Raw genomic sequence first — 54150 nt, 5'->3', positions numbered from 1 at the left:
AGCACGTCGAGCGGCCGTGACGACGCCGACACGGTCCGCGCGGGCGGCGGCGTGAGCGAGGGTACGAGGGTGACGGTCATGGCACGACCTCCGGGTCCGGGGACCCCGGGTGACAGCACCGGGACGGGGTCCGCGCTTGCCCAGCGCCGGACAGGGCTGGGCCCGGTCATCACCCGGGGCACCCCACCGCGAACTCGACGAGGGTTGCCGGCCAGCAAGCCGGGGCTTGACGCTGGCGCTCGTGACCTGACGACAGGATAACGGTCGACCGATGCGGCCGGAACAGCCGGCGGGGGATGACTACGCTGATGTAATGGCCGACACCCCGCCCGGCGGCGCCGCGTCGCCGTGGACCCCGCACGATCTCCCTTCGCAGCCCGGTGGGGCCGTCCCCCGGATGCCGGTGCGCCGGCTGGGCTGGCGGCGGGTCCTGGTGGTGGTCCTGGTGGTGCTGCTGATCGCGGCGTGCGCGGTCTACATGCTCTTCAAGCTCGGCGTCAACCTGGGGCCGGAGGCGCTGCTGATCGGCGTGGTCGCCGCGATCCTGCCGGTGCCGGTGCTGGTCTCCTGCTTCCTGTGGCTGGACCGGTACGAGCCGGAGCCGTTGAAGTACCTGATCTTCTGCTTCGTCTGGGGTGCGTTCGTCTCCACGGCCGCCTCGCTGACCGTGAACGGGTTCTTCGCCGCCCGGTTCGCCGACTGGGGGCTGCCCGACGCGTTGACCGCGGTGCTGGTCGCCCCGTTCATCGAGGAGCTGACCAAGGCGCTCGGCCCGATCCTGCTGCTGATCTTCCGCCGCCGGGAATGGTCCGGCATCACCGACGGCCTGGTCTACTGCGGGCTGTCGGCGGTCGGCTTCGCCATGGTGGAGAACATCCTCTACCTGGGCGGTTACGGCTACGCCTCCGGCGTCAACGAGTACGGTCCGGCGACCGGGGCGCGGCAGGTCATCGCGATCTTCATCGTCCGGATCCTGCTGTTCGGTTTCGCCCATCCGCTGTTCACCTCGATGACCGGCGTGGGTCTCGGCATCGCCGCCCGGACCGCCGACCGTCGGGTGCGCTTCCTCGCCCCGGTCGCGGGCCTGCTGCTGGCGATGATGCTGCACGGCACCTGGAACCTGCTGCCGTCGCTGGCCCAGGCCACCGGGCAGACGATGGTCGCCCTGTACGGCTACCTCGGGGTGATGGTGCCGATCTTCTTCGGCATGGTCGGGTTGGCGGTCTGGCTGCGCGGCTGGGAGGGGCGGCTGACCGAGCGCACCCTGCCCGACTACGTGCGGGCCGGGTGGCTGACCCCGCCGGAGGTGGCGGCACTGGGCAGCCTGGGCCGGCGGCACGCCGCCCGGACCTGGGCCCAGCGGGTGGCCGGCGACGCGGGGCTCAAGGCGATGCGTGGGTACCAGTTCTCCGCCACCCGGCTGGCGCTGCTGCGCGACGGGATGCACCGAGGGCTGGACCGCCGACCAATCGACCGGGAACGGACCGCGTGGGAGGAACGGGAGCTGCTGGACGCGATCACCGCGTACCGGTCCTTCTTCGTCGGCCGGGATCCGCAGGTGCCGGTCGGGAGCTGGGACGGCCACCGCTACCACCTGCGGTTCCCCGACGGGTCGCAGCGGCCGGTCGACGCCCCGGACGAGCCCGTGGTGCCGATCCCGGTGGTGCTCGCCCCGCCGCCACCCCCGGCCCACCCGGGGCCTTACGGCCCGCCCGGCTGGTACGGCCCCCGCCCGGCCGCCCCCTGGCCGCCGGGCGCCGCCTGACGGGGGCGGGTCGGCCGGTCAGGCGGGCGCCGCGCGACGGGGCGGGTCGGCCGGTCAGGTCATCAGGCCGGTGAGGAAGTCACCGATGCCCACGGCCATCGCCGCCAGGCCCGCCCCGATCGCCTTGCACATCTGCGCCGCGCTGTCCGGCCGGAACGCCACGAAGTAGATCAGGAACGCGACGCTTCCCCAGAGGAGCACCTTCTTCACGAATACCGGCACGATCCCTCCCCAGGGCGCTGGACGTGCCTGGCTTCCCGTAGTCGGCAGCCGCAAACGACGCGCCGCCGACCGGGGTGGACGACGGCGGAGGCCGGGACGGACCCGGGGGAGGAACGCGGAGGGGCCTGGCGGAGGCGTTACAGGTACAGGCCGGTGGAGCCGTTCGACTCCGGCTCGATCCGTTCGGCGGCGACGGCGTGCACGTCCCGCTCGCGCAGCAGGACGTACCCCCGGCCGTGCAGCTCGACCTCGGAGCGGTCGTCGGGGTCGAAGAGCACCCGGTCGCCGGAGACGATCGAGCGGACGTGCGGCCCCACGCCCACGGCGGTCGCCCAGGCCAGTCGTTTACCCACGGCGGCGGTCGCCGGGATCACGATGCCGGCGGTGGAGCGGCGCTCACCCTCGCTGCCGTCCACCTTCACCAGCACGCGGTCGTGCAGCAGACGGATCGGCAGGCCGGAGTCGAGGTTCTGGTCGGCGGTCACGCCGGAACGGTACCGCGTCCGGCCGAGCCGTCCCGCCGGTGGTTACGCGGACGCGGGCCGGGGCAATGTGTGGCGGAACCGCCCTAGGCTGGGGCGACGGACGTATCCTGTCCCCCCTGTCCTCCGGGCAGGCTGATTCTGATGCGGGAGGTGCGCTTGAGCCGCTTCGAGCGGGTACGCGGACGGCTCCGCCGCGCGTACGAGTCGGGCCGGGAGTCGGTGCGGCGGGCCCGCGCCGACCCGACCGACCGGGCCGGCGGGCCGGGCCGCACCGTGACGACGGGCGGCGACTCCCCCGGAGAGGTCGGGGTGGCGTCCCCCACCTCGCCGGGCCCGGCCGCCCCGCCGTCGGCGACGGTGGTCGGCGCCGAGCCGCCCGCCGCGATGCACAACTCCACCGCCAGCCGGGACGACGCCGACGTGCCGCACGCCCTGCGGATCGCCGCCGCCTGGTCGTGGCGGCTGATCGTCGTCGGTGTGGTGTTCTGGGCGCTGCTGAAGATCGTCGCCACCATCAGCATCGTGATCATCCCGCTGGCCATCGCGCTGCTGCTCTCGGCGCTGCTCGCGCCGGCCGTCGGCTGGCTGCTGCGGGCGCGGCTGCCCCGCTCGCTGGCCACGGCGGTCGTGCTGGTCGGCGGCCTGGCCGGCGTCATCGGCACGCTGACGCTGGTGGTGAACGAGTTCATCAAGGGCGTGCCGGAGCTGAGCAAGAAGTCGTCCGAGGGCGTCCGGCAGATCCAGGACTGGCTCAAGACCGGCCCGCTGCACCTGTCCGACAGTCAGCTCACCCGGTACATCGACGAGGCGCAGGACTGGATCAACAACAACACCGAGAAGTTCACCAGCGGGGCCGTCTCCACCGCGGCGACCCTGGCCGAGGTGCTGACCGGCATCGTGCTGGTGCTCTTCGCCACGTTCTTCTTCCTGCGCGACGGCAGCCGGATCTGGCGCTTCCTGGTCCGGCTGCTGCCGGTGGCCGCCCGGTGGAAGGTCGACGACGCCGGCCGGGCGGCCTGGGAGACCCTGGGCGCCTACGTCCGGGCCACCGTGCTGGTCGCGTTCATCGACGCCGTCGGCATCGGCGCCTTCCTGGTCGCCTTCGACATCCCGTTCGCGTTCCCGCTGGCCGCGCTGGTCTTCCTCGGGGCGTTCATCCCGATCGTCGGTGCGGCGCTCTCCGGCGTCGTCGCGGTGCTGGTCGCGCTGGTCGACAGCGGCCCGGTCACCGCGTTGATCATCCTGGGCGTGGTGATCGGCGTGCAGCAGGTCGAGGGCCACATCCTCCAGCCGCTGATCATGGGCCGGGCGGTGGCCATCCACCCGCTCGCGGTGATCATCGGCATCGCGGCGGGCGTGGTGCTCGCCGGCATCACCGGGGCGCTGGTCTCGGTGCCGCTGATCGCGGTGCTCAACACGGCGGTCCGCCGGCTCGCCGCGCGTACCGTGCCGGACACCCCGCCGGACGCCGTGGTGGTCGCCTCGAAGGCGCCCTGACCGTCCAGTGCAGCCACCGGGCCCGTCCCCGCCGTCGCGCGGGGGCGGGCCCGGCTCTCGTCGGGCACGTGCGTCAGGACCGGCCGGACGCGTGCGTCAGGACCGGCCGAGGCGTTCCAGGGCGCCCCGGGCGACCTCCGGGCGGGTGGTGTACCAGAACGGGGGCAGCGAGCGGCGCAGGAACGGGCCGTAGCCGCGCGCCGTCTCCAGCCGCGAGTCGAGCACCGCGACCACGCCCCGGTCCCCGGTGGCCCGGATCAGCCGGCCCACCCCCTGAGCCAGCCGGACGGCGGCGATCGGCACGCTCACCGCGGAGAAGCCGGAGCCGCCGCCCGCGTCCACGGCCGCGGCGCGGGCCGCCGCGAGCGGCTCGTCCGGGCGGGGGAAGGGCAGCCGGTCGATCACCACGAGCTGGCAGGCGTCGCCCGGCACGTCCACGCCCTGCCACAGCGACATCACCCCGAACAGGCAGCTCGACCGCTCCTCGCGGAACCTGCGGACCAGCAGCGGCAGCGACTCCTCGCCCTGGAGCAGCACCGGCAGGTCGGTCCGCGCCCGCAGCAGCTCCGCCGCCTGCTGCGCGGCCCGCCGGGAGGAGAAGAGCCCGAGGGTACGCCCACCGAGCGCGCCGACCAGCGCCAGCAGTTCCTCGCCGGCCGCCTCGGGCAGCCCGGAGACGCTGGGGCGGGGCAGGTGCGCGGCGACGTACAGGATGCCCTGCCGGGCGTAGTCGAAGGGCGAGCCGACGTCGAGCGACCGCCACCCCGGCCCCTCGGTGGCCGGGACGGTGCCGGTGGTGGGGCGGCTGCCCGGCGCGGCGGCGACCGGGGCGGCACCGGGCGGGGCGTCACCACGGGCCGTGGCGACGGCCAGCGCGGCGGCGGCCGGGGACGGCGGGGAGGGCGTCGGCGCGTCCAGGCCCAGCGCCCGGGCCACCGTGTCGAACCGGCCGCCCAGCGCCAGGGTCGCCGAGGTGGCGACGACGGTGCGCTCGTCGTAGAGGTGGGTGGCGAGGGTGCCGGCGACCGAGAGCGGGGCCACCACCAGCGCCCGGCGGCTGTTGTTGTCCGGCTTCTCCACCCAGGCCACGTCGTGCTCGGCCTCCTCCAGGAGCCGCTGGGCGGTGGTGGACAGCTCGTCCAGCACCGCCTTGGCCTGCTGCTTGCGCACCGGGTCCGGATCGTCGGACTTGACGTCGCCGATCGCGTCCAGGGCGGCGCGGGTGGCCGCGTCGAGCAGCGTGCACGCCTCGCGCAGCGGGCCGGGCAGCCCGGCGGTGAGCCGGCCGGCGGGCGCCTCGGCCAGCCCGACCGCGAGGGCGTCGCCGGCCTCGGTGAGCCGCTCGGCGACCTCGGGGCGCAGCAGCGGCCGGACCCGCCGCGCGGACCGGTCGATCAGCTCCGGCACCAGCTCGGCCTGGGCGGCGGAGGAGACCCGGTCGGCCAGCTCGTGCGCCTCGTCCACGATGAGCAGCTTGTGCGGCGGCACGATGTGCCGCCCGGCGAGCATGTCGACGGCGAGCAGGCTGTGGTTGGTGACCACGAGGTCGGCCTCGCGGGCCCGGGCCCGGGACGCCTCGGCGAAGCACTCCGCGCCGAACGGGCAGCGGGACGCCCCGACGCACTCCCGGGCCGGCATGGACACCAGCCGCCACGCCTGGTCGTCGACGCCCGGGTCCAGCTCGTCCCGGTCGCCGGTGTCGGTCTCCAGCGCCCAGTCCCGCAGCCGCTGGATCTGCTTGCCCATCCGGCCGGCCTCGCCGAGCCACTTCCCGCCCCCGCCGCCGGTCCGGGGCTCCACGGCGTCGAAGAGGGTGTCCGTCGGCTCGTCCTCGGTCGAGTTGTCCAGCCGGGCCAGGCAGAGGTAGTGGTGCCGCCCCTTGAGCACCGCGAAGGTGGGCCGGCGGCCGAGCACCGGCTCGACCGCGTCGGCGAGCCGGGGCAGGTCGTGGTCGACGAGCTGGGACTGCAACGCCAGGGTCGCGGTGGAGACCACCACCGGGCCGTCCACGGTCAGCGCCGGGGTCAGGTAGGCCAGTGACTTGCCGGTGCCGGTGCCGGCCTGCACCAGCAGGTGCTCGCGGGAGGTCACGCACTCCTCGATCGCGGTGGCCATCTCCTGCTGGCCGGGGCGGGCCGCCCCGCCGGGGACCGCGCCGACCGCCGCCGCGAGCAGCTCCCCGGCGCTCGCCCGCTTCCCGCGCCGCCGGGATGCGCTGCGGGGGAGGGCGGAACCGGGAGCGGTGCGCGGCGGAGTCACCGTGCGACGGTACCCGCCGCCGTCGACGCCGGGCACGCCCCGCCCCGCGTGGCGGGGTCACCCTACGGAATCCCACGGGCCGCATCCGGTTACTTCTCCCGCGCGACCGATGGGCGGTATCGACTAGGGTGCGACTCATGCCGAGCGACGTGGTCCGCGTGATCTACCGCAAGTACGACGGCAGCGCCCACCGCGACTACCCGGCCCGTCGGCTGGCCGAGGACGACCTCGGCGTCTGGCTCGGCGTGCCGGCCGGCACCGAGTCGGTCTACCACGGCCGGCCCTCGGTGGAACAGATCCCCTTCGTGTTGCTGGTGCCGAGGCACGCCTGGTGGACGGGGATGTTCAACCCGCCGCCGCGGACCAGCGAGGTCTACTGCGACATCACCACCCCGGCCCGGTGGGAGGGCGACGACACCGTCCACCTGGTCGACCTGGACCTGGACGTGGTGCGCCGCCGGGGCACCGGGCTGGTCGAGCTGCGTGACGAGGACGAGTTCGCCGAGCACCGGGAGCGCTTCGGCTACCCGGCCGACCTGGTCGTCGAGGCCGAGGCCGCGTCCCGCCGGCTGCTGGTCGCGCTCGGCGACGGCAGCGAACCGTTCGCGGCGTCGTACCGGAAATGGCTGGCCCTGGTGGTCTGAGCCCGCCCCTCCGGCCGAGGCGTCGCCAGCGCGATCCGGCTGCCCGACGCCCCACCCATCCCCCGCACGTGGCCCTCACCGCTCGGGCGCTCGCCGGGCGGGAGCGGGCGGGGTGGGCGATGATCCGGGGATGGACGCGTTCGGTGGAGTGGAGGTCGTGGCGCCGGAGGGCGGCACGGTGCGGGAGTTGCTGCGGGTGGGCGGCGGCGCGGTGGACCTGGGGGCGGTCGATCCCCGGTCGACGCCGGGGCTGCCCGCGGCGGCGGGCCGCGGCGGCGCCCGCAAGGCGTGGGCGCGACAGCAGGTGGAGTTGGCCGGCGTGGGGCTGGGGCGACAGCAGGAGATGCTGTTCGCCGCGGCCAAGGGCGCGGCCGGTCCGAAGGCCCCGGCGAGCGCCCCGACGACCGCTGACGCGGGCCTGGGACGGGGTCGCCCCGGGCGGGTGCTGCTGGTGCTCCAGGCCATGGACTGCGGTGGCAAGGACGGCACCATCAAGCGGGTGGCCGGCGCGATGAATCCGCTCGGGCTGCACATCCGCTCGTTCGGCCCGCCCACGGCCGCCGAGCGGCGGCACGACTTCCTGTGGCGGGTCCGGCGTGCCGTGCCGCCGCCCGGGTACGTCGGGATCTTCAACCGCTCGCACTACGAGGACGTGCTGATCGCCCGGGTGGAGTCGCTGGTGCCGGAGGCCACCTGGCGGGCCCGGTACGACAAGATCAACGCCTTCGAGCGGGAGCTGACCGACGCCGGGGTGGCCCTGGTGAAGGTGATGCTGCACATCTCGTACGCCGAGCAGGGGGAACGGCTGTCGGAGCGGCTGAGCGACCCGGCCAAGCACTGGAAGTACAACCCGAGCGACCTGGACTCCCGGGCCCGCTGGGACGACTACCAGGCCGCGTACGCCGAGGCCCTGGAGCGGTGCGGCACGGACGCCGCGCCCTGGTACGTGGTTCCGGCCGACCGGAAGTGGTACCGCGACTGGGCGGTGGCCCACCTGCTCGGGGAGACGTTCGGCGACCTGGATCTGGGGTACCCGGCGGCGGACTTCGACGTGGCGGCGGAGCGTAGGCGGTTGTGCGGCGATTGACCGGGTCAAGGTGAACGACAGGTGAACGACCAGTAAATGGCGGCTGGCCGAGGGTGGGCCGAGGAATTCGTGGTTCTGCCGTTTCCTAGCATTCCCACTGCAGGCACCCCCGGGGCGTCCGCCGCCCTTCCACCGACACGACGAGGTCCAGGCTGTGAAGTTTTCCTTCCGCCCCACCGAGGGCGCCTTCTACGAGCTCTTCACCAGGGCTGCGCAGAACTTGGTGCGGGGTACCGAGCTGCTGAACGAGCTTGCCCTGCCCGGCGTGGACGTGCAGTCGGTCAGCGAGCGGCTCACCGAGGTCGAGCACGACAGCGACCAGATCACCCACGACCTGTACAAGAAGATCAACTCTACCTTCATCACCCCGTTCGACCGCGAGGACATCTACCGCCTGGGCTCGCTGCTCGACGACGTGATGGACCACCTGGAGGCCGTGGGCAACCTGCTCTACCTGTACGGCCTGACCAAGCTGCCGTCGCTCCCGCGTGAGCTGCACGACCTGGTCAACGTGCTGGACCAGCAGGCCAAGCTGACCGCCGAGGCGATGCCCCGGCTGAAGTCGATGAAGGACCTCGAGGACTACTGGATCGAGTGCAACCGGCTGGAGAACGACGGCGACCAGGTGTACCGGATGCTGCTGGTCCGCCTCTTCTCCGGCGAGTACGACGCCCTGACGGTGCTCAAGATGAAGGAGGTCGCCGACGAGCTGGAGGCGGCCTGCGACGCCTTCGAGCACGTGGCGAACACCGTCGAGACCATCGCGGTCAAGGAGTCCTGATCCTGTGACTCCCGAACTCATCGCCGTGCTGGCGGTGATCGCGGTGGCCCTGGCGTTCGACTACACCAACGGCTTCCACGACGCCGCCAACGCGATCGCGACCAGCGTCTCGACGCGCGCCCTGACCCCCCGGGTGGCGCTCGCCCTCGCCGCGGTCGGCAACTTCGCCGGCGCCCACCTCGGCGCCGGCGTCGCCAAGACCGTGGGCGACGGCCTGGTCACCCTGCCCACCGGGGTGGCCAGCCTGGGGGTGCTCTTCGCCGGGGTGCTCGGCGCGATCGCCTGGAACCTGATCACCTGGTACTTCGGCCTGCCGTCGTCGTCCTCGCACGCGCTGTTCGGCGGCCTGGTCGGGGCGACCCTGCTGTCGGCCGGCGGGGTGGTGCAGTGGATCACCATCGCCGAGAAGGTCCTGCTGCCGATGGTGCTCTCGCCGATCATCGGCCTGACCCTGGGCTATTTGCTGATGCTGGCGATCCTGTGGATCTTCCGCAACGGGCAGCCGGGCAAGCTCAACCGGGGCTTCCGCTGGGCGCAGACCGCGTCGGCGGCGGCCATGTCGGTCGGCCACGGCATGCAGGACGCCGCGAAGACCATGGGCATCGTGGTGCTCGCCCTCTACACCGGTGGCTTCCAGAGCGACAAGAGCCACATCCCGGGCTGGGTGTTCTGGACCTCGGCGGCCATGCTGGCGGCCGGCACGTACGCCGGTGGCTGGCGGATCATCCGGACCCTGGGTCGCAAGATCATCGACCTGGGTCCGCCGGAGGGCTTCGCCGCCGAGACGGTGGCCAGCGCGGTGCTCTACTTCAACGCCCTGGTGCTCCACGCGCCGATCTCCACCACCCACACGATCACCTCGGCGATCATGGGCGTGGGCGCCACGAAACGGCTCTCCGCCGTGCGCTGGAACGTCGCCGGCAACATCGTGATCGCCTGGGTCATCACGTTCCCGGCCGCGGCGCTGATCTCCTGCGTCACCTACCTGCTGGTCCGCCCGCTCTTCGGCTGACAGCCGGGTTCGGAGGGGCTCCCCGCGCCGACGGGGAGCCCCTCCGTCTCACTTGTAGCGCACGCCGATCTGTTCGCGGACGGTGTCCAACAGGGCCATCACCTCAAGGGTGGTGGAGTGCGGGACCAGCGGGCTCTCGGTCAGCCCCGCGGCGAGACAGCGCTGCACCTCGGCGGCCTCGTACTGGTAGCCGCCGCCGGTCAGATCGGCGGGGATCGTCTCCGGGTCGGCCCCGGCCCGGTGCAGGGTCGCCGACGGCGGCCGGAAGAACGGCGCGGGCAGGTCGATCCGGCCGGCGGTGCCGGTGATCGAGGCGACCATCGGGGTGGCCCCGATCATGCCGCAGCTCAGCGTCGCCACCGCCCCCGAGTCGTACCCGAACACCATGCCGGTGTTCTCGTCGACCCCCTCGGGGCCGAGCTTCGCCCAGGCCCGGACGTGCTGCGGGACGCCGAGCAGCAGGTGGGCCAGGCTGACCGGGTAGACGCCCAGGTCGAGCAGGGACCCGCCGCCGAGCGCGCGGGCCCGCATCCGGTGCTCCGGCGCGAACGGCCCGGCCGCCCCGAAGTCCGCCTGCACGCCGGTGACCCGCCCCACCGCCCCCTCGGCGATCAGCTCGACCACCCGCCGGATCAGCGGGTTCGTCCGCATCCACATGGCCTCCATGAGGAAGACCCCCCGGGCGCGGGCCGCCTCGACCAGCTCGGTGCTGTCCGCCAGGTCAAGGGTGAACGGCTTCTCCACCAGCACCGCCCGGCCGGCGGCCAGGCAGGTCATGGTCGCCTCGTGGTGCGCGACGTGCGGCGTGGCCACGTAGATCGCGTCCACCTCGTCGTCGGCGGCCAGTTCCGCCCAGGAGCCGTACGCCCGCTCCGCGCCGTGCTTGTCGGCGAACCGCCGCGCGCCCTCCGGCGTCCGCGAGCCGACCGCCACCAACTCGGCTCCCGGCACCAGCCGGAGGTCCTCGGCGAAGCGGCCGGCGATGTGGCCGGTGGCCAGAATCCCCCAACGTGTCATGCGTCCACGCTAGTCGGGGCCGGTCCGGGCCCCGACGTCCGCCGAATCGGGCGGCCCATCCTGCGGGACTAGGCTCGGCGCATGACGATCGACAGCGACGGCTTCGCCGCCCCGCCGGCCCTGGTCGAGCACGCCCGCCGGTTCCGCGCCGAGGGCCGCCCGGCGGTGCGGCCCCGGGTCTCGGCCACCGTGCTGCTGCTCCGTCCGGCCGGCGCCGACTTCGAGGTGTACGTCATCCGCCGCGTCGCCGCGATGGTCTTCGGCGGCGTGTACGCCTTCCCCGGCGGCGGGGTGGATCCGTCGGACTCCCAGGCCCACCTCGACTGGGCCGGCCCCGAGCCGGCGGCGTGGGCCGGGCGGCTGGGCGTCGCGCCGGACGCCGCACAGGCCGTGGTGTGCGCCGCCGCCCGGGAGGTCTTCGAGGAGTCCGGGGTGCTGCTGGCCGGCCCGGACGCGGCGACCGTGGTGGGCGACGTCAGCGGCGACGACTGGGAGGCCGCGCGGCAGGACCTGGAGGCCCGCCGCCGGGGCTTCGCCGACCTGCTGGCCGGCCGGGGACTCACCCTGCGGTCGGACCTGCTGCTGCCGTGGAGCCGGTGGATCACCCCGGAGTTCGAGCCGCGCCGCTTCGACACGTACTTCTTCGTGGCTCTGCTGCCGCAGGGGCAACGGACCCGGGACGTCTCCGGGGAGGCCGACCACACGATGTGGGTGCGCCCGGCGGATGCCCTGGCCCGGGCGGAGGCCGGCGAGCTGACCATGCTCCCGCCGACCCTCGTCACCCTGGCCCAGGTGGCCGCCGCCGGTGACCTCGCCGGGGTGGCCCGCGCGTCCGCCACCCGCGACGCCGCCACCCCGATCACCCCCCGCCTGGACCTCCCGGAGACCGGCGAGCCCCGGTTCGTGCTCGGCTGAGCGCCCACCCCCTTCCTCGTCGATCTTGCACTTCCGGCCCGGTCAAATCCGGCACACCGCCCGGAACGAGGGCCGCAACTGCAAGATCGACGGGGCGGGATGGGGCGGGGTGGGGCGGGGTGGGGTGGGGCGGGGTGGGTGGGGTTAGCCGAAGCGGCCGGTGATGTAGTCCTCGGTCTTTTTCTGGCTCGGGTTGCTGAAGATCTTCTGGGTGTTGTCGTACTCGATGAGGCGGCCCGGGTCGCCGGTCTTCTCGATGGAGAAGAAGGCCGTGCGGTCCGAGACGCGGGCGGCCTGCTGCATGTTGTGCGTGACGATGATGATGGTGAACTTGTCCTTGAGCTGGAACATCAGGTCCTCGATGGCCAGCGTGGAGATCGGGTCCAGCGCGGAGCAGGGCTCGTCCATCAGCACCACCTGCGGCTCGACCGCGATCGTCCGGGCGATGCAGAGCCGCTGCTGCTGGCCGCCGGACAGGCCCGCGCCCGGCTTGCCGAGGCGGTCCTTCACCTCGTCCCAGAGGTTCGCCGAGCGCAGCGCCCGCTCGGCGGCCTCGTCCAGGATCGACTTCTTGCGCAGCCCGTTGAGCCGCAGCCCGGCCACCACGTTCTCGAAGATGCTCATGGTGGGGAACGGGTTGGGCCGCTGGAAGACCATGCCGATCGTCCGGCGCACGGCGGTGACGTCCACGTCGCGGTCGTAGATGTTCTGCCCGTCGATGGTCAGGTCGCCCTCGACCCGGGCCCCCGGCAGCACCTCGTGCATCCGGTTGATCGACCGCAGGAACGTCGACTTGCCGCAGCCGGACGGCCCGATCAGGGCGGTCACCGTCTTCGGCTCGACGGTCAGGTTGATGTTCTCGATCGCCTTGAAGGCGCCGTAGTAGGCGGTGACGTTCGAGGCGTCGATGCGCTTGGCCATGGTGGTGGTACCTCCGGGGTTCATCGGCCGAGCCGGTTCCGGCGGGCCAGCAGCTTCGCCGCGACCGTCAGGATCAGCACGAGGGCGACCAGGGTCAGCGCCGCGGTCCAGGCCCGTGCCGGGGCGTACCGCGACGCGTCACCGGCCTGCTGGTAGACGAAGAGGGCCAGCGACGACTGGTTGTTCTCGAACGGGTTGAAGTTGATCGCCGCGCCGCCGCCGGCGACGAGCAGCACCGGCGCGGTCTCACCGGCCGCCCGCGCGACGGCGAGCATGACGCCGGTGACGATGCCGGGCAGCGCGGTCGGCAGCACGACCCGCAGGATGGTCTTCCACTTCGGCACGCCGAGGGCGTACGCCCCCTCGCGCAGCGGCGCGGGGACGAGCCGGAGCATCTCCTCGGTGGAGCGGACCACGGTGGGCAGCATCAGCACGCTCAACGCGAGCGCGGCGGCGAAGCCGGAGAAGCCCGGCCGGCCGTCGTTGAACACCGGCGAGACGACCAGCACCCAGAACGCCAGCACGAACAGGCCGGAGACGATCGACGGGATGCCGGTCATCACGTCGACGAAGAACCGGATCGCGAAGGCGAACCGGCCCCGGCCGTACTCGACCACGTAGATGGCGCAGAGGACGCCGAGCGGGACGGTGATCAGCGCGGCGATGCCGACCTGCTCCAGCGTCCCGACGATCGCGTGGTACGCGCCACCGTTCGGGTCCCGGGCCCCGATGTTGTTCATCGAGGTGCCGAAGAAGTCGCCGTCGAGACGCTCGACGCCCTCGCTGACCAGCGTCCAGACCACCGACGCGAGGGGCAGGACGGCCAGCACGAACGCGGAGTGGATCAGCGCGCTCCAGGTGCGGTTGCGGGCCGACCGCCGCCCCTCGACGGCGTTGCTGGCCGCGAAGAGGCCGGCCAGGTGGAGCAGCGCGGCGAGGACGACGACGAGGACCGGGCCGCCGATGCCGGCCCCGTACACGATCGCGGTGGCGACCACGACGGCCGCCAGGGCGATCGCCGGGGCGGCGTACCGGGGCAGGCGCTTGGCCCGGAGGTCGGGCGGCTGGGCCGGGGGCCGGGTGCGGTGGTTGGCGACGGTGTTGGTCATGCGGCCGACTCCGTGAACTCCCGGCGGCGGTGGACGATCGCCCGGGCGGTGATGTTGACGATCAGCGTGATGGTGAACAGCACCAGGCCGGAGGCGATCAGCGCGCCCCGCCCGGTGTCGTTCGCCTCGCCGAACGCGTTGGCGATGTTGGCGGCGATGGTGTTGCCGCCGTTCTCGATGAGGTTGAACGAGATGCCGAAGGTGATGCCGAGGGTCATCGCCAGCGCGATGGTCTCGCCGAGCGCCCGGCCCAGGCCGAGCATCACCGCGGCGATGATGCCGGGACGGCCGTACGGCAGCACGGCGGTGCGGATCATCTCCCAGCGGGTCGCGCCGAGCGCGAGCGCCGCCTCCTCGTTCGCGGTCGGGGTCTGGAGGAACACCTCGCGGGAGAGCGAGGTGATGATCGGCAACACCATTATCGCCAGGACCAGCGAGCCGAGCATGATCGACTTACCGAACGGGCCGTCGCCCCCGAAGATCGGGATCCAGCCGAAGTGCTGGTTCAGCCAGGCGGAGAAGTCCCGGACCGGGGTGACGAAGACGTCTCGTCCCCAGAGCCCGAAGACCACGCTCGGCACGGCGGCGAGCAGGTCGATCAGGAAGCCGAGGGCGGTGCCGAGCCGACGCGGGGCGTAGTGGGAGAGGAAGAGCGCGATGCCCAGCGCCACCGGCACCGCGATGAGCAGGGCCAGCGCGGAGCTGAGCACCGTGCCGAAGGCGAGCGCGCCGATGCCGAACTTCGGGGCGGTGTCGTTCGGCGACCAGCCCTCGTACGTCCAGAAGTTCGCGGTGTTGGCGCGCAGGGCCGGCACCGCCTTGGCGATCAGGAAGACCGCGATGGCGGCGATGATCACCAGGACGGCGGTGCCGGCGGCCAGGGTCAGACCGCGGAACGCGCGCTCCGCGCCGAAGGCCCGCGCCCGGGGCAGGCCACCGCCGCCGCCGAGGCCGCCCCCGGCGGGAGTACGGGTGCTGACTGGTGACTCGGCCACACGCGCCGAGGCGCCGGCGGGCCGCTCCTGGCCTGAGGCCACGCGGATCCCGCCGGTGCCGGCGTCGGCCGAGCGGGAAGGGGTTTCACCCATCTGCTCGCTCGCTTCGAGTTGAGGGAGGTGGTGTCGTGGCGTGGGGTCAGGAGAGGTTCTTGACCGCGGCCTCGACCCTGGTCCGGACCGAGTCCGGCAGCGGGGCGTAGCCCAGGTCGGTCAGCTCGGCCTGGCCCTCGGCGCTGGCCGCGTGGCCCAGCAGGCCCTTGACCAGCGGCAGCTTGTCGGCCGCGAGGCCCTTGCCGCAGACGATCTCGTACGTCACCAGGACGATCGGGTACGCCCCGGCCTCCTTGGTGTTGTAGTCGACCGACATCTTGAGGTCGTCGCCCTGGCCCTCGATCTTGGCCCCGGCGATGGTCCTGCCCGCGTTCTCGGCGGTCAGCTCGGCGAACTCGCCCGCGCCGTTGCCGATCTTCGCCATCTTCAGACCGGCGTTCTCGGCGAAGGACCACTCCATGTAGCCGATCGAGCCGTCGGCGCCCTTGACCGAGCTGGCCACGCCGTCCGACCCCTTGGCGCCGGTGCCGCCCGGGGCCTTCCACGCCTTGGCGTTCTCGAAGGTCCAGTCCGCACCAGCGGTCTTGGCCAGGTACTTGGTGAAGTTGTCGGTGGTGCCGGACTCGTCCGAGCGGTGCACCGTCTGGATGGTGGTCGACGGCAGCTTGGCGTCCGGGTTGTCGGCCTTGATGGCCGGGTCGTCCCACCTGGTCACCTTTCCGGCGAAGATCTTCGCCAGGGTGGCCGGCTTGAGCTGGAGGTCGTCCACGCCACTGACGTTGTGGGCGACGGCCACCGGGCCGATCACCATCGGCAGGTGGACGGCCTTGCCGCCGGAGCACTTGGCGTCGGCCTGCGGCTGCTCCTCCGGCTTGAGGGCCGAGTCGGAGCCGGCGAAGTCGGCGGTGCCGGCGATCAGCGCCTGGATGCCCGCGCCCGAGCCGGACGGCTCGTAGTTGATCGTGCTGCCGGCGCACTTCTGCTGGTAAGCCTTGATCCACTCGGCCATGGCGTTCTTCTGGGCCGAGGAGCCCTGCGCGTTCAGGGTGCCGGTGGCGCAGTCGGCCGCGGCGGCCGACCCGGAGGCGGAGGCGCCGCCGGCGGGCTCGTTGTTGTCCGAGCCGCATGCACTGAGACCGAGCACCGCAGTAAGAGCGAGGCAGGCGATAGTGCCGTGCCGCTGGAGCTTCACCTGAAAGGTTTCCCTTCACGTCTGGACGGGCCGCTCCGGATGGGGGCCCGGGGGCCGGCGTGACCGGCTGACCTGAAAGCTAGGAGCGCCAGGTAGCCGGATCGCCCGTCAGAAGTGAACGAGGGGTGAACAGGTGCGGCCGGACAGATGGCCATGGGCCGAGGACGGGTTGTCCAATTGGTGAACGCGCGGCTTGGAATCGCTATTAATGCGATATGTCCTGTCGGCCGTTATCGCGTCGAGGCCTCCGCGTGACATCGCCGTGACGCGGTCGCGGGGTTGCTGGCCTCAGCCGAGGTGGTAGTTGACGTGGGCGCACCAGCGGGCGAAGCCGGTCCGCTCGTACAGCGCGACCGCCGCGGTGTTCGACTCGTCGACGTAGAGCATCACCCGGTCCAGCCCTCGCCGGTCCCGCAGGTACGCCAGTCCCGCCGCGGTCAGCGCCCGACCCAGGCCGCCGCCGTGCGCAGCCGGGTCGACCCCGAGCACGTAGACCTCGCCGATCCGGGCCGATCCGGGCCGCTCGTGCACCTTGGTCCAGTGGAAGCCGAGCAGCCGCCCCGTGGCGGACTCGACGGCGAGCAGGAAGCCGGCCGGGTCGAACCACGGCTCGGTGAGGCGTGCCCGCAGGTCGGCTGCCGTCCACCGGCCCTGCTCGGGGTGGCTGGCGAAGGCCCGGGCGTTGAGCGCGAGCCAGGCGTCGTCGTCCGCCCCGGGGGCGAACGGGCGCAGGACCACCCCGTCAGGCAGGGACGGCTCGGCCGACGGCTCGGCCAGCGGGCGACGGAGCTGCCAGAGCACCCGGGCCCGGGTGAGGCCGAGGTCGACGGCCAGGGCGGCGGCGGACGGGTGGTCGCCGTGCGCCCAGGCCCGCACCGGCCCGGTGGCCGCGTCGAGCGCCGCCCGGGCCAGCACCCGGCCGGTGCCCCGCCGCCGGCGGGCGGGGTGGACGGCCAACTCCACACCGACGCCGGTCGCCGGGTCGGTGGTGTCCAGGTGGGCGTAGCCGGTCAGCGTCCCGTCCGGCGCGCGGGCGGCGAGGTGGACAGCCGGGGCCCGCGGGTCACGCAACCGCAGCAGCGTGTGCTCGTCGAACGGGTCGGCCCCGTCAGCGTCCCCGGCCGCCCGGGCCAGGGCCAGCACGTCGGCCGCCTCGGCCGCCGTCAGCGCCTCGCTGTGGGTCACCCGGTCGGTTGTCGGCTCGGCGCTGCTCATCCCGTAACCGTAACGGGTGTGGCCCGGGCCGTGGCCGCACCGCCTCCGTCGGTGGTCGGGGTGTCCCCTGCCAGCGGAGTGGTCGCTCAGGTGGCGCCGGCGGGGATGGGCAGGGCCTCCAGCCGGAACCGGCCGGTCAGGTCCGGCAGGAGGCCGTGCAGCGAGTCCACGGTGCCCTGTCGGTCGCCGCCCGCGTCGTGCAGCAGTACGACCGCGCCAGGCTGCACTTCCGCCGAGACCACGGCGGCGATCCTCGCCGCCCCCGGCGCCCTCCAGTCCGACGGGTCGACGGTCCAGTGCAGCGGGATCATGCCGATCTCCTCGGCCGCCGACACCACCGGGTAGGTCCACGCGCCGCCGGGCTGACGGAAGTAGCCGATCGGGGCGCCGGGCACGGCGTCCCGGATCGCCGCGTTGGTGCGCAGCAGGTCGGCGCGGATCACGTCCGGCGACCGCTTGCCGAGCAGCACGTCGTGCTGCCAGGAGTGGTTGCAGAGGGTGTGCCCGTCGGCCACGATCGCCTGGATCAGGTCGGGGTGGTTCCGGGCGTTCTCGCCGACCACGCAGAAGGTGGCCTTGACGTCGTAGTCCCGCAACAGGGCCAGGACCTGCGGGGTGTACCGCGGGTCGGGCCCGTCGTCGAAGGTGAGCGCCACCCCCGCCGAGCCCGTGCCGACCCGGGCGCCGAACAGGCCGTCGCCCGCTGTCTCCGACGGTTGCCCCGTGGCGTCGTCCTGGCCGCGCACGGTGGGACCGGCGGTGGGACTGGCAGTGGGCCGGGCGGCGGGGGCGGCGGTCGGGCCGGCCCCCGGCGGCTGGTCGGCGTACGGCGGGTCGTCCGCGTGCGCCGAGACTCCCGTGGGCTGTGGCCTCGGCTCGGGGGCCATGCTCTGCCCGAGCGCGTACGCGGAGCCGAGCAGCGCGGCCACCACGACCGCGGCGAGCCCGACGAAGCGCCCGCCCGCTGCGGGGGCCATCAGCCGACACCGCCGCCCGGGCACCGGGACCGGCCCCTTTTCGCCCCCGTGGTCATCGCACGCACCGTCGCCCCTTCCGCCGTCAACCCGACAGTCAGAATAAGACCGATGAGTAGTGCAAAAAGGGCAAATCGGGAACAGTGTGGCCGACGGGGGATAGCCCCGGCCGGACCCGCGAGGGCCCCGACCCGGCCGATCGTGACTCAGACCGGGAGCGTGACTCAGACCGGGATCGGGGCGTGCTCGGACTCGGGCAGCGACCGCGACGGCGGTACGACGAACTTGTAGCCGACCTGGCGGACCGTGCCGATCATCGACTCGTACTCCGAGCCGAGCTTGGCCCGCAGCCGCCGCACGTGCACGTCCACCGTCCGGGTGCCGCCGAAGTAGTCGTAGCCCCAGACCTCGCGCAGGAGCTGGTCCCGGGTGAACACCCGGCCCGGGTGCTGGGCCAGGAACTTCAGCAGCTCGAACTCCTTGTACGTCAGGTCGAGCGGCCGGCCCTTGAGCTTCGCGGCGTAGGTGTCCGGGTCGATGGTCAGTTCGCCCGCCCGGATCGAGCCGCCGGCCCCGGCGGTGGCGTTGCTCAGTCGACCGACCGCCAGTCGCAGCCGGGCCTCGACCTCGGCCGGCCCGGCGCCGGCCAGGATGACGTCGTCGACGCCCCAGTCGGCGTTCAGCGCGATCAGCCCGGCCTCGGTGACCACCGCGACCATCGGCACGCCGAGCCCGGTGGCGTGCAGCATCCGGCAGGTGGCCCGGGCCTCGCTCAGCTCCGACCGGGCGTCCACCAGCACGGCGTCCGGGCTGGGCCCGGCGACGAGGGTGCGGACGTCGCGCGGCGCGGTACGCACCGAGTGCGGCAGCAGGTCGAGCGCCGGCAGCACCATCGATGGTTCGCCTGCGCGTGCGGTCACCAACAGCAGGATCTCCACACGATCACCTCCGTCCCGGCGGCCTACGGCCGCGCGCGACCAGCGTCACTCCCGGTCAGGGGTAGCGCTGAGAACTTGCGTGGGTCCCGGCGTCGCTGACGGGCGGGTATCGGCTCTGAGCGTAACTGATCGCCCTGCCTGCGCTTTCGTGTCGTTTCCTCTTTGTCTGGCTTGCCCGCGATCGTGCCGCAGGTTTTAACGTTGCCGAAACCGTGGCCACCGGAGTGGGACCCGGGTCTGGCACGATCGGGACGTGTATCCCCCGACCTCCTCCGAGGCCGGCCGGGACCCGTGGGTCGACGACGACGTCCCACCAGGGCCGGCCGGTCGTGCGCACCCACCGGTCCCGCGCACCGGCCCGGACGTCGACGCCGACGGTCCCCCGGCCCGGCGGGGTCGCCCCCGCCGGCTGCGCCGCGGCGGCGACCCGGGCTGGCGGCCCGACGACGAGGTCGACGACGACGTCGACGAGGAGGAGTTCGAGCCGGTCGAGGTGCGCCGGCCGCTCTCGCTCACCGTCGCCGGGTTCGCCGCGCTGCTCGGCGTCGGCCTGGTGCTCGGCGCGCAGACCGCCGGGCCCGGGCACCGGTTGCCGTTCGCGTTCATCATCTTCGGCGTGCAGCTGATCTTCGTCCTGGCCTGGACGATGGCGATGCGCCCGCCCGCGCTGCTGCTGGTCGCCCTGGTCAGCGCGGTGGTGGCCGCCGCCGCCGACACCGCAGCCGTGCAGTCCGACATCGCCGGACTCGCCCCGCTCGGGTACCTGGCCGCCGGCGGTTTCCTGCTCGGCGTGCTCGGGCAGCTCGTCCGCCGGGTCGACCGGGTCCGGGTCACCGACTCGCTCGGCACCACCCTGCTGATCGTGGTCGGCGTGGTCGCCTTCGCCACCCTCATCGTGCTCAGCCGGATCCCGGCCGGCACCCAGGCGATCACCGTCTGCCTCACCGCCACCGGCGTCGCACTGACCGTCGCCCGGCTCACCGACGCGGTGCTGCCCTGGCCCCGGCTCGCGCCGCAGGTGCCCCGGGGAGCGGCGGGCGTGGTGGCCGGCGCGATGGCCGGCACCCTGGCCAGCGCCGTGCTGGGCAGCTACCTGGTCAGCTTCACCCCGACCAGCGGCGCGGTGATCGGGCTGGTCGCCGCCGCCACCGCCGTGCTGGCCGACCTCGCCGTCGGGTACGCCGAGGCGGGCCGGCTGATGGCCGGCGAGCCGCCGACGATGTGGGCCGCCCGGCACATGCAGGGCCCGCTCGGCGGCTTCGCCCTGTCCGCCCCGGCGGCGTACGCGATGTGCGTGTTGTTCCTGTGAGCGACCGGCCGGCGGCGCCCGCCCGCCGGCCGGGCTCGGCCAACGGTTGAGGGCTTCCCCTCCCGGGTACTGTGCGGTGCGCCGCAGGGCGGCAGCAGCCGTAGGGCGGCAGAAACCGGACCGTCGACGTCCCACGGGCGCCGGCCAGGACAGAAGGAGGCGGGCGTGGCGGAGGCCTACCCGGCGTACGAGGAGCGCCCCCGGCGACGTGGGCGCAAGGTGCTCATCACGCTCCTGGTCCTGCTGGTGATCCTGGCCGGGCTGCTGGTGGCCGCCGACCGGATCGCCGCCGGGGTCGCCGAGCGGGCCATCGCCGACCAGGTCACCAAGGAGATCGCCAAGCAGGACGCGCAGTCCTCGGCGCCCGAGGTCGAGGTCGGCGGCTTCCCCTTCCTCACCCAGGTGCTCGACGGCAGGTACGAACGGATCACCATCAAGCTGCGCGACGTGCAGGGCGCGGTGCGGGGTGACGCGGTCAGCCTGCCGACGCTGGACGTCGACGCCCGTAACGTGCGGGCCTCCCTGGACACCCTGCGCACCCAGCAGGGCGACGTGGTCGCCGAGACCGTCGACGGCACCGGCACCATCACGTACGACAGCCTGGCCAAGCTCCTCGACCGGCCCGGCCTGACCCTCGGTGAGCGGGACGGCCAACTCGCCGTCACCGCCCCGGTCGACATTCTCGGGCAGAAGCTGACCGTCACCGGCACCGCCAAGGTGACCGTCGGCAAGGAGGGGCAGGTGTCGTTGAGCTTCGCCGACCTCGACGCCGAGGGGTTGCCGAACATCCCGCTGGCCCGCACCCTGCTCAACAACTACGCCAAGGGCATCTCGATCGACGTGCCCCTGCCCGAGCTGCCGTTCCAGCTCGTCGTGCGCGAGGTCAAGCCGTTGCCCGGAGGGCTCGCGGTGACCGCCGCCGCGAAGGACGTCCCGATCAACTCGGCCGGCTGAACCGCCCGAGTCCCGGCCGGGGCGGTGTCGCCGGCCGGGACGGTCGTCCCGGATGCTGGTCGGGCCGGTGGCACTCCCCGGGACGGCTGGTAGCCTCCCTGTTCATGGGGATGCACCTCACCAAACGGCGCGCGATCGACCTGTGTCGCGTGGCCACCTGCCTGTGTCGCCCCGTCATCTGACGGCGGGGCTGTCCTCGGCCGCCTGACGGCGGCCACCGGCCACAGGGTCTGCGTACCCTCCGGTTCTCCCCCTCTTCGCCCGGCAGCGGCGCCGTCGCACGAACCCGTGATCCCGTCCTTCCCACTGGGTCCCGCGCGTGGTGCGACAGTCACCTATCTCGATCCCGCGCAGGCTCACCATCCATCCTCACCAGGGAGTGATCTGATGAGTCGCGACACCGCACTCGTCTCGGCCGAATGGGCCGAGAAGAACATCGACGCCCCGGGCGTCGTCTTCGTCGAGGTCGACGAGGACACCTCGGCCTACGACACCGGCCACATCGCCGGCGCGATCAAGCTGGACTGGAGGACCGACCTCCAGGACCAGGTCCGCCGGGACTTCCTCAACAAGAGCCAGTTCGAGGCGCTGCTCTCCGCGCGCGGCATCGGCAACGACGACACCGTCGTCCTGTACGGCGGCAACAACAACTGGTTCGCCGCGTACGCGTACTGGTACTTCAAGTTCTACGGCCACGGCGACGTCAAGCTGCTCGACGGCGGTCGCAAGAAGTGGGAGCTGGACGCCCGCCCGCTGGTCACCGACGCGGTGACCCGGCCGAAGACCGAGTACGTCGCGCAGGAGCCGGACAACAAGATCCGCGCCTTCCGTGACGAGGTCGTCGACGCGATCGGCACCAAGAACCTGGTCGACGTGCGCAGCCCCGACGAGTTCGCCGGCCGGCTGCTCGCCCCCGCCCACCTGCCACAGGAGCAGGCCCAGCGGGCCGGGCACATCCCCACCGCGATCAGCGTGCCGTGGTCCAAGGCCGCCAACGAGGACGGCACGTTCAAGTCCGACGACGAGCTGCGCAAGATCTACGCCGCGGCCGGGCTGGACGACGGCAAGGAGACCATCGCCTACTGCCGGATCGGCGAGCGCTCCTCGCACAGCTGGTTCGTGCTCCAGGAGCTGCTCGGCCACCCCAACGTGAAGAACTACGACGGTTCCTGGACCGAGTACGGCTCGCTGATCGGCGTGCCGGTCGTGCTCGGCGACGAGCCCGGGGAGGCCTGAGCCATGACCGCTCCCACCGCTGCCGGGTGCGCCGCGCCCGACCAGGCCGCCCCGCTGCCGGCCGGCCTGGACCTGGAGAAGGAAACCGTCATCACCGGCGTCGTCCGGTCCGAGGCCGGCGATGTCGTCGCGGGCGCGTACGTCCGGCTGCTCGACTCGACCGGTGAGTTCACCGCCGAGGTGGTCACCTCCCCGGCCGGCCAGTTCCGCTTCTTCGCCGCGCCCGGCACCTGGACGCTGCGGGCGCTCTCCCGGCACGGCAACGGCGACGCCGCCGTCACCGCCGCCCGCGGAATCAACGAGGTCGCCGTAACGGTCGCCTGAGTGTGTGTCGATAAGGCCCCCTGCTGTCGCTTCGCGCGCGGCAGGGGGCCTTATCGACACCTGAGGTTGTGGGTGCAGCCGTCCGAATGGCCGGGTCGCAGCAGGCAGCGCCGCCGGTGTGGCAGCCGCCGGTCGCAGAACACCTGATGCTGCCCGGTGAGGTCGCCCTCGGCGGAGACGGTGGTCTCGCCGATCTGCACCTGCGGCAGGAACCCCAACGAGCGGGTCAGCGCGCGAGCCAGGACGTGCGCGGCGGCCAGGTCGGCCGCCAGCACCGTCAGGTGTACGACGAACCGCTCGGCCTCGCTCACCGGTACGCCCGTGGGGCGACCGGGTGCGGCCGTGGGGCGAACCGGGACTGCCAGTCCCGCAACGTCTGCTTGATGCGGGCGTTCTCGTTTCGGGTGCGGTCCAGCTCGGCGGTCAGCGCGGCGGCGGGGGAGTGAGCGCTGCCCGTTGCCACGCGAGGAGGCTCGACAGCCAACTTATTCGCACCTCCCGCATGAGTCAACGGTGACGCACGGTGTTTCTGTCGTCGTTTGTCGAGCGCGCAGGCCTCGTGATCAAATCGGAGTTGCCACGCGAGGAGCGCCATGCCTGCTATGCCCGATTACCTCAGGATTTCTACCGGAATTATGGAAGCTGTGCGGTCTGGCAATTTGAAGCCCGGCGACAAGCTTCCGTCCATCGCCCAACTGTGTGAGCAGCACAAGGTGGGCCCATCCACCATCCAGCAGGTGTTCATCCGGCTGGAGGCCCTGGAGGTAATAGACCGACACCAGGGCAAGGGAGTGTTCGTCACCGATCCCGATACCTGGATGCGGAAGCCTTAGCCTGCCACGCTCGGCGCTGCCGGCTTGAGGTCAGGCGGTTGCGCCTGGCTGGATGGGCGTTGTCCGTGTGCGGCCCGCCCCGACAGGGCAGTGAGCGCTGTTCATTGCCACACGAGGAGTGCCATGCCGGCGACTCCGAACTACATCCGGATCTCCGACGAGATGGTCGCCGACGTCAGGTTTTCAGAAAATCATCAAGGTTCTCGATGCCTTGCTGATCTGTCCAAGGTGAGCCGTGCCCGCCCCGCCCCCGCCCCATGCGCTTCCTCATGGGCCGGCCCTTGATCGTCTGCTGGTCACCGGCGCGACACGCCGGGCAGGGTGCCGGTACGCGACAGACGATCTCCGTGGCTGGCCGTCGGGCGCCGCTGGCGTCGGCAGCATCCGCGGGCGGGATCGGCAGGAGTGGGGCGGTGACCAGCGCGGCGCGGCGGGGCGGGGCTCCCGTGGGGCGGGACCGGCGGCGGGACGGGGCGACCGGTTGCGCGGTGACCGCTGCACCGGGGGGATCCGCGGGCGATGTGTCGGCATTGCGCTTAGAAGCCTCGAAAGACACCGTCCGGCCCTGCCGACCGCGCGAACTCAAGGAAGTCCATGTTCGCGATCGACAGGTTGTTTTCGATCGCCTGGACCTGCCGTGGCAGTGCCCTGAACGGACCTGTCTCGTCCCCTTCGTTCAGATTGACCACGAGCAGGGGACGCTCCGGCAGCGAGACGGTGACGGTGTCGACGACGAACACGATCGGGTGCCTGTACTGACGCGGGTAGGCGCGAGGATAGCCGGCTGCGATTGCCGTCTCGCTGAGGCCAATCAGCGCTCGGTCTTCGACGAACTCGACACCGGCCACGAAGCCCTCTTCCGTGGGGCTGCCGATCTCGTCCTTGAGCTGCTCCCACACACCGTCGTCGCGGAAGTCCGCACGTATGACCGGAACGCACCACGTCTCTGGCAGATCAGCCACGGACAAATCGTAGAGAGACCGGACGTCCTCCGCGTGACAGGGGACGCATTGTTCTCGGCACGTCCGGATGCGGGCACCGGCGATCGGCTACCTTCCGTGACGGAGCGCTACGCGGCAGATCCGGATACCCGATCGAGTTGACGGGCCAGTACGAGACGGGGGAGGAAGCAGGAGAGGTAGCCATACCACCGTGCGTCACTATCGGCGATGAACGCTAGTCCATCCGGAGGCGGCAGATCCGCGCACCCGAACTTGGACTGGCCGCGTGACTCCATCCCCGGGAGATGGCGGTCTCTCCACCACATGGTGATCCACGATGCCGCGGAGTCCGCTACACGCAGCGTGACGGCGCGGCGAGACGCTGGCGCGAGTCGTATGCGGCTTCCGCCCGGCTTGCCAGCCGACGCTTGGACCTCGGCTCGCCTCGACCCAAGCTATGAACAGGACCTAAGAGTTTCCCTCGCGCCATGGTTAGCACTAGCGCAAATAGGTTTGCTGTGGAAACCTATTTGCATGACCACTGATTCGGTACCCGCCAGCGGCGATCCACGCCAGCTGCTGTCGGAGGCGCGCCGCCTTGCCCGCCGGGTGCGGGTCGACCAGCGGGTGACCTGGTTCGCGCTGCTGGTGCTGGCCGCGGCGACGTTCTTGGGGATCCCGTTCGACTGGTATTTCCTCGTCCTCCACTGCATGGGCGACGGCACCGTGTGCCAGTTCTCGCGTCAAGGCGTGCTGTACTACTGGCCGCCGGCGCTGCTGTTGGCGTACGCGGCGATCGCCGTCTGCTACGTGCGCGTCGCCCGGGCGCGGGGGCTGGGCGCCCGGGTGCTGCCCTACGCGATCACCGGCGTCACGCTGACGGTCCTGTTCACCGCCGCGTGGGTGGCAGCGCGCCTGTACTTCCCGACCCACCCGCACCAGTTCCCGTACTGGGTACTCGTGTTGGACCGGCTGATCGCACCGTGGGGCACGATCGGGGTGGCGCTGCTGGTGCTGGCCCGGCTGGAGCGCAACCTCGGGCTGCTGGTGTTCACCCTCGGATACCTGGCGGTGGCGCTGGTGCCGATCGACCTCGGCTGGCACTGGCAGGGCCAGGACAGCACAGCGTTCCTGCCGCAGCAGATCATCAACGGCACCGTACTGCTGCTGGGCGCGATCGGCTTCCGGCTGGCCCACCGGCGGCGCCGATGACCGCCGAGACCGGGGCCCCGGACCCGCACGAGCCATCCGCCCACCCGGTCACCGGCCTGGACGAGGTAGTGCACCAGCGGGTGCGGCTTGGGATTCTCACCATCGCGCACGAGGCGCGCCGGGTGGAGTTCGGCTACCTGCGCACCCAGCTGGACCTCACCGCCGGGAACCTCTCCAAGCATCTGAGCGTGCTGGAGGCGGCCGGCCTGATCGAGGTCGAGAAGGGCTACGCCGGGCGGCGCGGCCGTACCTGGATCACGCTCAGCGCTGCCGGCAGCACCGCGCTCGCCGAGGAGATCGGGCGGCTGAAGCTGCTCATCGCGCGGGTCGAGACCACCGACACCCTGGAGGACCGATGATCATCGCACTGACCCGTCGACGCCTGCTCGCAGCCGCGCTCGCAACCGGGGTCGCCGTGCCGGTCGGCGGCGCCTGATCGGCATCTACGAAGCCATCCTCATCTCGGCAGAAGCGGATGGCCGATCCGGGTCCGGGCGATCCCTCAGGAGGGATCCGTTCCTCACGCCAACCGCTGCGCATCGGCTCGGGCCGGTCGTCCCTCAGGGGTGACCGGCCCGAGCCGTGACCGTTGCGGCGCCCGCCCGCCTTCACGGGTACCCGGCCAGGACGTGAGTCCCCCTCGGCGGGGTCCGGACCCCGCCGTACGAGGGTGAAGAGAGCCGGCCGCGCGCGGGCCTCGCCGCTCCCGGTGTGAAGTCGACCCGGCCGGATGCGCGGCTAGACTTCAGGTTGGCAGTTCAACCGTGCACTGCTGTGGCGGGCGCGGCCTCGGGAGGGTGTTCCAGCACCCTCTCGGGGGTCCGTCCGACTCCGACGGCGCCTACTCGCAGAAGACCCGCACTTTGGCATCGGGCTGGTCCACCTCCACGGTCATCTCGTCGAGGTGCTCCACGAGCGCCTCAAGCTGTTCGGGCTTGAGCTGCGTCAGGTCGAACGGCACGCCCGACTTGTTCAGTTCGGTGTTGGCCTGGCCCAGCGCCTGCGGCGGGATCAGGGCCGCCAGCCGTACGCCGGCCCGCAGCAGTTGCAGCGGCACCCGCACGTTGACCCGTCCCGGCTCGCCGTTCTCGACGGTGTCCACCAACACCCGCAGGTACTTCGCCCTGCCCTTCGGCCGGGCGTCGAGGCTCGACGCCGCCTCCGGCTGGTCCCGTTCGAGCGCGGCGATGAGCTGCTCCGCCTCCTCTGCGGTGATCTTGCCCTCGGCCAGCATGTCGAGGATGTCCTTGCGCTGTTCGTTCATCGGGACCTCTCCTATCGGATGGTTACGAGCACAGCCGAACGGCCCTGCTCGATGTCGACCCGGGTGCCGGGCAACGCGGAGATGACGCGCCAACCGGTGCCGAGTGCGCGCACCACACTGATGCGGTACACGAGGCAGGCCACGGCCGCCACCAGCACGACTAGGACCACGACCGGCGAGAACACGAGCACTACGGGAAGCACCGGGACCCAGATCCGGATGGGACGACCGTCCGGGCGTTTGACCCGTACGGTCAGCAACTGCGGCATCACCTGCGGCCCTCCAGTTCGGACAGCGCCTGCTGCGTGGTGATCTCGCCGCGGCGCAACCGGTCGATGACGTCGGCCCGCGACGGCGCCGGATCGGTCTCGACGAAGTCGAGCATCTGCATGATCCGGTTCAGTCGTGACTTGATCGTCGGGTAGCTCACCCCGAAGATCCGCTCCATCTCCTTGATGGACCCGTGACACCGCACGAACGCCGTGACGAAGACCTGATCCTCGACGTTGAGCTGAGCCAGTTGCGGTAGCTCGAACTCGCCCTCGATCGCGACGCCGTTGCCTGCCAGGCGCACCCGCTCGACGACGAACGGCTGGCCCCGGGTCAGGTTTGTGAGTTCCTGCCAGTCCATCGCCTGCTCTGTCATATCTAAATTTGTACCCGGCTTAACTTCAACTTTCAATAAGTTGATCTTAATTTTCTTAAGCGATCGCTTCGGCGGTCGCCTGCACCGGCGGGTGGAGCCGGCGCGCCGGACGGGGTGGCGACACCGCGTGACACGATGGCCCGGTGAGTGGTGCTGCGCAGGCGGGATACGCCCCGCCGACCGGTCCCCGAGAGCCAACGCCCGCCCGCCGTCGGTCCCACTGGCTGCTTGCCGCGACCGTGGCCTGGGCGGTGCTGCTGGGCGTACTGACCTGGGTGTCGGTCCGCGACGACGGGCCGACCGTCCGCGAGCAGCGCACCCTGGCCCAGGCCGGGCCGGTGGTCGACCGCGCGGTGGGCGAGCTGGTCGCGGCGGCTGCCGGGGACCGGGCCGTCGCGCTCGTACCGGACCGGATCGAGCAGGGCTGTACGGTGACGCCCCTGCTCGACGGCGCGACGCTGGCGCGCGCGGTGGAGGTCGTCGCGCCCGGCGCGGACCCGCGCGCCGTGCTCACCGAGATCGCCGACCGGCTACCGGCCGCCTGGCGGGCCGGCGTCCGGGTGACCGGCGACGGCCCCCGGTTACGTGCCGACGCGGGGGAGTTCGTGCTGGTGGAGGGGCGCCCGGCCGGTGACGGCCGGGTCCGGCTGAGCGTCCGCACCGGGTGCCGCCCGGTGGGCGACGGCTACCGCGCGCCCGCCGCCCAGGGCGGCCCGGAGGTGGCCGCCCTCGCCGCCGCCCTGCGGGCACTCGGCACCCCGGCCGCGCCGGCTCCCGTGCTGGTCGCCGCGCCGTGTCCCGGCGGTGGGGGGCCGGCCCGCACCGCCCGCGTCACCCTCGACCCCGCCCCGGCCGAACCGGCCCGCGCGCTCGCCCCGGTCGCCGCCGGCACCGTCCTGTTCGACGCCACCGAGGGGTACGCCTACCGACAGGGCCCGGTCACCGTGGCCCTCGCCGGCACCGAGCTCACCGCCAGCACCGGCTGCGGGGGCTGACCCACCTGGCGGCGGGTCAGGGGACCGGCCGTCAGTAGACGAGCGCCTGCGCCCCTTCGGCCATCGCCTCCTCGACGAAGACCGCCGCCCCGGCGATCCGTACGCCGGGCAGCACGTCGTCCGGGCCGATGTCCCGGCGGGCCGCGCACTGGGTGCAGGCCGTCACCTTGCCGGTGGTCATGATCACGTGCAGCAGCTCGGCCAGCGGCGCGGAGTGCGGCAGCTCGAACTCCTGCGCCCGTCCGGGCAGCGCGAACCAGGTGGACTCCCCGGTCAGCCAGAGTGAGACGTCCACGCCCGAGGCGGCGGCGGTGGCGGCGACGGTGAAGGCCTGTGCGCACCGCTCCGGGGCGTCGGCCCCGGCGGTGACCTTGACGACGAGAGTGCGGGCCATGGCGCCAGCATAGGATGGCCCGGATGGTTACCGAGATCGGGTTCGTCAGCCTGCTGGTCGCCGGCCTGGGCGCACTCGCCGGCGGCCTGGTCTACCTTGCCGTACGCATGTCGAGAGGACGTTGGTGAGCGCGACGTTGGTGAGCGCGAGGAGTGGGCCGGGTTTGCGAGCCCCGCAGTCGCGAACGGAGACGAACCTGTGAGCGGCGAGAATGCCCTACAGCCTCCGTGGCTGAACGCACCCCCGGTCGACCCGTACCCGTACGAGGAGAGCCACGACCTGCGGGTGGGCCCGAAGCTGCACCCGACGCTGGACGGGCTGCTGCCCTACATCGGGGTGTGGCGGGGCCGGGGTCGGGGCGGGTACCCGACGATCGAGGACTTCGACTACGCCCAGGAGATCCGGATCAGCCACGACGGCCGGCCGTTCCTGTCCTACGAGTCGCGGGCCTGGATCCTCGACGAGGAGAGCCGGCCGGTGCGCCCCGCCGGCCGTGAGGTGGGCTGGTGGCGTCCGGTGCTCGACGGCGACGGCCGGGCCACCGACGAGCTGGAGGCCCTGATGTCCGTGCCGACTGGCGTGATGGAGCTGCACATCGGCAAGCGCAAGGGCACCCAGTTGGAGTTCGTCACCGACGCCGTGGTCCGCACCTCCACCGCCAAGGAGGTCACGGCCGGGCACCGACTCTTCGGCATCGTCGAGGGCGCCCTGCTGTACGCCCAGGACATGGCCGCCGTCGGCCACCCCCTGACCCCCCACCTCTCCGCCCGCCTCCTCCGCACAGCCGGCTGACCCCACCCCACCATCAAGAGGTTGCGTCACGTCGGGCCGCCCCGTGACGCAAACCTCTTGATCAAAGGGAGCGGGAGCGGGGTCGGGGGTGGGGGCGAACTATAGTCGGACGGTGTCCGAATCCTCCCTTGCGGAAGTGCTCCGCGCTCGTGGGCTGCGGCTGACGGCGCAGCGGCAGTTGATCCTCCAGGCGGTGCTGGACCTCGGGCACGCCACACCGGAGCAGGTGCACGGTGCGGTCCGTGAGGTCGCCGCCGGTGTCAACATCACCACCATCTACCGGACGTTGGAGCTGCTGGAACGTCTAGGCCTGGTGACTCACACCCACCTGTCGCACGGCTCGCCCACCTACCACGCGGCCGGTGAACACCAGCACGTCCACCTGGTCTGCCGGGAGTGCGGCGCGATCGACGAGATCGACCGGGAACTGCTCCGGCCGCTCGCCGACCGGCTGGCCGGCGAGCGCGGGTTCCGGGTGGACATCGGGCACGTGGCGCTCTTCGGCGTCTGCGGTCGTTGCGAGGACGGGGAGCGGAAATGATCGACATCGCGGGCGCGGTCGCGGCTGAGGCCATCGACGAACAGACGCGGGACCAGCCGGAGCCGGCGCACCGGACGGCCGGGGTGCGGGGGGTCGCCGCCCACTACGGCGACCCGATGCGGGAGCAGCGCACCCTCGACACCGCCGTGGGCCTGGTCGACCGGTCGCACCGGGGGATCGTCGCCGTGCCCGGCGAGGAGCGGATCGGCTGGCTGCACACCCTCACCACCCAGCACCTGGCGACGCTGAAGGCCGGCGAGGGCACGGAACTGCTGGTGCTCTCCCCGCACGGCCACGTCGAGCAGCACGCGATGGTCGCCGAGGACGGCGAGACCACCTGGCTGGACACCGAGCCGGGCGCCACGGGCGGTCTGCTGACGTACCTGGAGCGGATGCGGTTCTTCAGCAAGGTCGAGCCGCGTGACGCCACCGCCGAGCACGCCCTGCTCTCGCTGGTCGGCCCGGAGGCGACCGGCGCGCTCAGCACGCTGGGCGTGACCGGGCTGGCGGAGCCCGACGCCGTCGGGGTGCCGGGTCCGAAGTTCCGCTCCGGCGAGATGCCGTCCCGGCCCACCGTCCGGTACGCCGTCGCGCCGCTGCCGATCGGAGGGTGGGCCCGCCGGGGCCCGCTCGGCGTGGACCTGCTGGTGCCCCGGGTGGCCATGGACCAGGTGGTCGCCGAGCTGCGCGGTGCCGGGGTGCCGGTGGTCGGGCTGTGGGCGTACGAGGCGATCCGGGTGGCCGCCCGGCGGGCCCGGGTCGGGGTGGACACCGACCACCGGACCATCCCGGCCGAGGTGGACCTGATCGCCCCGGCCGTGCACCTGGACAAGGGCTGCTACCGAGGCCAGGAGACCGTCGCCCGGGTGCACAACCTGGGACGACCGCCGCGTCGGCTCGTACTGCTGCACCTGGACGGGGTGACCACCGACCTGCTGCCGGCCGCCGGCGCCCCGGTGACCCTGGACGGCCGGGCGGTCGGTTTCGTCGGCACCGCCGTGCACCACCACGAGCTGGGCCAGGTCGCCCTGGCGGTGGTCAAGCGCAACGTCGGGGACGACGCCAGCCTCCTGGTCGGCGAGACGGCCGCCGCGATCGACCCTTCCTGAATCGGCGTTCAGTCCGACGGTCGACCTGCCCGGGCGGGCCGTCTAGGATCGCCGGCATGACGACAGGGACGTTGATCACGGTTGCCCCCACCGGCGCGGAGTCGGCGAAGGCGGAGGTCCCGGCGCTGCCGGTGACCCTCGACGAGCTGCTGCTGACCGCCAAGGAGTGCGAGGCGCTCGGTGCCGCCGTGATCCACGTCCACATCCGCGACGACGACGCGCGGCCCACCCTCGACCAGGGGCGGCTGCGGGAGACGGTGACCGCGCTGCGGGAGAGCACCGACCTGGTCGTGCAGCTCTCCTCCGGTGGGGCGGTGACCGACCCCGAGGCCGACCGGCTGGCCGTGCTGGACGCCGGCCCGGACATGGCCTCCTGCACCATGGGCACGCTCAACTTCGGCGACGACGTCTTCCTCAACCGCTGGGAGTTCATCGTCGACCTGCACACCCGGATGCAGGAGCGCGGCATCGTCCCGGAGTACGAGATCTTCGACCTCGGCCACCTGACCGCCCTGCAACGCCTGCTCGGCAAGTACGGCCTGCCGCACGGCGGGCACGTGCACGTCGACCTCGTGATGGGGGTGCCGGGCGGGATGCCGGGCAGCACGCAGTCGCTGGTCGCCGCCCACCAGGCGCTGCGCGACCTGCCGGACGGGACCACGTTCTCGGCCACCGGCATCGGCCGCAGCAGCATCCCGGTGATGCTGGCCTCGCTGTCGGCCGGCGGGCACCTGCGGGTGGGGATGGAGGACACCACCACGTACGCCAAGGGGCAGCCCGTCGAGTCGAACATGCAGCTCGTGGCGCGGGCGGTCGGCTTCGCCCAGCTCGCCCAGCGCCCGCCGCTGACCACAACGGAGGCCCGCGACCTGCTCGGCATCCGCCGGTAAGTCCCGCTTCGGCCCGCGCCCCTGTCGTCGGGCGGGCAACCGGCCTGCTCACCCTCGTTCCGGCCGCCGCCGCCCCGTCGGTACCGTCCACGTTGTGAGAATGACGTACGAGGGCGGCGCGCCGCTCGCCGAGGTGGTCCGCTCGGGATTCGTGGAGGGGCTGCACCGCGGCTCGGTGGCGGTGCTCGACGCGGCCGGCGAGCCGGTGGCCGGCACCGGGGACGTCACCTCCCCGATCTTCCCCCGCTCGGCGAGCAAGCCGATGCAGGCGATCGGCATGCTCCGCGCCGGGCTGCCGCTGAGCGACCCGGCCGACGTGGCGCTGGTGTCGGCCAGCCACGCGGGGGAGGAGTTCCACGTGGCCCGGGTGGGCGAGCTGCTGGCCGCCGCCGGGCTGGACGAGTCCGCCCTCGGCTGCCCGCCCGACCTGCCGATGGGCGAGCTGGCCCGGGAGGCCGTGCTGCGGGCCGGCGGCGGGCCCACCCGGGCCCGGATGAACTGCTCCGGCAAGCACACCGGCATGGTGCTCACCTGTCTGGCCGCCGGCTGGCCCCGGGAGGGCTACTGGCGTCCGGAGCACCCGTTGCAGCAGCGGCTGCGGGAGACCGTCGAGGAGTTCACCGGGGAACGGGCGGCGGCCGTCGGGGTGGACGGCTGCGGGGCCCCGGTGCTCGCCGGCTCGCTGACCGGGCTGGCCCGGGCGTTCCTGCGGCTGGTCACCGCCGAGCCCGGCTCGGCGGCGCGGACGGTCGCGGACGCCATGCGGGCGTACCCGGAGGTCGTGGGTGGCACCTGGGCGGACGACAGCCGGCTGATGCGCGGCCTGCCCGGCGTGCTCGTCAAGATCGGCGCGGAGGGGGTGGTCGCCGCCGCGCTGCCCGGCGTCGGCGCTGTCGCCGTGAAGATCGACGACGGGGCGGCGCGGGCCCGGATGCCGGTCCTGGTCTCCGCGCTGCGCCGGCTGGGCGTCAGGGCGCCGGTCCTCGACGAGTACGCCGAGCTGCCGCTGCTCGGCGGTGGCCTCCCGGTCGGGGCGGTCCGCCCGCTCTGGTGATCGGGCGGGCGCCCCCGCCGGGCGGCTCCTCCAGGGGGTCAGTTCTCAGCTGAGAAAGTCGAGCAGGGCGGGGTTGACGGCGTCCGGGCGCTCCAGGGGGAGCAGGTGGCCGGCGTCGGGGACGTCCGGCAGCCGGACCGCGCCAGGGACCTCGGCGGCGATCCGGTCGGCGAGCCGGCGGATGTCCGGCACGTCGGCCGCCCCGGCGGCCACCAGCACCGGTACGCGCAGCTCGCCCAGCCGCTTGATCGCGGGCGGGTCGAGTTCGGCCACGTCCACGGCGCTCAACGCCAGCTCGGCGGCGAGCGCCCCACGGTCCATCTCCTCGGCGAACCGGATCAGCGCCGGGTCGACGTCCTCTGGGCGGCGGCCCGGGCCGACCACCCAGAACCGCACCTCGCCGGCCGCGCCGGCCGCCAAGTCCTCGGCGTCGGTCTCGCCGACGAGGTCGTCCCAGAGGTCGTTGGTCTCCTCGGACCACTCGTTGCCGCCGACCGCCGTGCCGAGGAGCGCGAGCGCGCGGATCCGCCCCGGGTGCGCCAGGGCGGTGTCGACCGCCACCGCTCCGCCGAACGAGCAGCCCACCAGCGCGGCCCGGGGCAGGCCCAGCGCGTCCAGGAGCCCGACGACGTCGTCGTGGTGGGCGAACGGGTCGGAAGGCAACTCGGAGTCGCCGTAGCCGCGCAGGTCCACGGTGATCACCCGGTGCCGGGCGGCCAGGGCGGGCACCTGCTCCCGCCACATCCGCCGGTCGGCGATGCCGGCGTGCAGCAGCACGACGGGGGTCCCGCTGCCGGTGTCGTCGTACGCGAGGTGTGCGCCGTTGATCTCGATCTTCGTCACGACGGGAAGGTACGGACCGGACAGAGGGCGCGCAAACCAGTTCTGAGACCTCGCTAACTCTGGCTAGCATTCTGCTTGCAGGAGCTAGCAGTGCCGGTTAGCGTGGGGCCATGGCCAGCTCCAAGGACCTACCCGACGTCGGCGGGTTCATCCGTGACCTGCGACGCAACGCGAAGATCTCGTTGCGGCAGCTCGCCGAGCAGGCGGGCGTCAGCAACCCGTACCTCAGCCAGATCGAGCGCGGCCTGCGCAGGCCCAGCGCGGAGGTGCTCCAGCAGCTCGCCAGCGCGCTGCGGGTCTCCACCCCCGCGATGTACCTGCGCGCCGGCCTGCTCGACGACAAAGAGGGGCAGGGCGTGCTCGCCGCCATCGCGGTCGATCCCGACCTGACCATGGCGCAGAAGCAGTCCCTCACCCAGATCTACGAGACGTTCCGCCGGGAGAACGCCCGGCTCGCCGAGGCGACGGCCCACGCCGACGCCCCGGCGACGGCCGGCGCGCCGCAGGCCCCCGCCACGGCAACCCCGGCCGCGACCGGGCCCACCACGCCGGAGGGCACCCCGACCGAGGCGGTCCTGGAGTCGGTCGCCGTCACCGAGGCGGGCTCGGCGCCGGCCCCGCGCAGCAACAGCCCAGCGAGGAAGGCCGCCCCGCAGGCGGCCGACAAGACCGCCGCCGCGGTCGACGAGGACAAGACCGCTGCCGCGGTCGAGGAGGAGAAGTCATGACCCAGCCGAAGACCAACCGCATCCCGGCCCCGCTCTACGCCGCCGCCGGTGCCGGTGACCTGGCGATCGAGCAGCTGCGCAAGCTGCCGACGGCCGTCACCGACCTGGGCGGCAAGGTCGTCGCCGGACTTGGCGGCAAGGCCGTCGTGACCGGCTTCGAGCTGCGCCAGAGGGCCACCGAGACGCTGCGCACCGCCAACCAGACCGCCACCGAGCTGAGCGGGAAGGGCGTCCAGGCCGAGCTGAACCGCCTGCGCGAGGCGGCCGACGTCAACCGGCTGCGCGAGGCCGCCGACCTCGACCGGATCCGCGAGCTGGCCACCCGCAACGCCGCCGTCGTCGTCGCCGGTGCGCAGGCCGCCCAGATGCGCGCCCTGGCCGCGTACGGTGAGCTGGTCGCCCGCGGCGAGCGGGTGGTCGGCGCCGGGGTGCTGGACGCCGCCGACGCGGTCAACGCCGACATCGAGGCGACCGAGGCGGAACTGACCGCGACCCCGGCGGCCACCCCGACGGTGACCGAGACCCCGGTGGCGGCGAAGACCGACATCCCGACCCCGGCCGACGTGGCCGAGGTCGTGGAGGCCAAGCCGGCCGCCGCGAAGGCCCCGCGTACCCGGGCCACCAAGGCGACCGCGGCCAAGGCGACCGGCAAGACGGCCCCGGAGGCCACCACCGACACCCCGTCGGCCAAGCTGCCGAAGACCGCCCGGCGCACCGGCCCGGCCGCCGAGTAGCCAACCCGCCGACCCGTGCGGCGACGACCCCGGATGCGTCCTGACGGACGGATCCGGGGTCGTCGGCATAAGCTTGCCGGCATGGCCAACGCCGCGCCGATCTTCGCCTTCGAGGTCCAGTACTGGATCACCATGCTGTTGCTGGTGTTCGCCCTCGTCATCGAGGGGGTGGCACTGGTGCACGCAATCACCCAGCGCGGCGAGGGCTTCGCCGCGATCGGCACCCTGCCCAAGGGCGGGTGGATCGCCATCCTCGCGGTCTGCCTGGTGCTCACCCTGCTGACCGGGCGCGTGTTCAACATCTTCGGGCTGGTCGGCATCGCCGCCGCCCTGATCTACCTGCTCGACGTCCGGGCCGGGCTGCGCGACCTGCACGGCGGCCGGGGGTCGTCCTGGTGAGAGGGTTCCGCTGGCCCCCGCCCCCGGACGGTGGGCCACGGACCTGGGGCCCGGGCCCCGGAGCCCCACGCACCGGCCGGCCCGCCCTGCCCGAACCGGAGACCGAGCTGGTCACCACCCCGCACGGGGTCCGGCTCGAACAGCTCGTCACCGGCGTCGGCGTCCCGGCCACCGTGTTCGCCCACGGGCTGGGCAACGGCATCGCCACCACCCGTCCGTTCGGCAGCGGGGTCACCGGCCGCAAGGTCTTCTTCCAGTTCCGGGGGCACGGCCGCTCCGACGCGCCGCCCGGCCCGTGGAGCTACCTGGACCTCGCCCGTGACCTGCGGGCCGTCGCCGACCTCGGTGGGGCCACCCGGGCGTTCGGGGCCAGCCTCGGCGCGGGCGCGCTCTGCCGGCTGCTGGCCGAGAGCCCGGAGCGCTTCGAGCGGCTGGTCTTCTTCCTCCCGGCCGCGCTCGACCGGCCGCGGGGCCAGGTCGCCCGGGACCGGATCACCGACCTGGTCGCCGCGGTCGAGAGCGGCGACGCCTCGGCCGTCGCCGACGTCGTCGCGGTGGAGTTGCCGCCCGCCGTGCGCAACACCCCGGCCGGGTGGGCGTACCTGCGGCAGCGGTTGGACCAGCTCCTGCGCGACGGCCTCGCGGCGGGCCTGGCCGGGCTGCCCGACCAGGCGCCGCTCGACGACCGGGCGGCGCTGGCGGCGGTGGACGCCCCCGCCCTGGTGCTCGCCTGCACGGGCGACGACCTGCATCCGGTCGAGGTCGCCGAGCAGCTCGCCGCCGCCCTGCCCCGGGCCACCCTGCACGTGTACGACCGCCCGGGCGTGCTCTGGTCGGAACGCGCCGACCTGCGGGAACGGATCTCCACGTTCCTCAACGAGTGACCTGCTGTCAGCCGGTCAGCTCCGGCGGCAGGTGGGCGGCCCGCACGTCGAGCAGCCACCGCTCGACCGTGGCCTCGTCGGGCCGGTCCGGCAGCGGGGTACGCACCGTGTCGAAGTCCCGTTCCGCCTCGGCGAGCAGGGCCCGCGCCTCGTCCAGCTCGCCGCCGGCCACCCGCTCGCCGAACGCCCGGAACCGCTCCGGGTCGGCCAGCCGGATCTCCAGGACGCCGGTGGCGTACAGCAGTCGGCCCTGGTGCACCAGCCGGGCCAGGTGCCGGGCGTGCTTGGCCGTCCGCCGCCGGGTGTCGGCCGAGAACGTCCCGTCGCCTCGCGAGGCCAGCTTGCGGAACTGCTGGGTGGCGTACCCGAGGTAGGCGTCGCGGACCCGGGGCGCGCTCAGGAACGCCGAGCGGATGGCGACCAGCCGGTCGCCCAGCTCCGTGTGGGTCTCGTAACAGTCGTCGGGCAGCCACATCAGCTCGGTGGCGGTCGGGTTGCCGGCCAGCGCGAGCCGGGCGTACTTGCCGGCCTCGTGCAGGGTGACGTCCGGGCCGGTGGTGACCATCGACTCGCGGGGCGGGCGCAGCCCGTGGAAGGCGACCGTCGGCGCGGCGTACACCCCGATCCGGTCGACGTCGGACCCGGGCCCGGCCAGCCCGTACGCGACCGAGCCGACGATGCCGGAGAGCAGCAGGTGCATGCCGTCGAGCATGACGCAGGCCACCCGTGCGCAAAACCGGACTTCGGCTGTCAGGTATTGCTGTCAGGGTCGACCGCATGACGACGAAACCCTTGTCAGGGAAGATCGCGCTCGTCGCCGGGGCGACGCGGGGTGCCGGCCGGCAGATCGCGGTACAGCTCGGCGCTGCCGGGGCAACGGTGTACGCGACCGGCCGCAGCAGCCGGGCCGGGCGTTCGGAGCTGGACCGGCCGGAGACCATCGAGGAGACCGCGGAGCTGGTCACCGCCGTCGGCGGCACCGGCATCGCGGTCCGGGTCGACCACCTCGTCCCCGACCAGGTCCGTGACCTGGTGGCCCGGATCGACGCGGAGCAGGGCCGACTCGACGTGCTGGTCAACGACATTTGGGGCGCCGATCACCTGGTCACCTGGGAGAAGCCGGTCTGGGAGCAGCCCCTGGAGCCCGGCTTCCGCACCCTGCGGCTGGCGGTCGACACCCACATCGTCACCAGCCACTTCGCGCTGCCGCTGCTGATTCGCCGCCCCGGCGGGCTGGTGGTGGAGATCGGCGACGGGACCCGGGAGTACAACGACGCCCACTACCGGCTGTCGGTCTTCTACGACCTGGCCAAGACCTGCGTGAACCGGCTCGCCTTCACCCAGGCGCACGAGCTGGAGCCGCACGGCGGCACCGCAGTCGCGCTCACCCCGGGCTGGATCCGCTCCGAGTTCATGCTGGAGCACTTCGGGGTGACCGAGGAGAACTGGCGCGACGGCGCGGCGAAGGACCCGCACTTCCTCATCTCGGAGACCCCGGCGTACGTCGGGCGGGCGGTGGCCGCGCTGGCCGCCGACTCCGACCGGGCCCGCTGGAACGGTAAGTCCGTCTCCAGCGGCGAGCTGGCCCGGGTATACGGCTTCACCGACCTCGACGGCAGCCAACCGGACGGCTTCCGCTACATCAGCGAGGTGGTGGACGGCGGCAAGCCGAGCGACGTCGCCGACTACCGCTGACCGTCCCGACCCCGCCGCCGGTCGCCCCGGTCACTGCGCCCCGCCGTACAGCGCGGCGAGCCGGGCGACGGCGTCGGCCACCCGCTCCCGCAGCTCGGGCGGGTCGAGCACCTCCACCTCCGGCCCGAGCCGCAGCAGCAACTCGTACGCCACCTCGACGGACTCGACGGGCAGCCGGGTGACCACCCAGCCCCGCCCGTCGGGCTCGCCGGCGGCGCGGGTCGCCTCGGCGTACCCGAAGGGGGCCTCCGGGGCCCGGCGGAGCGCGCGCAGGCCGGCGGGGCTGAGCCGGACGCCGACCTCGGCCCGCTGCATGCTCCGCAGGAACGCCTCGGCCTGGTCGTGCCAGTGGCCGCCCAGGTCGAAGCCCCCGTCCCGGGCGAACGTCTCCTCGGCCGTCAGCACGTCGACCACCCGGTCCACCCGGTACGTCCGGGTGGTGTCGCCGACCCTGGCGACCAGGTACCAGACCCCGCTCTTGAGCACCAGCCCGTACGGCTCCACCCGCCGCACGACCTCCCGCTCGCCGCGCCGGTAGCGCAGCTCGACGACCAGGTCCCGCCACACCGCCCGGGCCAGCTCGGCCAGCCACGGCGGCGGCGTCGCGTCCCGGAACCAGCCCGGCACGTCGAGGTGGAACCGCTGCCCGACGCGGGCCGGCGCGTCGCGCAGGGCGGGCGGCAGCGCGGCCAGCACCTTCAGCTCGGCGGAGGCGACCGCGTCGGCCAGCCCCAGGTCCCCGGCCGGGCCGGGCAGCCCGGTCAGGAAGAGCGCCTCCGCCTCGTCCCGGGTCAGCCCGGTGAGCCGGGTCCGGTACCCGCCGATCAGCCGGTACCCGCCGGAGCGGCCCCGGTCGGCGTAGACCGGCACCCCGGCGGCGGAGAGCGCCAGCACGTCCCGGTACACGGTCCGCTCGGAGACCTCCAACTCCCGGGCCAGTTCGGCGGCCGTCATCGTCTCCCGGGACTGGAGCAGCAGCACCAACGAGATCAACCGAGAGGCCCGCACCCACCCATTGTGTCGGGCAGGGACGACGGGCCGGATGTGCCGGTCGCCGTTAGGCTCAGCGGTCGTGAACGTACCCAGCAACATCACCGCGCCGGTGACCGGCGCCGTCGGTCGGTTCTTCTCCGGGGTCGGCCTGCTCCTGCGCGGCCTCGGCCTGTACGTCCGCAGCCCCGGCCTGATGCTGCTCGGCATCGTCCCGGCGCTGCTGTCCGGGGCGCTGTTCGTGGGAGCGTTCGCCATCCTGGTGTACTTCGTGGACGACCTGGCCGCGCTGGTCACCCCGTTCGCCGACGACTGGTCCGCCACCGCCCGCGGCCTGGTCCGGGTGATCGCCGGGCTGGCCTTCCTCGGGGTCGGCGGGCTGCTCGGGGTGCTCACCTTCACCGCGGTCACCCTGGTCATCGGCGACCCGTTCTACGAGAAGATCTCCGAGCGGGTGGAGGAGCGGTACGGCGGCACGCCCGGCGCGGTGGAGGTGCCGTTCTGGTCGTCGCTGCGCCGCAGCCTCGTCGACTCGCTGCGACTGGTCGCGATCTCCGTGCTGGTCGGCATCCCGCTCTTCGCGGCCGGGTTCATCCCGGTGGTCGGCCAGACGGTCGTGCCGGTGATCGGGGCGGCGGTGGGCGGCTGGCTCCTCGCCCTGGAGCTGACGGGGGCGGCGTTCTCCCGGCGGGGCATGCGGCTGCCGGACCGGCGATCGCGGCTGAAGGTCGACCGGCCCACGACCCTGGGCTTCGGGGTGGCCGTCTTCGTCTGCTTCCTGATCCCGCTCGGGGCGGTGTTGATCATGCCGGCGGCGGTGGCCGGCGCGGCCCTGCTCACCCGCCGCTCCCTCGGCCAGTCCGTCGAGGAGGGCTGACGTGGAGATCATCCTGGTCGAGGGGGACATCACCGCCCAGCGGGTCGACGCGATCGTGAACGCGGCCAACTCCTCGCTGCTGGGCGGCGGGGGCGTGGACGGCGCGATCCACCGGCGGGGCGGCCCGGCCATCCTGGCCGAGTGCCGGGCGCTGCGCGCGTCGCGGTACGGCCGGGGCCTGCCGACCGGCCAGGCGGTCGCCACCACCGCCGGCGAGCTGCCGGCCCGCTGGGTGGTGCACACGGTCGGGCCGGTCTTCTCGGCCACCGAGGACCGGTCGGCGCTGCTGCGGGACTGCTACGCCAACAGCCTGGCGGTGGCCGACGGGCTGGGCGCGGCCACGGTGGCGTTCCCGCTGATCTCGGCCGGCATCTACGGCTGGCCGGTGGAGGACGCCGTACGCCAGGCCCTCGCGGTGCTGCGAGCCGCGTCTCGGGCGCACGTCACCGAGGCCCGACTGGTCCTCTTCGGGGCCGAGACGCATGCGGCGGCCCGGCGGCTCGCCGCCTCCTGACCGGCGGGGCGCGTCCGGACAAATAACTCAAAAGCGGACACGGGCGGCGTGGGGCCCTATCTTGATAGGTGCAAAAGGTGCAAAGCCGTCAGGAGTGCGTCGCGTGGAAGCTGCCCGGCTCAGGTCCGCCGTCTGGGCGACCACGGCCTGTCTGCTGGTGCTCGGCGCGGCAGACCTGGCCCGGGCCAGGTCGCGGGAGGCCGTGCCCGCCGGTGCCGAGCGCCCCGTGTCGCCTCCGCCCGGCCCCCGGACCACGATCGGGCTGGACCCCGCCGCCGGGCCCACCGTCGCGGCCACCCGGGAGCGTGCCTGCACGTCGGAGCTGGGCGGCGGCCCCCACCCCGACGAGGACGTCTGGGTGTTCGGCCTGCCGGCCGGTGCGGTCGCGGCCCGGTTCATCGCGGTGACGCCCGCGTTCGCCACCGGAGACCAGGGGCGGGTCGTCACCGCCGTCCCGGCCGAGGGCGGCGCGATCGTCGACGATCATGGCGTCAGTCTGGCGTGGCTCCGGCTGCCGGCCGGCTGGACGCTGGTGGGCGGCACGGCGACGATCGCCGGGGACGCCGACCGGTTCGTGCTCGCCCGCGTCTGCGCGGCCAGTCGGCCGTCGCTCTGAGGTGCCGGCGAGCCGGTCAGCCGGCACGCCTTCGGCGCGATCGCGCTGAATAGGGAGCAAGATCGTGCTTGATCAGGGAAAGTGGGGCCTCGTTGCGGGTGGGAGGCCCCACTTTCCGGGATCGAGCACGATCTTGCACGTCTGGCCGATCGTCGGCGGTGCCGGGGAGGCCGGCCGGCCCCGGAACGCTCCGGAGCTGGTAGATCTCCGCTCATCGTCAGGGCAGCTCGCGCAGGCAGGACCACTGCTGGGCCACCGGCCGGTACCCCAGCTCCTCGTTGATCGCCAGCATCGGCGCGTTCGCCGCGTCGTTCGAGGTGTACGCGACGCGCACCCCCGAGGCGGCGGCCCGGTGCAGGGCGTTCGCCTTCGCCAGCCGGGCCAGCCCTCGGCCCCGGTGCTGCGGCACCGTGGCGGTGTAGTCCGACCACATCCGGTCGCCGTCCCGCTTGACCAGGCTGAACGCGACGACCACGCCGTCGGCCACGACTGCGGTGCTCGAATCCCGGTCCAGGCCGAGGTTGTCCCAGACCTCGTACCGGAAGCTCTCGTAGCTCATGGCGTCCCTCGGCACGTCGCCCGGCTCGTCGACGGCCGCCGCCCGGTTGGCCAGGTAGACCTGGTACGGGTCGAGCCCGCTCAGCGGCGACAGGCGTACGTGCGGGGGCGCGGCCGGCGGCGGAAAAGCCGAGCGCAGCTTCACCGCCGAGTAGCGCAGCTCCCGGCCCGCCGTGAAGCCGTGCCGACGGGCGAACGGCAGCCCTTCGGCCAGCGCCCAGCCGTGCACCCGGCGGATGCCGAGCGGGGTCAGGTGGTCCAGCGCGGCGGCCAGCAGCCCGGAGCCGATGCCCCGCCCCCGATGCCCGGGGTGGACGTGCAGCAGCGACACGTCGCCGGACCCCACCTCGGACGTCTGACCGTCGCGGTACGCCGACACCCAGCCCACCACCACGCCGTCGACCTCGGCCACGAAGGCGGTCCAGTCCTCGCCGGGCGACGGCTCCGTGATCATTTTCCGGGTCGAGGCCACACTCCGCACGAGGTACGGGAACACGAGCGCCCGCAGGGCCACCACGTCGGCGGCGTCGTCCGGCCGGGCGACGCGGATCGTCATCGGGTCTTGTCCCGGACGGCGGCGGCGAGCGCGACCTCCGACACGGACAGCTCGGGTACGCGCACCAGCGCCACGGCATTGCTCATCCGCGCGACGCTAGTGCGCCCGTCGGCCCCGTCGCCACGTCAGGTGGAGGCGCGGACGACCAGCTCAGTGGGGAGGACGAGGGCCGGCTCGACGTCCTCACCGGCCGCCATCCGCAGCAGTTGGCGGGCGGCCTCCCGGCCCAGTTCCAGCAGCGGCTGCCGCACCGTGGTCAGTGGTGGCTCGGTGTACGCGGCGGTCTCGATGTCGTCGAAGCCGATCATCGCGACGTCGTCGGGCACCCGCCGACCGGCCTCGCGCAGCGTCCGCATGGCCGCGTGCGCCATCAGGTCGGACGCGGCGAAGACGGCGTCCAGGTCGGGGTACGTGTCGAGGAGTTGGCCCATCGCCGCCGCCCCCGACTCGCGGGTGAAGTCCCCGAACGCCACCCGCTCCGGCAGCCCGGCCTCGGCGACCGCCTCCCGGTACCCGGCCAGCCGCTCCACCCCGGCGATCATGTCCTGCGGGCCGGCGATGGTGGCGATCCGCCGCCGCCCCGAGTCGAGCAGGTGCCGCACCGCCCGGGTCACCCCGCCGACGTGGTCGACGTCGACGTACGGCACCCCGACGTCGCCGAGCGGGCGGCCACTGCACACCACCGGGATGCCCAGCCGGGCCAGCTTCCCCGGCAGCGGGTCCGCGCCGTGCAGCGAGGCGAAGATCGCCCCGTCGACGTGCCGCCCGGTGGTGTACCGCTCCACCCGGGCGTGTCCGGCCGGCGAGCCGGCCAGCATCAGCACGAGCTGCTTGTCGGCCGCCTCCAGCTCCTGGGCGACCCCCCGGATGATGCTCGGGAACACCTGGTCGTCGGAGAACACCCGGGTCGCCTCCTCGGGCAGGACCAGGGCGACCGAGTCGGTCCGCTGGGTGACCAGGCTGCGGGCGGCCAAGTTCGGCACGTACCCCAGCTCGGCCACCGCCAGGCGGACCGCCTCCTGGATCGGCTCGGCGACGGTCGTGGAACCGTTCACCACCCGCGAGACGGTCGCCCGGGACACGCCGGCCCGCCGGGCCACCGCCTCCAGGGTCGGCCGTTGGACCGTCGTCATCGGAGTGCTCACCACCTCGTCACAGCCCGTTCCGGGAGATCACCCCCTGGTACCACAGGGCGCTGGCCTTCGGTGTGCGCCGCTGGGTCAGGTAGTCGACGTGGACGATCCCGAACCGCTTGCGGTACCCCTCGGCCCACTCGAAGTTGTCCAGCAACGACCATACGAGATAGCCGCGCAGGTCCACTCCCCGGCCAACGGCCTCGTGTGCCGCCCGAAGGTGCCCGTCGAGGTAGGCGATCCGGTCGGTGTCGGCCACCCGTCCGGCCCCGTCCGGCCCCGCCTCGCCGCCCCGGTCCGGGAACGCCCCGCCGTTCTCAGTGATCATCAGCGGCAGGCCCGGGTAGTCGGCGGCGAGCCGCTCCAGCAGGCGGGTCAGTCCGGCCGGCTCGATCATCCAGCCCATCTCGGTCAGTGGCCCGGACGCCGGCAGGAACTCCACCGCCCGCTCGGTCCCCGGGTACGCCCCGCCGCCGGCGCCGTCCGGCCGGCCGGCGACGTACGTCGGGGCGTAGTAGTTGATCCCCAGCAGGTCGATGGGGGCGGCGATCAGCTTCTCGTCCCCGTCCCGGATGAAGGTCGGCTCCACCATCCGGGACACGTGCTCCAGCACGTCGGCCGGGTAGCCGGCGCCGGTCAGCGGGTCCAGGAAGATCCGGTTCTGCAACCCGTCGACCAGCCGGACCGCCGCGGCGTCCGCCGCGCTGTCCGGGTCCGCCGGCTGCACGTCCGCCGGGTTCAGCGTGATCCCGACGACCTCCGCGCCGGCCGCGCGCAGCGCCCGGGCCGCCAGGCCGTGCCCGAGCAGCAGGTGGTGCACGGCGGTGAAGGCCGCCCCCGCGTCCCGCACGCCGGGGGCGTGCACGCCGTTGCCGTACCCGAGGTAGGCCGAGCACCACGGCTCGTTGAGCGTGGTCCAGGTGCGGATCCGGTCGCCCAGCCGGCCGTGCACCGCCGCCGCGTACGTGGCGAAGTGCTCGGCGGTCTCCCGACTGGTCCAGCCGCCCCGGTCCTCCAGAACCTGCGGCAGGTCCCAGTGGTAGAGCGTGACGATCGGGTCGATGCCCCGGTCCAGCAGCGCGTCGGTCAGCCGGTCGTAGAAGTCCAGGCCGCGCGGGTTCACCGGGCCGGTGCCGTCGGGCTGGATGCGCGGCCAGGCGACCGAGAACCGGTACGCCCCCAGCCCCAGCTCCGCCATCAGGGCCACGTCGCCGGCGTACCGGTGGTAGTGGTCGCAGGCGACGTCGCCGGTGTGGCCGGCGAAGACCTTGCCCGGCGTACGGCTGAAGGTGTCCCAGATGGACGGGCCCCGGCCGTCGTCGCGGGCCGCGCCCTCGATCTGGTACGCCGCAGTGGCCGCACCCCAGACGAAGTTCTCGGGGAATCGGAGTTCACTCACGCCTTGACCGCACCTTCCGTGAATCCGCCGATGATCTCTCTCGGGTCTGTCGAGGACAGCGTACGGCCGGAGGGAGTCGTTCCAGGGCGGCTCGACCGATACGAGAGAGCGCTCTCGCCCGAGCGTGGTGCCTCCCTCACCCAATGTCAAGAGAGCGCTCTCAAGGCGCGTGCCGCCGACCCGAACAGGGGCCCGCCGGGTCGGCGGGCCCCTGTTCGGGTCGATGCGGTCCGGCCGGGCGCTACGGCCCTGGTGGCGCGCGGTCCGGCTCCCGCCGGCGTCTCAGCCGGTGCGGAGGCCGTTGAGCAGCGTCCGGTCCCCGGCCACGCCGAGGGTGTCGAAGCTGACCCGGCCCATCAGGGCCAGCAGCAGGTCGCTCGCAGTCCCCGTCACCTCGGCCCGGGCGTGGTGCTCGTCGTGGTCGAGGATGGTGTCGGTGTCCAGCAGCGCGACGCCCTCGCCGCGCAACCGCAGGTACCAGTCCTGGCCCGCGTCGGACGCGGAGAGGTGCACGACCCCGTGCCACTGGCCGGTCGCCGTCCGCTTGCCGGCGGGCAGCCAGGTGTCCAGCACCTCGCTCACCCCGTCGGCCGCGAGCTTGGCCTCGATCGGCTCGCCGGCGGCGATGGCGAGCTGGGCGTCCCACCGGTGGACCGCGGTCTCGTGGGCCATCCGGCGGGGCCAGAATCCCGCCTTCTTCGGCTGCGGCGCCCAGTTCCACGCCGGCGCCTCCGGGTCCAGCCCGTCGAAGGCCACCATCAGCCGGTCGTACCCGTGCTGCCAGAACTGGAACGGGTTCATCCCGGCGGGCAACTCGCCCGGCACGGGGCGATCCGGGCGGGCGGTGCCGCCGGAGGTGACGACGATGTGCACCCAGCGGTAGACGTCGCCGAGGTGCAGGGCCAGTTCGTTGATCGTCCAGCCAGGGCAGGAAAGCACGGGTGTCTCGGGAGGCGCTTCCGCGACGGCGGCGGCGAACGCGGGCCCCTCCGCCCGGAGCGCGCCGATCCAGAAGTCCTTCGTGCCGTGCAGTCTGCTCATCAGGATCCTTCCGGGCGACCGGGCCACCAGTGGGTGCCGCGGCTGCCCCTCAGCCTAGGGTGAAAGGCGTGTCAGACGTTAGTGCCCAGCCGGCCACCGAAACCCACGCCGCCGACCCGATGTCGTTGGCGAGATACACCACCCTGCGCCTCGGTGGAGCGGCGGGACGGGTCGAGACCGCCGCCAGCGCCGAGGAGATCGTACAAAAGGTGCAGCAGGCGCGCCTACGGGACGACCAGGTGCTTATCCTCGCAGGGGGCAGCAACGTGGTGATCGGCGACGCCGGCTTCCCCGGCACCGTCGTGCTGGTGCGCTCCCGGGGGCTGCGGGTGGTCGCCGAGGACGCCGACACCGTCACCGTACGGGTGGAGGCCGGCGAGCCGTGGGACGACCTGGTCGCCGCGACCGTGACGAACGGCTGGTCCGGTCTGGAGTGCCTGTCCGGCATCCCGGGCTCCGCCGGCGCCACCCCGATCCAGAACGTCGGCGCGTACGGCCAGGAGGTGGCCGAGACGATCACCGGCGTCCAGGTGTACGACCGCGCCGACGGCACGGTGGGCCGGGTGGAGGCGGCCGACTGCGGCTTCGCGTACCGGTCGAGCATCTTCAAGTACAGCGAGCGCTGGGTGGTGCTCTCGGTCGACTTCCGGCTCGCCCGGTCCCCGCTGTCCGGTCAGGTCCGCTACGCCGAGCTGGCCCGTGCGCTCGGCGTCGAGGTCGGCGACCGGGTGCCGCTGGCCGACGCGCGGGCGACCGTGCTGCGGCTGCGGGCCGGCAAGGGCATGGTGCTCGACGCCGGCGACCCGGACACCTGGTCGGTGGGCTCGTTCTTCACCAACCCGGTGCTGGACCGGGAGGGCTACGAGCTGCTGCGCGAGCGCGCCGCCGACCTCGGCGAGCCGCCGCACTGGCCCGGGGCCGGCGACATGGTCAAGATCAGCGCGGCCTGGCTGATCGACCGGGCAGGGTTCGCCAAGGGCCACCCCGGCCCGGAGGGGGTGGCCATCTCCGGCAAGCACACCCTCGCCCTCACCAACCGCGCCGGCACCGCCAGCACGGCGGCCCTGATCGCCCTGGCCCGCGACATCCGCGACGGCGTCCACGCCCGCTTCGCGGTCACCCTCCACCCCGAACCGGTCCTCATCAACTGCGCCCTCTGACCGGCCCCGCTGTGGGGGGTCAGGCGGGGGCGACGGCGGGCCAGGGGACGGTCAGCTCGCCGAGGCGCCAGCGGCGGGGGCGGTACTCGATCGGCCAGCCCGAGGCGCGGGTCGCCGCGATCGTGCGCAGCCAGCGCTGGCGGGGGCCGAAGGGGGCGTACGGGGCAGCATCCCGCCAGGCGTCGTCCAGGTCGCGGAGCAGGGCGTGGACGGGTTCGCCTGGCACGTTGCGGTGGATCAGCGCCTTCGGCAGCCGCTCGGCCAGCTCGGCGGGGCTGCCCAGCGTGGTGAGTTTGGCGGCCAGGGTGAGCGTTCGCGGGCCGACTGCGTCGACCAGCACCCAGCCGCCGAGCCGGCCCAGCTCGTCACAGGTGCCCTCGACCAGTGCCCCGCCCGGGGCCAGCCGGTCGGTGACCGTGCGCCAGGCGTCGGCGACCTCGCCCTCGTCGTACTGGCGGAGCACGTTGAACGCCCGGACCAGGACGGGCCGCAGCCCGGCCAGCTCGAACCCGCCCCGGGCGAAGGTGAGCCCCGGCGGGTCGGCGGCGGGCCGGGCGGCGGCGACGCGTACCGGATCGATCTCCAGCCCGACCACCCGCACGTCGGCGCGGACCCCGGCGGCCAGCCGGGCGCGCAGCTCCACGGCGGTGACCGGCGTGGCGCCGTAGCCGAGGTCGACCACCAGCGGGTCCGGCGCTGCCCGGAGCCGGCCGCCGCACGTCTCGACGATCCAGTTGTCCACCCGGCGCAGCCGGTTGGGGTTCGTCGTGCCCCGGGTGACCACGCCCCGGGGCCGCATCAGCGCCGCCCCCGTCCGCGCCGGATCACTCCGGGTGCCTCACGGGCTCGTCCGATGCACCTTGTGCTGGGCGGCCTGGGCCAGCGGGCGGACCACCAGCCGGTCGATGTTCACGTGCTGCGGGCGGGTCGCGCACCAGGCGATGCAGTCGGCGACGTCCTCGGCGACCAGCGGCTCGGCCACCCCCGCGTAGGCCGCCGCCGCCCGCCCGGCGTCGCCGCCGAAGCGGACCAGCCCGAACTCGTCGGTACGCACCATCCCCGGATCGATCTCGATGACCCGGACCGGCCGGCCGCACAGCTCCAGCCGCAGCGTGCCGGCGATCGCCGTCTGCGCGTGCTTCGCGGCGGAGTATCCGCCCCCGCCCTCGTACACGATGAAGCCGGCGGTGGAGGAGACGACCACGACGGTGCCGGCGCCGGACGCCTCCAGCGCCGGCAGCAGGGCCTGGGTGACCCGCAGGGTGCCGAGCACGTTCACGTCGTACATCCACTGCCAGTCGTCCACCGAGCCGGATTCCACCGGGTCCAGCCCGCGTGCGCCCCCGGCGTTGTTGACCAGCAGGGTGACCGGGCCGGGAGCCGCCGCGGCGGCCTCGGCCAGGCCGGCGACCGACTCCTGCGAGGTGACGTCGCACCCCACCGCGGTGGCCGCCCCGCCGGCCGCCTCGATCCCGGCGACCAGTTCGGCCAGCCGGTCGGTGCGGCGGGCGGCGGCAAGAACGTGGAATCCCTCGGTGGCCAGCCGGCGGGCCGTGGCCGCGCCGATCCCGCTGGACGCCCCGGTGACGATCGCGACAGAGGTCATCCGGCCATTCTCGCCCGGCCGGGCGGGACCGGTGCCAATGGGTGGGCGTACGACGTCGATGAGGTCCGTCACGCCCGGGGGCCGGCGGGACGCATTTCCGATCCCCGGTGGGGAAGATGACACCCGGCGCGCAGGTTGACCGAGAAGCGCCGGTCGTGCGGGACGGCATCAACCGTGACAGAGGGAGCGGACGTGGCGGAATTGCACACCGGTATCGGTCGTCAGCGAGGTGCCCGACCGTGGCCGCGGCCCCGGCGCATCGCCACCCTGTCGGTGCACACCTCGCCCCTGCACCAGCCCGGCACGGGCGACGCGGGCGGGATGAACGTGTACATCCTGGAGGTCGCCCGGCGGTTGGCCGAGGCCGGCGTCGAGATGGAGATCTTCACCCGGGCCACGTCCGGCGACCTGCCGCCGGTGGTGGAGATGGCACCCGGCGTGCACGTCCGGCACGTCACCGCCGGCCCCCTCGAAGGGCTGACCAAGGAGGAGCTTCCCGGCCAGCTCTGCGCGTTCACGGCCGGGGTGCTGCGGGCCGAGGCGGCCCGCCCGCCGGGCCACTACGACCTCATCCACTCCCACTACTGGCTGTCCGGGCAGGTCGGCTGGTTGGCCAAGGAGCGCTGGGGGGTGCCGCTGGTGCACACCGCGCACACCCTCGCCAAGGTGAAGAACGCACAGCTTGCGGCCGGGGACCGGCCGGAGCCGAAGGCCCGGGTGATCGGCGAGGAGCAGGTGGTCGCCGAGGCCGACCGGCTGGTCGCCAACACCGAGGTCGAGGCCCGCGACCTGCTCCACCGGTACGCCGCCGACCCGGCCCGGGTCGCCGTGGTCGAGCCCGGCGTCGACCTGGGCCGGTTCCGCCCCGCCGCCGGGGACCGGCACGCCGCGATGCTCGCCGCCCGTCGTCGGCTGGGCCTGCCCACCGAGGGGTACGTGGTGGCCTTCGTCGGTCGGATCCAGCCGCTGAAGGCCCCCGACGTGCTGATCCGTGCCGCCGCCGCGCTGCGCGAGCGCGACCCGTTGCTCGCCGACGAGCTGACCGTGGTGATCGTCGGCGGCCCCAGCGGCAGCGGGTTGGACCGACCGACCGCCCTGATCGAGCTGGCCGGCTCGCTCGGGGTCGCCGACCGGCTGCGCTTCCTGCCGCCGTGCACGGGCGACGACCTGCCGGCCGTGTACCGGGCTGCCGACCTGGTCGCGGTGCCGTCGCACAACGAGTCGTTCGGGCTGGTCGCCCTGGAGGCCCAGGCGTGCGGTACGCCGGTGCTGGCCGCCGCCGTGGGCGGCCTCGTCACCGCCGTCCGGGACCAGGTCAGCGGGGTGCTGATCGACGGCCACGACCCGGTCGACTGGGCTCGTGAGCTGGTCCGCCTGTTGCCCGACCGGGCGCGCCGGGCCACTCTCGGCCTGGGCGCCGAGCGGCACGCCCGCGACTTCTCCTGGGACCGGACGGTCTCCCACCTGCTGAACGTGTACGGCGAGACGATCGCCGAGCGGCGCGGCCGGATGGCCGCCCAGCTCGCCGGCGACCCCGCCCTGAGCTGTTCCTGGTGAGACGGGGCGGGGCACCCTGTCCATCGAGGCCTCCGGTGTCCCTTCGCCGGCGGCGACCGTCCGGTGGGCGGGGCGGGTCGGCCGTAGAGTGGGGCGGATGAGCAGCGCGAAGAGCGAAGTCGCCGCCCTGATCGAGTCGGTGTGCGCGGAGCGGGAGCTGGTCGCCGAGTCCACCGGCGAGGCGTCGTACGCGGTCACCCTGCCCGGCACCCACAAGCTCAAGACGGTCTGCAACCTCATCGTCGGTGAGCACGCGCTGCGGGTCGAGGCGTTCGTGATGCGCCAGCCGGACGAGCGGCGCGAGGAGCTGTGGGCGTGGCTGTTGCAACGCAACGCCCGGATGTACGGGGTGTCCTTCTCGATCGACGCGGCCGGCGACGTCTACCTGACCGGCCGGGTCAACCTCGGAGGGCTCGACGAGGCCGAGCTGGACCGGCTGCTCGGCGCGGTGCTGACGTACGCCGACGAGTCCTTCGACACGATGCTGGAGATCGGCTTCGGCGCCGCCATCCGGCGGGAGTGGGAGTGGCGGGTCAAGCGCGGCGAGTCGACCGCCAACCTGGCTGCTTTCGCGCACCTCTTCGAGCCGTCGTCGGCGACGTCGGCGCAGGCGGGGGGTTCGGACCCGTCCTGACGGGTATGCCGCCCCGCGCGGTGCGGCACTGGGACCGCCCGCGCGCCGAGGACGGACTGTCGAGGAGCGTGAGCATCCCATGGCTCAGCGAAACAGCTCAGGTCGCGGCGGGACTGCGACCAGGACGAAACGGCAGGCGGGCAACCAGACCCCGAACACGCCGGGGATCTCCGAGTCGGAGATCTCCCGGATGAGGGCCGACGACATCCGTGGCCAGTTGCGTCGCCGCGGCGTCTCCGGGATCTCCGCCCTGCGCAAGCCGGAACTGGTGAAGACCCTGACCCGGACGCTGCGCGCCGAGGTCCGCTCCGGCGGCGCGGCGCGGGGCAGCACCGGGCCGGCGGGCCGGGCCCGTGGCACGAAGGCCGCAGCCGGCGCGCGCAAGGCGACCGGGGGTGCCCGCAAGGCGGCCCCGGCGCGGGCGAAGGCGACGGGTTCGCGGGCGAAGGCGGCTCCGGCCCGGGCGAAGGCGGCTCCGGCCCGGGCCAAGGCGGCTCCGGCGCGGGCGAAGGCCACGGGTTCGCGGGCCAAGGCCGCTCCGGCCCGGGCCAAGGCGACTCCGGCGCGGGCGAAGGCGACTCCGGCGCGGGCCAAGGCGGCCCCGGCCCGGGCGAAGGCGACTCCGGCCCGGGCGAAGGCGGCTTCCGCTCCGGCCCGGAAGGCGGCCCCGGCCCGCGGGACGACCACGACGGCGGCCGGCAACCGGCGGGCGGCCCCCACCGGCGCACGGAAGGCCGCCGCGAACCAGCGGCCGGCCGTCCCGTCGGCGGCCGGCCGGTCGGGCACCAACCAGCGGCAGGCACCGGCCCCGGCTCGCCAGGGTGCCGCGAACCGGCAGCGGTCGGCCGTCCGGACCGGGGGTTCGACGTCCCGCTCGGTGCGGTCCTCGCAGCCCATCACGTCGCTCCAGGACCGGCCGGAGCGCCCGGGGCGCAGCCTGGTCACCACCGACCACGACGTGATCCGGCGCTGGGCGCGGGAGCGCGGCGCGCGGCCGGCCACGATCGCCGGGACCGAGCGGGAGGGTCGGGCGGGGGTGCTGACGTTCAACATGCCGGGCTACCGGGAGAGCAGCCGGATGCGCGAGATCACCTGGGACGAGTGGTTCAACACCTTCGACGTACGCCGGCTGAACCTCATCTACCAGGAGCAGTTGCGTGACGGACGGCAGAGCAACTTCTTCCGCACGGAGTCGCCCGATCGGGCGGACGCCTGAGGGTTTGCGGGAATGCCCGGCGGGTAGACCCTGTTGGCTCAAGGCAACGCCGAGAAAATGACGGGTCCCGGTTCCGGACGACGGTGCTGTGACGGGCGAGACAGCCGATCCGGGTTGAATCCGCAATCTGGGCGAACTAGCTTTATTGCACCGCGCCACGCTCGGAAACGTTCGGGGGAGCGGCGGATCGATCAGATCCGTGCACGGGCGAGGCGCAGGGGAACGGATGGGTCACACCGTTGGGGGACGGTGCCATCCGGGGGAACCGGCGGCGCGAGCGGGCGACGCTTACGGGGGTGAGTGTCGCCCGCCGCCGCCGGGCACGTTGCGAGCGTCCACCACGACCCAAGGTCGAGGTGGGCGCTTTGCGCGTTCCATGGACCCGACCGACCGTCCCTTTCCCTGGCGCGCGTGGCCCGCCCGGCCCGGCATGATCGTCTGCTGAATACCGACACGACACGCCGGGCCGATTGCCGCTCAACGACAGACGATCATGAAGCGGGTGCCCGGTGCCCGCGGCGGGTGTCCCGGTTCAGGGGCGACGGATGTCCGTTGTCTGGGCCAGTCGGTGGTCGGGAGTGGCGGCTTCAGCCGGCAGTCCTGGCCAGGTGCTGCTTTTCCCCGTGCCGCAGGGCGGCAACGTGGCGCTCCCGAGGTGGGCCGGCCAGGAGGTGGCCCCCGGCGGCCAGCAGGCCCAGCGCGCCGACGATCAGCCAGTGCCGGTCGCCGAGGTGCTGGAGGCTGAGCCCGCCCAGGGCCGGCGCGACGAACGACGCCGCCGGGAAGGCCAGGTAGAACACCGACTGGTAGCGGGCGCGCAGCCCGGGCGGGGCGAGGTCGGCGTTGATCTGTGCGTTCGGCGGGGCGGCGAGCATCGAGCCGGCCGTCCAGACCACCGCGGCGGCCAGGTACGCCGGCAGCGTCCCGGCGAAGGCCAGGGCGCCGAAGCCGAGGGCGAGCAGCGCGGTCGACGCGGCGAGCACGACGCCCTTTCGGTGCCGGTCGACCAGCCGGGGCACGAAGAGTTGGCCGAGCACGATCAGGGCACCACCGACCGCCACCACCGTCCCGTACGCCGACGGCCCCAGCCCGTCCGCGCGCATCGCCAGCGGCATGATCGTCGAGGTCTGCATGGTGAGCACGGCCAGCACGAAGGTGAGCCCGACGAAGACCAGGAACGTCCGGTCGGTGAGCGCGGTGTGCAGCCCGGGTCGGCGCGGCCTGCGGGCGCCTCCGGTCCGGGCGGTCCGGTGGCCGTGGTCCGGGGACCGGGCGGACCGGGCGCGGGTGAGGGTGAGGGTCTCGGGGACCTTCCACCCGATCACGACGGCGGCGGCCAGGGTGGCCGCCGCGTCGACCAGGAACAGCGCCAGGAAGCTCGCCTCGGCGAGCAGGCCGGCCAGCAGCGAGGCCACGGCCATGCCCAGGTTGAAC

61 protein-coding genes, 2 pseudogenes and 1 riboswitch (1 of these 64 only partly in view) are annotated in these 54150 nt (G+C 73.3%); of the genes and pseudogenes, 34 read left to right on the top strand and 29 right to left on the bottom strand.

Annotated features, from left to right (window positions below; genetic code table 11):
• Positions 1-80, bottom strand: partial view of an aminotransferase class V-fold PLP-dependent enzyme gene (locus tag ABT023_RS22550; protein WP_350888364.1) — the 5' end (the start) only. The gene continues 1192 nt to the left of window position 1, outside the view; the window shows 80 of its 1272 coding nt (coding positions 1-80); its start codon is at positions 78-80; its stop codon lies beyond the left edge, outside the window.
• Positions 81-127: 47 nt separating this feature from the next.
• Positions 128-247, bottom strand: a riboswitch (SAM riboswitch).
• Positions 248-271: 24 nt separating this feature from the next.
• On the opposite strand from ABT023_RS22550, the gene ABT023_RS22545 reads away from it, so the two are divergent.
• A complete protein-coding gene (locus ABT023_RS22545) occupies positions 272-1765 on the top strand; it encodes a PrsW family intramembrane metalloprotease (protein ID WP_350888363.1) in 1494 nt (497 codons plus the stop codon).
• A 54-nt stretch (positions 1766-1819) separates the two neighbouring features.
• On the opposite strand, the gene ABT023_RS22540 is transcribed toward ABT023_RS22545, so the two are convergent.
• Positions 1820-1987 carry a hypothetical protein gene (locus ABT023_RS22540; protein WP_350888362.1) on the bottom strand — a complete coding sequence of 56 codons (168 nt, stop codon included), beginning with the start codon at positions 1985-1987 and terminating at the stop codon, positions 1820-1822.
• 137 nt (positions 1988-2124) lie between these two features.
• Entirely contained in the window at positions 2125-2472 is a 348-nt protein-coding gene (locus tag ABT023_RS22535) for a GroES family chaperonin (RefSeq protein ID WP_350888361.1), read from the bottom strand.
• A 141-nt stretch (positions 2473-2613) separates the two neighbouring features.
• On the opposite strand from ABT023_RS22535, the gene ABT023_RS22530 reads away from it, so the two are divergent.
• Positions 2614-3969: an AI-2E family transporter gene (locus tag ABT023_RS22530; protein ID WP_350888360.1), complete on the top strand. Its 1356-nt coding sequence runs from the start codon at positions 2614-2616 to the stop codon at positions 3967-3969.
• Between the two features lie 96 nt (positions 3970-4065).
• On the opposite strand, the pseudogene ABT023_RS22525 reads toward ABT023_RS22530, so the two are convergent.
• Positions 4066-6255, bottom strand: a pseudogene (locus ABT023_RS22525) (ATP-dependent DNA helicase); the annotation flags it as partial.
• A 110-nt stretch (positions 6256-6365) separates the two neighbouring features.
• Between ABT023_RS22525 and ABT023_RS22520 the strand changes: the two are divergent.
• The 4 genes from ABT023_RS22520 (at position 6366) to ABT023_RS22505 (ending at position 9752) form a co-directional block, all read left to right on the top strand.
• Positions 6366-6872: a DUF402 domain-containing protein gene (locus ABT023_RS22520; protein ID WP_350888358.1), complete on the top strand. Its 507-nt coding sequence runs from the start codon at positions 6366-6368 to the stop codon at positions 6870-6872.
• A gap of 130 nt (positions 6873-7002) precedes the next feature.
• Positions 7003-7959, top strand: a complete 957-nt coding sequence (locus ABT023_RS22515; RefSeq protein WP_350888357.1) for a PPK2 family polyphosphate kinase — start codon at positions 7003-7005, stop codon at positions 7957-7959.
• 154 nt (positions 7960-8113) lie between these two features.
• Positions 8114-8740, top strand: a complete 627-nt coding sequence (locus ABT023_RS22510) for a DUF47 domain-containing protein (RefSeq protein ID WP_350888356.1) — start codon at positions 8114-8116, stop codon at positions 8738-8740.
• A gap of 4 nt (positions 8741-8744) precedes the next feature.
• On the top strand, positions 8745-9752 hold the full coding sequence (locus tag ABT023_RS22505; RefSeq protein WP_350888355.1) for an inorganic phosphate transporter: 1008 nt from the start codon (positions 8745-8747) through the stop codon (positions 9750-9752).
• 48 nt (positions 9753-9800) lie between these two features.
• Here ABT023_RS22505 and ABT023_RS22500 read toward each other — a convergent pair whose 3' ends face one another.
• Positions 9801-10769, bottom strand: coding sequence for a Gfo/Idh/MocA family protein (locus ABT023_RS22500; RefSeq protein WP_350888354.1), 969 nt, complete (start codon positions 10767-10769; stop codon positions 9801-9803).
• A gap of 81 nt (positions 10770-10850) precedes the next feature.
• On the opposite strand from ABT023_RS22500, the gene ABT023_RS22495 reads away from it, so the two are divergent.
• Positions 10851-11684: an NUDIX hydrolase gene (locus tag ABT023_RS22495; RefSeq protein ID WP_350888353.1), complete on the top strand. Its 834-nt coding sequence runs from the start codon at positions 10851-10853 to the stop codon at positions 11682-11684.
• 144 nt (positions 11685-11828) lie between these two features.
• Here ABT023_RS22495 and pstB read toward each other — a convergent pair whose 3' ends face one another.
• From pstB to ABT023_RS22460, 7 genes are all read right to left on the bottom strand, one after another.
• On the bottom strand, positions 11829-12605 hold the full coding sequence (gene pstB, locus ABT023_RS22490) for a phosphate ABC transporter ATP-binding protein PstB (RefSeq protein ID WP_350888352.1): 777 nt from the start codon (positions 12603-12605) through the stop codon (positions 11829-11831).
• 20 nt (positions 12606-12625) lie between these two features.
• A complete protein-coding gene (gene pstA, locus ABT023_RS22485; RefSeq protein ID WP_350888351.1) occupies positions 12626-13714 on the bottom strand; it encodes a phosphate ABC transporter permease PstA in 1089 nt (362 codons plus the stop codon).
• Positions 13711-14802 carry a phosphate ABC transporter permease subunit PstC gene (pstC, locus tag ABT023_RS22480; RefSeq protein WP_350888350.1) on the bottom strand — a complete coding sequence of 364 codons (1092 nt, stop codon included), beginning with the start codon at positions 14800-14802 and terminating at the stop codon, positions 13711-13713. Before pstC ends, pstA begins: the two co-directional genes overlap by 4 nt.
• Before the next feature lie 46 nt (positions 14803-14848).
• Entirely contained in the window at positions 14849-15955 is a 1107-nt protein-coding gene (gene pstS / locus ABT023_RS22475; protein WP_350888349.1) for a phosphate ABC transporter substrate-binding protein PstS, read from the bottom strand.
• A 288-nt stretch (positions 15956-16243) separates the two neighbouring features.
• On the bottom strand, positions 16244-17170 hold the full coding sequence (mshD, locus tag ABT023_RS22470) for a mycothiol synthase (protein WP_350888348.1): 927 nt from the start codon (positions 17168-17170) through the stop codon (positions 16244-16246).
• 86 nt (positions 17171-17256) lie between these two features.
• Positions 17257-18147, bottom strand: coding sequence for a polysaccharide deacetylase family protein (locus tag ABT023_RS22465; RefSeq protein WP_350888347.1), 891 nt, complete (start codon positions 18145-18147; stop codon positions 17257-17259).
• Positions 18148-18368: 221 nt separating this feature from the next.
• The gene (locus ABT023_RS22460) at positions 18369-19037 is read right to left on the bottom strand and encodes a winged helix-turn-helix transcriptional regulator (protein WP_502890740.1); all 669 of its coding nucleotides are present in this window, start codon (positions 19035-19037) and stop codon (positions 18369-18371) included.
• A 298-nt stretch (positions 19038-19335) separates the two neighbouring features.
• On the opposite strand from ABT023_RS22460, the gene ABT023_RS22455 reads away from it, so the two are divergent.
• From ABT023_RS22455 to ABT023_RS22435, 5 genes are all read left to right on the top strand, one after another.
• Positions 19336-20391 carry a hypothetical protein gene (locus ABT023_RS22455; protein WP_350888345.1) on the top strand — a complete coding sequence of 352 codons (1056 nt, stop codon included), beginning with the start codon at positions 19336-19338 and terminating at the stop codon, positions 20389-20391.
• A 165-nt stretch (positions 20392-20556) separates the two neighbouring features.
• On the top strand, positions 20557-21345 hold the full coding sequence (locus tag ABT023_RS22450; protein WP_350888344.1) for an LmeA family phospholipid-binding protein: 789 nt from the start codon (positions 20557-20559) through the stop codon (positions 21343-21345).
• A gap of 104 nt (positions 21346-21449) precedes the next feature.
• Complete coding sequence (locus ABT023_RS22445) at positions 21450-21527, top strand: Ms5788A family Cys-rich leader peptide (RefSeq protein WP_350888370.1); 78 nt, start codon at positions 21450-21452, stop codon at positions 21525-21527.
• A 205-nt stretch (positions 21528-21732) separates the two neighbouring features.
• Positions 21733-22581, top strand: a complete 849-nt coding sequence (locus ABT023_RS22440; protein WP_350888343.1) for a sulfurtransferase — start codon at positions 21733-21735, stop codon at positions 22579-22581.
• A 3-nt stretch (positions 22582-22584) separates the two neighbouring features.
• A complete protein-coding gene (locus ABT023_RS22435; RefSeq protein ID WP_350888342.1) occupies positions 22585-22905 on the top strand; it encodes a DUF1416 domain-containing protein in 321 nt (106 codons plus the stop codon).
• 50 nt (positions 22906-22955) lie between these two features.
• On the opposite strand, the gene ABT023_RS22430 is transcribed toward ABT023_RS22435, so the two are convergent.
• A complete protein-coding gene (locus ABT023_RS22430) occupies positions 22956-23216 on the bottom strand; it encodes a hypothetical protein (RefSeq protein ID WP_350888341.1) in 261 nt (86 codons plus the stop codon).
• Positions 23213-23368 carry a hypothetical protein gene (locus tag ABT023_RS22425; protein WP_502890739.1) on the bottom strand — a complete coding sequence of 52 codons (156 nt, stop codon included), beginning with the start codon at positions 23366-23368 and terminating at the stop codon, positions 23213-23215. The genes ABT023_RS22430 and ABT023_RS22425 overlap by 4 nt, the downstream gene beginning before the upstream one ends.
• A 130-nt stretch (positions 23369-23498) precedes the next feature.
• Between ABT023_RS22425 and ABT023_RS22420 the strand changes: the two genes are divergently transcribed.
• Entirely contained in the window at positions 23499-23738 is a 240-nt protein-coding gene (locus ABT023_RS22420) for a winged helix-turn-helix domain-containing protein (RefSeq protein ID WP_350888340.1), read from the top strand.
• A gap of 536 nt (positions 23739-24274) precedes the next feature.
• Here ABT023_RS22420 and ABT023_RS22415 read toward each other — a convergent pair.
• Positions 24275-24700, bottom strand: coding sequence for a DUF6924 domain-containing protein (locus tag ABT023_RS22415; protein ID WP_350888339.1), 426 nt, complete (start codon positions 24698-24700; stop codon positions 24275-24277).
• A 513-nt stretch (positions 24701-25213) separates the two neighbouring features.
• On the opposite strand from ABT023_RS22415, the gene ABT023_RS22410 reads away from it, so the two are divergent.
• Together ABT023_RS22410 and ABT023_RS22405 are read left to right on the top strand one after the other, a co-directional pair.
• Complete coding sequence (locus tag ABT023_RS22410; RefSeq protein WP_350888338.1) at positions 25214-25891, top strand: hypothetical protein; 678 nt, start codon at positions 25214-25216, stop codon at positions 25889-25891.
• Positions 25888-26250: a transcriptional regulator gene (locus ABT023_RS22405; protein WP_350888337.1), complete on the top strand. Its 363-nt coding sequence runs from the start codon at positions 25888-25890 to the stop codon at positions 26248-26250. Before ABT023_RS22410 ends, ABT023_RS22405 begins: the two co-directional genes overlap by 4 nt.
• 482 nt (positions 26251-26732) lie before the next feature.
• Here ABT023_RS22405 and ABT023_RS22400 read toward each other — a convergent pair whose 3' ends face one another.
• The 3 genes from ABT023_RS22400 to ABT023_RS22390 are packed head-to-tail and all read right to left on the bottom strand — an operon-like array spanning position 26733 to position 27801.
• The gene (locus ABT023_RS22400) at positions 26733-27155 is read right to left on the bottom strand and encodes an SHOCT-like domain-containing protein (protein ID WP_350888336.1); all 423 of its coding nucleotides are present in this window, start codon (positions 27153-27155) and stop codon (positions 26733-26735) included.
• An 11-nt stretch (positions 27156-27166) separates the two neighbouring features.
• A complete protein-coding gene (locus ABT023_RS22395) occupies positions 27167-27424 on the bottom strand; it encodes a hypothetical protein (protein ID WP_350888335.1) in 258 nt (85 codons plus the stop codon).
• Positions 27424-27801 carry a DUF2089 domain-containing protein gene (locus ABT023_RS22390; protein WP_350888334.1) on the bottom strand — a complete coding sequence of 126 codons (378 nt, stop codon included), beginning with the start codon at positions 27799-27801 and terminating at the stop codon, positions 27424-27426. The genes ABT023_RS22395 and ABT023_RS22390 overlap by 1 nt, the downstream gene beginning before the upstream one ends.
• Positions 27802-27944: 143 nt before the next feature.
• Here ABT023_RS22390 and ABT023_RS22385 point away from each other — a divergent pair, with 143 nt between their 5' ends.
• Positions 27945-28796, top strand: coding sequence for a hypothetical protein (locus ABT023_RS22385; RefSeq protein ID WP_350888333.1), 852 nt, complete (start codon positions 27945-27947; stop codon positions 28794-28796).
• 31 nt (positions 28797-28827) lie between these two features.
• On the opposite strand, the gene ABT023_RS22380 is transcribed toward ABT023_RS22385, so the two are convergent.
• Positions 28828-29190, bottom strand: a complete 363-nt coding sequence (locus ABT023_RS22380; protein ID WP_350888332.1) for a DsrE family protein — start codon at positions 29188-29190, stop codon at positions 28828-28830.
• 23 nt (positions 29191-29213) lie between these two features.
• Between ABT023_RS22380 and mtfM the strand changes: the two genes are divergently transcribed.
• From mtfM to ABT023_RS22350, 6 genes are all read left to right on the top strand, one after another.
• A complete protein-coding gene (gene mtfM, locus ABT023_RS22375) occupies positions 29214-29318 on the top strand; it encodes a small membrane protein MtfM (RefSeq protein ID WP_036376929.1) in 105 nt (34 codons plus the stop codon).
• Positions 29319-29388: 70 nt separating this feature from the next.
• Positions 29389-29982 (top strand): heme-binding beta-barrel domain-containing protein, encoded by a 594-nt coding sequence (locus ABT023_RS22370; protein WP_350888331.1) that lies wholly within the window; start codon positions 29389-29391, stop codon positions 29980-29982.
• A 112-nt stretch (positions 29983-30094) separates the two neighbouring features.
• Complete coding sequence (locus tag ABT023_RS22365; RefSeq protein ID WP_350888330.1) at positions 30095-30523, top strand: Fur family transcriptional regulator; 429 nt, start codon at positions 30095-30097, stop codon at positions 30521-30523.
• Complete coding sequence (gene ygfZ, locus ABT023_RS22360) at positions 30520-31632, top strand: CAF17-like 4Fe-4S cluster assembly/insertion protein YgfZ (protein WP_350888329.1); 1113 nt, start codon at positions 30520-30522, stop codon at positions 31630-31632. Before ABT023_RS22365 ends, ygfZ begins: the two co-directional genes overlap by 4 nt.
• A 56-nt stretch (positions 31633-31688) precedes the next feature.
• Positions 31689-32522, top strand: a complete 834-nt coding sequence (locus ABT023_RS22355; protein ID WP_350888328.1) for a beta-keto acid cleavage family enzyme — start codon at positions 31689-31691, stop codon at positions 32520-32522.
• 100 nt (positions 32523-32622) lie between these two features.
• Entirely contained in the window at positions 32623-33576 is a 954-nt protein-coding gene (locus tag ABT023_RS22350; protein ID WP_350888369.1) for an asparaginase, read from the top strand.
• A gap of 45 nt (positions 33577-33621) precedes the next feature.
• On the opposite strand, the gene ABT023_RS22345 is transcribed toward ABT023_RS22350, so the two are convergent.
• A complete protein-coding gene (locus ABT023_RS22345) occupies positions 33622-34419 on the bottom strand; it encodes an alpha/beta fold hydrolase (protein WP_350888327.1) in 798 nt (265 codons plus the stop codon).
• Between the two features lie 110 nt (positions 34420-34529).
• Here ABT023_RS22345 and ABT023_RS22340 point away from each other — a divergent pair, with 110 nt between their 5' ends.
• The 4 genes from ABT023_RS22340 (at position 34530) to ABT023_RS22325 (ending at position 37164) form a co-directional block, all read left to right on the top strand.
• Positions 34530-35147 carry a helix-turn-helix domain-containing protein gene (locus ABT023_RS22340; RefSeq protein WP_350888326.1) on the top strand — a complete coding sequence of 206 codons (618 nt, stop codon included), beginning with the start codon at positions 34530-34532 and terminating at the stop codon, positions 35145-35147.
• The gene (locus tag ABT023_RS22335) at positions 35144-35881 is read left to right on the top strand and encodes a hypothetical protein (RefSeq protein WP_350888325.1); all 738 of its coding nucleotides are present in this window, start codon (positions 35144-35146) and stop codon (positions 35879-35881) included. Before ABT023_RS22340 ends, ABT023_RS22335 begins: the two co-directional genes overlap by 4 nt.
• 81 nt (positions 35882-35962) lie before the next feature.
• On the top strand, positions 35963-36280 hold the full coding sequence (locus ABT023_RS22330) for a DUF2516 family protein (RefSeq protein ID WP_350888324.1): 318 nt from the start codon (positions 35963-35965) through the stop codon (positions 36278-36280).
• A complete protein-coding gene (locus tag ABT023_RS22325; protein WP_350888323.1) occupies positions 36277-37164 on the top strand; it encodes an alpha/beta fold hydrolase in 888 nt (295 codons plus the stop codon). Before ABT023_RS22330 ends, ABT023_RS22325 begins: the two co-directional genes overlap by 4 nt.
• A gap of 7 nt (positions 37165-37171) precedes the next feature.
• Here the strand turns inward: ABT023_RS22325 and ABT023_RS22320 are convergent, their stop codons facing one another.
• Positions 37172-37864 carry a nucleotidyltransferase domain-containing protein gene (locus ABT023_RS22320; protein ID WP_350888368.1) on the bottom strand — a complete coding sequence of 231 codons (693 nt, stop codon included), beginning with the start codon at positions 37862-37864 and terminating at the stop codon, positions 37172-37174.
• Between the two features lie 77 nt (positions 37865-37941).
• On the opposite strand from ABT023_RS22320, the gene ABT023_RS22315 reads away from it, so the two are divergent.
• Positions 37942-38859, top strand: a complete 918-nt coding sequence (locus tag ABT023_RS22315; RefSeq protein ID WP_350888322.1) for an SDR family oxidoreductase — start codon at positions 37942-37944, stop codon at positions 38857-38859.
• Between the two features lie 30 nt (positions 38860-38889).
• Here ABT023_RS22315 and ABT023_RS22310 read toward each other — a convergent pair whose 3' ends face one another.
• Positions 38890-39867, bottom strand: coding sequence for a helix-turn-helix transcriptional regulator (locus tag ABT023_RS22310; protein ID WP_350888321.1), 978 nt, complete (start codon positions 39865-39867; stop codon positions 38890-38892).
• A gap of 34 nt (positions 39868-39901) precedes the next feature.
• Here ABT023_RS22310 and ABT023_RS22305 point away from each other — a divergent pair, with 34 nt between their 5' ends.
• The 3 genes from ABT023_RS22305 (at position 39902) to ABT023_RS22295 (ending at position 41856) form a co-directional block, all read left to right on the top strand.
• Positions 39902-40726 carry an EI24 domain-containing protein gene (locus ABT023_RS22305; protein ID WP_502890738.1) on the top strand — a complete coding sequence of 275 codons (825 nt, stop codon included), beginning with the start codon at positions 39902-39904 and terminating at the stop codon, positions 40724-40726.
• Between the two features lies 1 nt (position 40727).
• Positions 40728-41240 carry an O-acetyl-ADP-ribose deacetylase gene (locus ABT023_RS22300; protein WP_350888319.1) on the top strand — a complete coding sequence of 171 codons (513 nt, stop codon included), beginning with the start codon at positions 40728-40730 and terminating at the stop codon, positions 41238-41240.
• A 103-nt stretch (positions 41241-41343) separates the two neighbouring features.
• On the top strand, positions 41344-41856 hold the full coding sequence (locus ABT023_RS22295) for a hypothetical protein (RefSeq protein WP_350888318.1): 513 nt from the start codon (positions 41344-41346) through the stop codon (positions 41854-41856).
• Between the two features lie 217 nt (positions 41857-42073).
• Here ABT023_RS22295 and ABT023_RS22290 read toward each other — a convergent pair whose 3' ends face one another.
• The 4 genes from ABT023_RS22290 to ABT023_RS22275 all read right to left on the bottom strand — a co-directional run bounded on the left by ABT023_RS22290 (position 42074) and on the right by ABT023_RS22275 (position 46543).
• Entirely contained in the window at positions 42074-42970 is an 897-nt protein-coding gene (locus ABT023_RS22290; protein ID WP_350888317.1) for a GNAT family N-acetyltransferase, read from the bottom strand.
• Positions 42971-43095: 125 nt separating this feature from the next.
• Entirely contained in the window at positions 43096-44103 is a 1008-nt protein-coding gene (locus ABT023_RS22285) for a LacI family DNA-binding transcriptional regulator (protein ID WP_350888316.1), read from the bottom strand.
• Positions 44104-44122: 19 nt separating this feature from the next.
• On the bottom strand, positions 44123-45502 hold the full coding sequence (locus ABT023_RS22280; protein ID WP_350888315.1) for a GH1 family beta-glucosidase: 1380 nt from the start codon (positions 45500-45502) through the stop codon (positions 44123-44125).
• A 282-nt stretch (positions 45503-45784) separates the two neighbouring features.
• Entirely contained in the window at positions 45785-46543 is a 759-nt protein-coding gene (locus ABT023_RS22275; RefSeq protein WP_350888314.1) for a maleylpyruvate isomerase family mycothiol-dependent enzyme, read from the bottom strand.
• A gap of 68 nt (positions 46544-46611) precedes the next feature.
• On the opposite strand from ABT023_RS22275, the gene ABT023_RS22270 reads away from it, so the two are divergent.
• On the top strand, positions 46612-47703 hold the full coding sequence (locus ABT023_RS22270) for a UDP-N-acetylmuramate dehydrogenase (RefSeq protein WP_350888313.1): 1092 nt from the start codon (positions 46612-46614) through the stop codon (positions 47701-47703).
• 19 nt (positions 47704-47722) lie between these two features.
• Here the strand turns inward: ABT023_RS22270 and ABT023_RS22265 are convergent, their stop codons facing one another.
• Together ABT023_RS22265 and ABT023_RS22260 are read right to left on the bottom strand one after the other, a co-directional pair.
• Positions 47723-48502 (bottom strand): class I SAM-dependent methyltransferase, encoded by a 780-nt coding sequence (locus ABT023_RS22265; protein WP_350888312.1) that lies wholly within the window; start codon positions 48500-48502, stop codon positions 47723-47725.
• 39 nt (positions 48503-48541) lie between these two features.
• Positions 48542-49309, bottom strand: coding sequence for an SDR family oxidoreductase (locus ABT023_RS22260; RefSeq protein ID WP_350888311.1), 768 nt, complete (start codon positions 49307-49309; stop codon positions 48542-48544).
• Between the two features lie 192 nt (positions 49310-49501).
• Here ABT023_RS22260 and mshA point away from each other — a divergent pair, with 192 nt between their 5' ends.
• The 3 genes and pseudogenes from mshA to ABT023_RS22245 form a co-directional block, all read left to right on the top strand.
• Positions 49502-50866 carry a D-inositol-3-phosphate glycosyltransferase gene (gene mshA / locus ABT023_RS22255; RefSeq protein ID WP_350888310.1) on the top strand — a complete coding sequence of 455 codons (1365 nt, stop codon included), beginning with the start codon at positions 49502-49504 and terminating at the stop codon, positions 50864-50866.
• Between the two features lie 97 nt (positions 50867-50963).
• Positions 50964-51500 carry a type III secretion system chaperone family protein gene (locus ABT023_RS22250; RefSeq protein WP_350888309.1) on the top strand — a complete coding sequence of 179 codons (537 nt, stop codon included), beginning with the start codon at positions 50964-50966 and terminating at the stop codon, positions 51498-51500.
• An 841-nt stretch (positions 51501-52341) separates the two neighbouring features.
• Positions 52342-52716: pseudogene (locus ABT023_RS22245) on the top strand (hypothetical protein); the annotation flags it as partial.
• A gap of 587 nt (positions 52717-53303) precedes the next feature.
• Here ABT023_RS22245 and ABT023_RS22240 read toward each other — a convergent pair.
• Positions 53304-54150: MFS transporter (locus tag ABT023_RS22240; protein WP_350888308.1), on the bottom strand; the 847-nt coding region annotated here is incomplete at its 5' end.

Origin of the sequence: Micromonospora sp. NPDC002296, from assembly GCF_040296145.1 — a bacterium.
Lineage (GTDB): Bacteria > Actinomycetota > Actinomycetes > Mycobacteriales > Micromonosporaceae > Micromonospora.
The sequence above is the reverse complement of the archived record's forward strand: the minus strand, read 5'-3'. Positions and strand labels throughout refer to the sequence as shown.

Bases quoted from the DNA above. Each gene is read 5' to 3' on its own strand.
- ABT023_RS22545 (WP_350888363.1), top strand. From the start codon at position 272: ATGCGGCCGGAACAGCCGGCGGGGGATGACTACGCTGATGTAATGGCC.
- ABT023_RS22530 (WP_350888360.1), top strand. From the start codon at position 2,614: ATGCGGGAGGTGCGCTTGAGCCGCTTCGAGCGGGTACGCGGACGGCTC.
- ABT023_RS22520 (WP_350888358.1), top strand. From the start codon at position 6,366: ATGCCGAGCGACGTGGTCCGCGTGATCTACCGCAAGTACGACGGCAGC.
- ABT023_RS22515 (WP_350888357.1), top strand. From the start codon at position 7,003: ATGGACGCGTTCGGTGGAGTGGAGGTCGTGGCGCCGGAGGGCGGCACG.
- ABT023_RS22500 (WP_350888354.1), bottom strand. From the start codon at position 10,769: ATGACACGTTGGGGGATTCTGGCCACCGGCCACATCGCCGGCCGCTTC.
- ABT023_RS22495 (WP_350888353.1), top strand. From the start codon at position 10,851: ATGACGATCGACAGCGACGGCTTCGCCGCCCCGCCGGCCCTGGTCGAG.
- pstB (WP_350888352.1), bottom strand. From the start codon at position 12,605: ATGGCCAAGCGCATCGACGCCTCGAACGTCACCGCCTACTACGGCGCC.
- pstA (WP_350888351.1), bottom strand. From the start codon at position 13,714: ATGACCAACACCGTCGCCAACCACCGCACCCGGCCCCCGGCCCAGCCG.
- pstC (WP_350888350.1), bottom strand. From the start codon at position 14,802: ATGGGTGAAACCCCTTCCCGCTCGGCCGACGCCGGCACCGGCGGGATC.
- mshD (WP_350888348.1), bottom strand. From the start codon at position 17,170: ATGAGCAGCGCCGAGCCGACAACCGACCGGGTGACCCACAGCGAGGCG.
- ABT023_RS22465 (WP_350888347.1), bottom strand. From the start codon at position 18,147: ATGGCCCCCGCAGCGGGCGGGCGCTTCGTCGGGCTCGCCGCGGTCGTG.
- ABT023_RS22460 (WP_502890740.1), bottom strand. From the start codon at position 19,037: ATGGTGCTGCCGGCGCTCGACCTGCTGCCGCACTCGGTGCGTACCGCG.
- ABT023_RS22445 (WP_350888370.1), top strand. From the start codon at position 21,450: ATGGGGATGCACCTCACCAAACGGCGCGCGATCGACCTGTGTCGCGTG.
- ABT023_RS22440 (WP_350888343.1), top strand. From the start codon at position 21,733: ATGAGTCGCGACACCGCACTCGTCTCGGCCGAATGGGCCGAGAAGAAC.
- ABT023_RS22435 (WP_350888342.1), top strand. From the start codon at position 22,585: ATGACCGCTCCCACCGCTGCCGGGTGCGCCGCGCCCGACCAGGCCGCC.
- ABT023_RS22420 (WP_350888340.1), top strand. From the start codon at position 23,499: ATGCCTGCTATGCCCGATTACCTCAGGATTTCTACCGGAATTATGGAA.
- ABT023_RS22410 (WP_350888338.1), top strand. From the start codon at position 25,214: ATGACCACTGATTCGGTACCCGCCAGCGGCGATCCACGCCAGCTGCTG.
- ABT023_RS22405 (WP_350888337.1), top strand. From the start codon at position 25,888: ATGACCGCCGAGACCGGGGCCCCGGACCCGCACGAGCCATCCGCCCAC.
- ABT023_RS22400 (WP_350888336.1), bottom strand. From the start codon at position 27,155: ATGAACGAACAGCGCAAGGACATCCTCGACATGCTGGCCGAGGGCAAG.
- ABT023_RS22395 (WP_350888335.1), bottom strand. From the start codon at position 27,424: ATGCCGCAGTTGCTGACCGTACGGGTCAAACGCCCGGACGGTCGTCCC.
- ABT023_RS22390 (WP_350888334.1), bottom strand. From the start codon at position 27,801: ATGACAGAGCAGGCGATGGACTGGCAGGAACTCACAAACCTGACCCGG.
- ABT023_RS22380 (WP_350888332.1), bottom strand. From the start codon at position 29,190: ATGGCCCGCACTCTCGTCGTCAAGGTCACCGCCGGGGCCGACGCCCCG.
- mtfM (WP_036376929.1), top strand. From the start codon at position 29,214: ATGGTTACCGAGATCGGGTTCGTCAGCCTGCTGGTCGCCGGCCTGGGC.
- ygfZ (WP_350888329.1), top strand. From the start codon at position 30,520: ATGATCGACATCGCGGGCGCGGTCGCGGCTGAGGCCATCGACGAACAG.
- ABT023_RS22355 (WP_350888328.1), top strand. From the start codon at position 31,689: ATGACGACAGGGACGTTGATCACGGTTGCCCCCACCGGCGCGGAGTCG.
- ABT023_RS22350 (WP_350888369.1), top strand. From the start codon at position 32,623: ATGACGTACGAGGGCGGCGCGCCGCTCGCCGAGGTGGTCCGCTCGGGA.
- ABT023_RS22340 (WP_350888326.1), top strand. From the start codon at position 34,530: ATGGCCAGCTCCAAGGACCTACCCGACGTCGGCGGGTTCATCCGTGAC.
- ABT023_RS22335 (WP_350888325.1), top strand. From the start codon at position 35,144: ATGACCCAGCCGAAGACCAACCGCATCCCGGCCCCGCTCTACGCCGCC.
- ABT023_RS22330 (WP_350888324.1), top strand. From the start codon at position 35,963: ATGGCCAACGCCGCGCCGATCTTCGCCTTCGAGGTCCAGTACTGGATC.
- ABT023_RS22320 (WP_350888368.1), bottom strand. From the start codon at position 37,864: ATGCACCTGCTGCTCTCCGGCATCGTCGGCTCGGTCGCGTACGGGCTG.
- ABT023_RS22315 (WP_350888322.1), top strand. From the start codon at position 37,942: ATGACGACGAAACCCTTGTCAGGGAAGATCGCGCTCGTCGCCGGGGCG.
- ABT023_RS22305 (WP_502890738.1), top strand. From the start codon at position 39,902: ATGTGCCGGTCGCCGTTAGGCTCAGCGGTCGTGAACGTACCCAGCAAC.
- ABT023_RS22290 (WP_350888317.1), bottom strand. From the start codon at position 42,970: ATGACGATCCGCGTCGCCCGGCCGGACGACGCCGCCGACGTGGTGGCC.
- ABT023_RS22285 (WP_350888316.1), bottom strand. From the start codon at position 44,103: ATGACGACGGTCCAACGGCCGACCCTGGAGGCGGTGGCCCGGCGGGCC.
- ABT023_RS22275 (WP_350888314.1), bottom strand. From the start codon at position 46,543: ATGAGCAGACTGCACGGCACGAAGGACTTCTGGATCGGCGCGCTCCGG.
- ABT023_RS22265 (WP_350888312.1), bottom strand. From the start codon at position 48,502: ATGCGGCCCCGGGGCGTGGTCACCCGGGGCACGACGAACCCCAACCGG.
- ABT023_RS22260 (WP_350888311.1), bottom strand. From the start codon at position 49,309: ATGACCTCTGTCGCGATCGTCACCGGGGCGTCCAGCGGGATCGGCGCG.
- ABT023_RS22250 (WP_350888309.1), top strand. From the start codon at position 50,964: ATGAGCAGCGCGAAGAGCGAAGTCGCCGCCCTGATCGAGTCGGTGTGC.